This is a genomic window from Streptomyces sp. NPDC002935 (assembly GCF_040611295.1).
In the GTDB taxonomy this organism is placed as follows: domain Bacteria; phylum Actinomycetota; class Actinomycetes; order Streptomycetales; family Streptomycetaceae; genus Streptomyces.
Genome location: NZ_JBEXNW010000005.1, coordinates 283103 through 340773 on the forward strand (window position 1 = coordinate 283103; position 57671 = coordinate 340773).

Annotated in this window: 51 protein-coding genes and 1 pseudogene (2 of these 52 running past the window's edge); 18 read left to right on the forward strand and 34 right to left on the reverse strand. The window is 72.2% G+C overall.

From position 1 onward, the window contains the following. A protein-coding gene (gltB, locus tag ABZX90_RS08985; RefSeq protein ID WP_351128574.1) for a glutamate synthase large subunit crosses the window boundary here: on the reverse strand, nucleotides 1–2726 show its 5' portion. The gene continues 1870 nt to the left of window position 1, outside the view; the window shows 2726 of its 4596 coding nt (coding positions 1–2726); it begins with the start codon at nucleotides 2724–2726; its stop codon lies off the left edge, out of view. 397 nt (nucleotides 2727–3123) lie between these two features. Further along, on the reverse strand, nucleotides 3124–3855 hold the full coding sequence (locus tag ABZX90_RS08990; RefSeq protein ID WP_351128576.1) for a VIT1/CCC1 transporter family protein: 732 nt from the start codon (nucleotides 3853–3855) through the stop codon (nucleotides 3124–3126). 271 nt (nucleotides 3856–4126) lie between these two features. Here ABZX90_RS08990 and ABZX90_RS08995 point away from each other — a divergent pair, with 271 nt between their 5' ends. The 7 genes from ABZX90_RS08995 to ABZX90_RS09025 all read left to right on the forward strand — a co-directional run bounded on the left by ABZX90_RS08995 (nucleotide 4127) and on the right by ABZX90_RS09025 (nucleotide 12588). Next, nucleotides 4127–5263: an ADP-ribosylglycohydrolase family protein gene (locus tag ABZX90_RS08995; RefSeq protein WP_355202803.1), complete on the forward strand. Its 1137-nt coding sequence runs from the start codon at nucleotides 4127–4129 to the stop codon at nucleotides 5261–5263. A gap of 344 nt (nucleotides 5264–5607) precedes the next feature. Beyond that, entirely contained in the window at nucleotides 5608–7134 is a 1527-nt protein-coding gene (locus ABZX90_RS09000; protein ID WP_355202806.1) for an ADP-ribosylglycohydrolase family protein, read from the forward strand. 7 nt (nucleotides 7135–7141) lie between these two features. Further along, nucleotides 7142–8311: an ADP-ribosylglycohydrolase family protein gene (locus tag ABZX90_RS09005; RefSeq protein ID WP_351128582.1), complete on the forward strand. Its 1170-nt coding sequence runs from the start codon at nucleotides 7142–7144 to the stop codon at nucleotides 8309–8311. After that, entirely contained in the window at nucleotides 8299–9663 is a 1365-nt protein-coding gene (locus ABZX90_RS09010; protein WP_355202809.1) for an ADP-ribosylglycohydrolase family protein, read from the forward strand. The genes ABZX90_RS09005 and ABZX90_RS09010 overlap by 13 nt, the downstream gene beginning before the upstream one ends. Beyond that, nucleotides 9660–10553, forward strand: a complete 894-nt coding sequence (gene rbsK, locus ABZX90_RS09015; RefSeq protein ID WP_351128586.1) for a ribokinase — start codon at nucleotides 9660–9662, stop codon at nucleotides 10551–10553. The genes ABZX90_RS09010 and rbsK overlap by 4 nt, the downstream gene beginning before the upstream one ends. Beyond that, nucleotides 10550–11752: a CoA transferase gene (locus ABZX90_RS09020; RefSeq protein ID WP_355202812.1), complete on the forward strand. Its 1203-nt coding sequence runs from the start codon at nucleotides 10550–10552 to the stop codon at nucleotides 11750–11752. Before rbsK ends, ABZX90_RS09020 begins: the two co-directional genes overlap by 4 nt. After that, nucleotides 11749–12588: a CoA ester lyase gene (locus tag ABZX90_RS09025; protein WP_351128590.1), complete on the forward strand. Its 840-nt coding sequence runs from the start codon at nucleotides 11749–11751 to the stop codon at nucleotides 12586–12588. Before ABZX90_RS09020 ends, ABZX90_RS09025 begins: the two co-directional genes overlap by 4 nt. Nucleotides 12589–12659: 71 nt before the next feature. Here ABZX90_RS09025 and lgt read toward each other — a convergent pair whose 3' ends face one another. The 11 genes from lgt to hisI all read right to left on the reverse strand — a co-directional run bounded on the left by lgt (nucleotide 12660) and on the right by hisI (nucleotide 22368). Continuing rightward, a complete protein-coding gene (gene lgt, locus ABZX90_RS09030) occupies nucleotides 12660–13808 on the reverse strand; it encodes a prolipoprotein diacylglyceryl transferase (protein ID WP_355202815.1) in 1149 nt (382 codons plus the stop codon). A 119-nt stretch (nucleotides 13809–13927) separates the two neighbouring features. Beyond that, nucleotides 13928–14704: a thioredoxin domain-containing protein gene (locus ABZX90_RS09035; RefSeq protein WP_351128594.1), complete on the reverse strand. Its 777-nt coding sequence runs from the start codon at nucleotides 14702–14704 to the stop codon at nucleotides 13928–13930. A 103-nt stretch (nucleotides 14705–14807) separates the two neighbouring features. Then, nucleotides 14808–15623: a tryptophan synthase subunit alpha gene (trpA, locus tag ABZX90_RS09040; RefSeq protein WP_351128596.1), complete on the reverse strand. Its 816-nt coding sequence runs from the start codon at nucleotides 15621–15623 to the stop codon at nucleotides 14808–14810. Continuing rightward, the gene (gene trpB, locus ABZX90_RS09045) at nucleotides 15620–16912 is read right to left on the reverse strand and encodes a tryptophan synthase subunit beta (RefSeq protein ID WP_351128598.1); all 1293 of its coding nucleotides are present in this window, start codon (nucleotides 16910–16912) and stop codon (nucleotides 15620–15622) included. Before trpB ends, trpA begins: the two co-directional genes overlap by 4 nt. 234 nt (nucleotides 16913–17146) lie before the next feature. Further along, entirely contained in the window at nucleotides 17147–17356 is a 210-nt protein-coding gene (locus ABZX90_RS09050) for a tryptophan synthase subunit(beta) (RefSeq protein ID WP_351128713.1), read from the reverse strand. A 232-nt stretch (nucleotides 17357–17588) separates the two neighbouring features. Continuing rightward, nucleotides 17589–18398 carry an indole-3-glycerol phosphate synthase TrpC gene (gene trpC, locus ABZX90_RS09055; RefSeq protein WP_351128600.1) on the reverse strand — a complete coding sequence of 270 codons (810 nt, stop codon included), beginning with the start codon at nucleotides 18396–18398 and terminating at the stop codon, nucleotides 17589–17591. A 166-nt stretch (nucleotides 18399–18564) separates the two neighbouring features. Then, a complete protein-coding gene (locus ABZX90_RS09060) occupies nucleotides 18565–19017 on the reverse strand; it encodes a DUF2752 domain-containing protein (protein WP_351128602.1) in 453 nt (150 codons plus the stop codon). Nucleotides 19018–19108: 91 nt separating this feature from the next. Further along, on the reverse strand, nucleotides 19109–19357 hold the full coding sequence (locus tag ABZX90_RS09065; RefSeq protein WP_351128605.1) for an HGxxPAAW family protein: 249 nt from the start codon (nucleotides 19355–19357) through the stop codon (nucleotides 19109–19111). A 161-nt stretch (nucleotides 19358–19518) separates the two neighbouring features. Continuing rightward, the gene (locus tag ABZX90_RS09070; RefSeq protein ID WP_351128607.1) at nucleotides 19519–20172 is read right to left on the reverse strand and encodes a TIGR02234 family membrane protein; all 654 of its coding nucleotides are present in this window, start codon (nucleotides 20170–20172) and stop codon (nucleotides 19519–19521) included. A gap of 283 nt (nucleotides 20173–20455) precedes the next feature. Next, a complete protein-coding gene (locus ABZX90_RS09075; protein ID WP_351128609.1) occupies nucleotides 20456–21943 on the reverse strand; it encodes an anthranilate synthase component I in 1488 nt (495 codons plus the stop codon). Nucleotides 21944–21954: 11 nt separating this feature from the next. Continuing rightward, nucleotides 21955–22368, reverse strand: coding sequence for a phosphoribosyl-AMP cyclohydrolase (hisI, locus tag ABZX90_RS09080; RefSeq protein ID WP_351128611.1), 414 nt, complete (start codon nucleotides 22366–22368; stop codon nucleotides 21955–21957). A gap of 142 nt (nucleotides 22369–22510) precedes the next feature. Here hisI and ABZX90_RS09085 point away from each other — a divergent pair, with 142 nt between their 5' ends. Continuing rightward, complete coding sequence (locus ABZX90_RS09085) at nucleotides 22511–23146, forward strand: TIGR03085 family metal-binding protein (protein WP_351128613.1); 636 nt, start codon at nucleotides 22511–22513, stop codon at nucleotides 23144–23146. 126 nt (nucleotides 23147–23272) lie between these two features. Here ABZX90_RS09085 and ABZX90_RS09090 read toward each other — a convergent pair whose 3' ends face one another. From ABZX90_RS09090 to hisD, 14 genes and pseudogenes are all read right to left on the reverse strand, one after another. Then, nucleotides 23273–24538 carry an MFS transporter gene (locus ABZX90_RS09090; RefSeq protein ID WP_355202824.1) on the reverse strand — a complete coding sequence of 422 codons (1266 nt, stop codon included), beginning with the start codon at nucleotides 24536–24538 and terminating at the stop codon, nucleotides 23273–23275. Between the two features lie 55 nt (nucleotides 24539–24593). Then, nucleotides 24594–25181: a helix-turn-helix domain-containing protein gene (locus ABZX90_RS09095; protein ID WP_355202826.1), complete on the reverse strand. Its 588-nt coding sequence runs from the start codon at nucleotides 25179–25181 to the stop codon at nucleotides 24594–24596. Nucleotides 25182–25368: 187 nt separating this feature from the next. Continuing rightward, nucleotides 25369–26880: a helix-turn-helix domain-containing protein gene (locus ABZX90_RS09100; RefSeq protein WP_355202829.1), complete on the reverse strand. Its 1512-nt coding sequence runs from the start codon at nucleotides 26878–26880 to the stop codon at nucleotides 25369–25371. A 113-nt stretch (nucleotides 26881–26993) separates the two neighbouring features. After that, nucleotides 26994–27542 carry a helix-turn-helix transcriptional regulator gene (locus ABZX90_RS09105; RefSeq protein WP_355202831.1) on the reverse strand — a complete coding sequence of 183 codons (549 nt, stop codon included), beginning with the start codon at nucleotides 27540–27542 and terminating at the stop codon, nucleotides 26994–26996. Then, a complete protein-coding gene (locus tag ABZX90_RS09110) occupies nucleotides 27461–28996 on the reverse strand; it encodes a hypothetical protein (RefSeq protein ID WP_355202834.1) in 1536 nt (511 codons plus the stop codon). Before ABZX90_RS09110 ends, ABZX90_RS09105 begins: the two co-directional genes overlap by 82 nt. 498 nt (nucleotides 28997–29494) lie before the next feature. Beyond that, nucleotides 29495–30367 (reverse strand): dienelactone hydrolase family protein, encoded by an 873-nt coding sequence (locus tag ABZX90_RS09115; protein ID WP_355202927.1) that lies wholly within the window; start codon nucleotides 30365–30367, stop codon nucleotides 29495–29497. A 517-nt stretch (nucleotides 30368–30884) separates the two neighbouring features. Beyond that, nucleotides 30885–31640, reverse strand: a complete 756-nt coding sequence (gene hisF, locus ABZX90_RS09120) for an imidazole glycerol phosphate synthase subunit HisF (RefSeq protein WP_351128625.1) — start codon at nucleotides 31638–31640, stop codon at nucleotides 30885–30887. Nucleotides 31641–31714: 74 nt separating this feature from the next. After that, nucleotides 31715–32107 (reverse strand): annotated as a pseudogene (locus ABZX90_RS09125) (RidA family protein); the annotation flags it as partial. Next, nucleotides 32104–32829: a bifunctional 1-(5-phosphoribosyl)-5-((5-phosphoribosylamino)methylideneamino)imidazole-4-carboxamide isomerase/phosphoribosylanthranilate isomerase PriA gene (priA, locus tag ABZX90_RS09130; protein WP_351128627.1), complete on the reverse strand. Its 726-nt coding sequence runs from the start codon at nucleotides 32827–32829 to the stop codon at nucleotides 32104–32106. The gene priA and the pseudogene ABZX90_RS09125, both read right to left, overlap by 4 nt. Further along, nucleotides 32826–33473, reverse strand: coding sequence for an imidazole glycerol phosphate synthase subunit HisH (hisH, locus tag ABZX90_RS09135; protein ID WP_355202837.1), 648 nt, complete (start codon nucleotides 33471–33473; stop codon nucleotides 32826–32828). Before hisH ends, priA begins: the two co-directional genes overlap by 4 nt. Further along, nucleotides 33464–33628, reverse strand: coding sequence for a hypothetical protein (locus tag ABZX90_RS09140; RefSeq protein WP_261708150.1), 165 nt, complete (start codon nucleotides 33626–33628; stop codon nucleotides 33464–33466). The genes hisH and ABZX90_RS09140 overlap by 10 nt, the downstream gene beginning before the upstream one ends. Further along, on the reverse strand, nucleotides 33625–34218 hold the full coding sequence (hisB, locus tag ABZX90_RS09145) for an imidazoleglycerol-phosphate dehydratase HisB (RefSeq protein ID WP_266757720.1): 594 nt from the start codon (nucleotides 34216–34218) through the stop codon (nucleotides 33625–33627). Before hisB ends, ABZX90_RS09140 begins: the two co-directional genes overlap by 4 nt. Next, nucleotides 34215–35366: a histidinol-phosphate transaminase gene (locus ABZX90_RS09150; RefSeq protein WP_351128632.1), complete on the reverse strand. Its 1152-nt coding sequence runs from the start codon at nucleotides 35364–35366 to the stop codon at nucleotides 34215–34217. Before ABZX90_RS09150 ends, hisB begins: the two co-directional genes overlap by 4 nt. After that, nucleotides 35363–36703 (reverse strand): histidinol dehydrogenase, encoded by a 1341-nt coding sequence (hisD, locus tag ABZX90_RS09155; protein ID WP_351128634.1) that lies wholly within the window; start codon nucleotides 36701–36703, stop codon nucleotides 35363–35365. Before hisD ends, ABZX90_RS09150 begins: the two co-directional genes overlap by 4 nt. A gap of 173 nt (nucleotides 36704–36876) precedes the next feature. Between hisD and ABZX90_RS09160 the strand changes: the two genes are divergently transcribed. The 4 genes from ABZX90_RS09160 to ybaK all read left to right on the forward strand — a co-directional run bounded on the left by ABZX90_RS09160 (nucleotide 36877) and on the right by ybaK (nucleotide 41025). Next, nucleotides 36877–38457: an oxidoreductase gene (locus tag ABZX90_RS09160; protein ID WP_351128636.1), complete on the forward strand. Its 1581-nt coding sequence runs from the start codon at nucleotides 36877–36879 to the stop codon at nucleotides 38455–38457. A gap of 257 nt (nucleotides 38458–38714) precedes the next feature. Beyond that, a complete protein-coding gene (locus tag ABZX90_RS09165) occupies nucleotides 38715–39755 on the forward strand; it encodes a hypothetical protein (protein ID WP_355202843.1) in 1041 nt (346 codons plus the stop codon). Nucleotides 39756–39766: 11 nt separating this feature from the next. Continuing rightward, a complete protein-coding gene (locus ABZX90_RS09170) occupies nucleotides 39767–40507 on the forward strand; it encodes an LON peptidase substrate-binding domain-containing protein (RefSeq protein ID WP_351128640.1) in 741 nt (246 codons plus the stop codon). Nucleotides 40508–40524: 17 nt separating this feature from the next. After that, nucleotides 40525–41025 carry a Cys-tRNA(Pro) deacylase gene (gene ybaK / locus ABZX90_RS09175; RefSeq protein WP_351128642.1) on the forward strand — a complete coding sequence of 167 codons (501 nt, stop codon included), beginning with the start codon at nucleotides 40525–40527 and terminating at the stop codon, nucleotides 41023–41025. A gap of 314 nt (nucleotides 41026–41339) precedes the next feature. Here ybaK and ABZX90_RS09180 read toward each other — a convergent pair whose 3' ends face one another. The 4 genes from ABZX90_RS09180 to ABZX90_RS09195 all read right to left on the reverse strand — a co-directional run bounded on the left by ABZX90_RS09180 (nucleotide 41340) and on the right by ABZX90_RS09195 (nucleotide 45331). Then, nucleotides 41340–42041, reverse strand: a complete 702-nt coding sequence (locus ABZX90_RS09180; protein ID WP_351128644.1) for an AAA family ATPase — start codon at nucleotides 42039–42041, stop codon at nucleotides 41340–41342. 34 nt (nucleotides 42042–42075) lie between these two features. Then, complete coding sequence (locus ABZX90_RS09185; RefSeq protein WP_355202847.1) at nucleotides 42076–42900, reverse strand: ABC transporter permease; 825 nt, start codon at nucleotides 42898–42900, stop codon at nucleotides 42076–42078. Between the two features lie 88 nt (nucleotides 42901–42988). Then, nucleotides 42989–43963, reverse strand: a complete 975-nt coding sequence (locus ABZX90_RS09190; protein WP_355202930.1) for an ABC transporter ATP-binding protein — start codon at nucleotides 43961–43963, stop codon at nucleotides 42989–42991. A 150-nt stretch (nucleotides 43964–44113) separates the two neighbouring features. Beyond that, nucleotides 44114–45331 carry an NYN domain-containing protein gene (locus ABZX90_RS09195; protein ID WP_351128648.1) on the reverse strand — a complete coding sequence of 406 codons (1218 nt, stop codon included), beginning with the start codon at nucleotides 45329–45331 and terminating at the stop codon, nucleotides 44114–44116. A gap of 224 nt (nucleotides 45332–45555) precedes the next feature. Here ABZX90_RS09195 and ABZX90_RS09200 point away from each other — a divergent pair, with 224 nt between their 5' ends. Beyond that, complete coding sequence (locus tag ABZX90_RS09200; RefSeq protein ID WP_266757739.1) at nucleotides 45556–45735, forward strand: hypothetical protein; 180 nt, start codon at nucleotides 45556–45558, stop codon at nucleotides 45733–45735. Between the two features lie 109 nt (nucleotides 45736–45844). Here the strand turns inward: ABZX90_RS09200 and dnaE are convergent, their stop codons facing one another. Further along, nucleotides 45845–49384: a DNA polymerase III subunit alpha gene (gene dnaE / locus ABZX90_RS09205; protein WP_351128650.1), complete on the reverse strand. Its 3540-nt coding sequence runs from the start codon at nucleotides 49382–49384 to the stop codon at nucleotides 45845–45847. A gap of 265 nt (nucleotides 49385–49649) precedes the next feature. On the opposite strand from dnaE, the gene ABZX90_RS09210 reads away from it, so the two are divergent. From ABZX90_RS09210 to ABZX90_RS09225, 4 genes are all read left to right on the forward strand, one after another. Further along, nucleotides 49650–50978, forward strand: coding sequence for a DUF2252 domain-containing protein (locus ABZX90_RS09210; RefSeq protein ID WP_355202852.1), 1329 nt, complete (start codon nucleotides 49650–49652; stop codon nucleotides 50976–50978). A 92-nt stretch (nucleotides 50979–51070) separates the two neighbouring features. After that, complete coding sequence (locus ABZX90_RS09215) at nucleotides 51071–51757, forward strand: hypothetical protein (protein WP_355202855.1); 687 nt, start codon at nucleotides 51071–51073, stop codon at nucleotides 51755–51757. Nucleotides 51758–51957: 200 nt separating this feature from the next. Beyond that, nucleotides 51958–52797, forward strand: a complete 840-nt coding sequence (locus ABZX90_RS09220) for a thioredoxin domain-containing protein (protein WP_351128656.1) — start codon at nucleotides 51958–51960, stop codon at nucleotides 52795–52797. 158 nt (nucleotides 52798–52955) lie between these two features. Next, complete coding sequence (locus tag ABZX90_RS09225) at nucleotides 52956–54623, forward strand: alkaline phosphatase D family protein (RefSeq protein WP_355202859.1); 1668 nt, start codon at nucleotides 52956–52958, stop codon at nucleotides 54621–54623. A 48-nt stretch (nucleotides 54624–54671) separates the two neighbouring features. On the opposite strand, the gene ABZX90_RS09230 is transcribed toward ABZX90_RS09225, so the two are convergent. Beyond that, entirely contained in the window at nucleotides 54672–55241 is a 570-nt protein-coding gene (locus ABZX90_RS09230; protein WP_351128660.1) for a dienelactone hydrolase family protein, read from the reverse strand. A gap of 131 nt (nucleotides 55242–55372) precedes the next feature. Between ABZX90_RS09230 and ABZX90_RS09235 the strand changes: the two genes are divergently transcribed. Beyond that, nucleotides 55373–56524: a mechanosensitive ion channel domain-containing protein gene (locus ABZX90_RS09235; RefSeq protein WP_355202864.1), complete on the forward strand. Its 1152-nt coding sequence runs from the start codon at nucleotides 55373–55375 to the stop codon at nucleotides 56522–56524. Nucleotides 56525–56573: 49 nt separating this feature from the next. On the opposite strand, the gene ABZX90_RS09240 is transcribed toward ABZX90_RS09235, so the two are convergent. Continuing rightward, nucleotides 56574–57671, reverse strand: partial view of a Na+/H+ antiporter gene (locus ABZX90_RS09240; RefSeq protein ID WP_351128664.1) — the 3' portion only. Its footprint extends 489 nt past the window's final position; 1098 of the gene's 1587 nt are visible here — the last part of the coding sequence; its start codon lies off the right edge, out of view — the gene reads right to left on this strand; the stop codon is at nucleotides 56574–56576.

The window sequence follows — 57671 nt, forward strand, 5'->3', positions numbered from 1 at the left end:
AGGGTCTCGTGCGCCTCTTTGGAGATGGAGCCGTACGACATGGCGCCGGTGGAGAAGCGCTTGACGATCTCGGAGACGGGCTCGACCTCGTCGAGGGAGATCGAGGGGCGGTCCGAGGTGAAGCCGAACAGGCCGCGCAGCGTCATCAGGCGCTCGGACTGCTCGTTCACGCGGTCCGTGTACTTCTTGAAGATCTCGTAGCTGCCGGAGCGCGTCGAGTGCTGGAGGCGGAAGACCGTCTCCGGGTCGAACAGGTGGGGCTCGCCCTCGCGGCGCCACTGGTACTCGCCGCCTATGTCCAGGGCGCGGTGCGCGGGCGCGATGCCGGAGGCCGGGTAGGCCTTGGCGTGGCGCGCGGCGACTTCCTTGGCGATGACGTCGAGACCGGCGCCGCCGATCTTGGTGGCGGTGCCGTTGAAGTACTTCTCGACGAAGGCCGTTTCCAGGCCGACGGCCTCGAAGACCTGGGCGCCGCGGTAGGAGGCGACGGTCGAGATGCCCATCTTGGACATGACCTTCAGGACGCCCTTGCCGAGCGCGTAGATCAGGTTGCGGATGGCCTGCTCGGACTCGATGCCCTGGAGGAAGGTGCCGGCGCGGACGAGGTCCTCGACGGACTCCATGGCCAGGTAGGGGTTGACCGCGGCGGCGCCGAAGCCGATGAGCAGGGCGACGTGGTGGACCTCGCGGACGTCTCCGGCCTCGACCAGCAGGCCCACCTGGGTGCGCTGCTTGGTGCGGATGAGGTGGTGGTGGACGGCCGCGGTGAGCAGCAGCGAGGGGATCGGCGCGTGCTCGGCGTCGGAGTGGCGGTCCGACAGGACGATCAGCCGGGCGCCGTTCTCGATGGCGGCGTCGGCCTCGGTGCAGATCTCCTCGATGCGGGCAGCGAGGGAGTCGCCGCCGCCGGAGACCCGGTACAGGCCGGACAGTGTCGCGGCCTTCATGCCGGGCATGTCGCCGTCGGCGTTGATGTGGATGAGCTTGGCCAGCTCGTCGTTGTCGATCACCGGGAAGGGCAGGGTGACGCTGCGACAGGAGGCGGCCGTCGGGTCCAGCAGGTTGCTCGCCGGACCGAGGGAGGAGCGCAGGGAGGTGACCAGTTCCTCGCGGATCGCGTCCAGCGGCGGGTTGGTGACCTGTGCGAACAGCTGGGTGAAGTAGTCGAACAGCAGACGCGGGCGCTGCGAGAGCGCCGCGATCGGCGAGTCCGTGCCCATGGAGCCGATCGGCTCGGCGGCGGCCTTGGCCATCGGCGCGAGGATGATCCGCAGCTCCTCCTCCGTGTAGCCGAAGGTCTGCTGGCGGCGGGTGACCGAGGCGTGGGTGTGCACGATGTGCTCGCGCTCGGGGAGGTCGGAGAGCTCGATCTCGCCGGCCTCCAGCCACTCCGCGTAGGGCTTCTCGGCGGCGAGGCCGGCCTTGATCTCGTCGTCCTCGATGATGCGGTGCTCGACGGTGTCGACGAGGAACATCTTGCCGGGCTGGAGGCGGCCCTTGCGGACGACCTTGGCGGGGTCGATGTCGAGGACGCCGACCTCGGAGCCGAGGACGACGAGGCCCTCGTCGGTGACCCAGTAGCGGCCGGGGCGCAGACCGTTGCGGTCGAGGACCGCGCCGACCTGGCTGCCGTCGGTGAAGGTGACGCAGGCCGGGCCGTCCCAGGGCTCCATCATCGTGGAGTGGAACTGGTAGAAGGCGCGCCGGGCCGGGTCCATGGAGTCGTGGTTCTCCCACGCCTCCGGGATCATCATCAGCACGGAGTGCGGGAGCGAGCGGCCGCCGAGGTGCAGGAGTTCGAGCACCTCGTCGAAGGAGGCGGAGTCGGAGGCGTCCGGCGTGCAGACGGGGAAGATCCGCTCCAGGCCCTTGTCACCGAACAGGTCGGAGACGAGCTGGGACTCGCGGGCGACCATCCAGTTGCGGTTGCCCTTGACCGTGTTGATCTCGCCGTTGTGCGCGACGAAGCGGTACGGGTGGGCGAGCGGCCAGCTCGGGAAGGTGTTGGTGGAGAACCGGGAGTGCACGAGCGCGATCGCGGAGGCGAAGCGGCGGTCGGACAGGTCCGGGAAGAAGGGCTCCAGCTGGCCGGTGGTCAGCATGCCCTTGTAGACGATGGTCCGCGCGGACAGCGAGGGGAAGTAGACGCCGGCTTCGCGCTCGGCGCGCTTGCGCAGCACGAACGCCGTGCGGTCGAGGTCGATGCCCTCGCTGCCGGAGGCGTCGCTCACGAAGATCTGGTGGAAGGCCGGCATCGTCGAGCGGGCGGTGGCGCCGAGGAGTTCGGGGGCGACCGGGACCTCGCGCCAGCCGAGGACGGTGAGGCCCTCTTCGGCGGCGATCGTCTCGATACGTGAGACGGTGTCGGCGGTGCCGTCCTCAGGGAGGAAGGCGATGCCCACCGCGTACGCGCCGGCTGCGGGAAGTTCGAATCCGGCCACCTCGCGGAAGAAGGCGTCCGGGACCTGGGAGAGGATGCCCGCGCCGTCGCCCGAGTCGGGCTCGGAGCCGGTGGCACCGCGGTGTTCCAGGTTGCGCAGAACGGTGAGCGCCTGCTCGACCAGCGCGTGGCTCGCCTCGCCGGTGAGGGTGGCCACGAAGCCGACGCCACAGGCGTCGTGCTCGTTGCGGGGGTCGTACATACCCTGCGCAGCAGGGCGAGCATCCATGAAGGACCACTTCTGGTCGTTCGTGGAGTGCTGGGACGGCTGGCGCGGCGTACGCATCGGCTCTCCCGTCGTCGTCGGGGCGGGGGGTCCCTCCCAGGCCTTGAGGCTCAGGGGGGAGACATCTGCCGAGGGACGACGTTGGCCCTCTGTTGGTGCAAAATTTCGTGCAGGTTACATGATGGAGCGATTCTCGGGAACCGGATACTCCGTTCCAACATGCGGACACCACGGGGTCGCGGCGGGGGTACCGCGCTCGGCGGTGGAAGGTATGGGGACCTAAGCGGACAGATCAATGTCCGTCGGCCCGGTTCGCTGCAGAGATCGTGATCTGCCGCGAGAAATACGGAGCAGGCGTCATTGCCTGCGGCGCTTACGGCTCATGCCCAGTGGTTAAGGAATCGAAACCGCCGGGTAACGACTACTTATGCAGTCCCTTGCATAGGTGATCGAGGCCTCATCCTACGGCCGCACCGAACAGACTGCCCAGGGCGTACGTCACACCCGCCGCGGCGCCGCCGAGAGCGAGCTGCCGCAGCCCGCTGAACCACCAGGACCGCGCGGTCACCTTGGCCACGACGGCACCGCACGCGAAGAGCCCGAGCATCGCGAGCAGCAGCGCCGGCCACAGCACGGTCGCGCCCAGCAGATACGGCAGTACGGGGAGCAGGGCGCCGAGCGCGAACGAGCCGAAGCTGGACACGGCGGCGACGGCCGGGGAGGGCAGGTCGCCGGGGTCTATGCCGAGCTCCTCGCGCGCGTGGATCTCCAGGGCCTGCTCGGGATCGCGGGAGAGCTGCCGGGCGACCTCCTGGGCCAGCTCGGGCTCGACCCCGCGGGCCTCGTACAGCGCGGCCAGCTCGCGCTCCTCGTCCTTGGGGTGCTTGCGCAGCTCCCGCCGCTCGACGTCGAGTTCCGCCTCGACGAGCTCGCGCTGCGAGGCGACGGAGGTGTACTCGCCGGCGGCCATCGAGAAGGCACCGGCGGCCAGGCCCGCGAGCCCGGTGATGACGATCGTCTGTTGGGAGACGGAGCCGCCGGCCACACCGGTCATCAGGGCGAGGTTGGAGACCAGGCCGTCCATCGCGCCGAACACGGCCGGGCGCAGCCATCCGCCGTTGACATCACGGTGGGTGTGGTTGTCGCGGTGCGCCGCGTGCAGCGTCGCCTCGGTCTCGATGATCGCCATACCGGTCCCCCAGGGTGCTGATTGGACTGTTTCCACTTTTTGACAACTAAGAAAGTACGCCTCAAATTTCCTGACCGCCAGCAAGGAAAGGCTGCGCTAACCTGCGCTTTTACCTCTCGATGCTCATCCGTGGCATGTCATGCACATATGTCGACCGGGTGACAGTGGAGCCCGCGAGGCTCCTGTCAACCGCCAAGGTGGGACAGATCCGCAGAGGGTTCCGCGCGCCGCATTCCGCGCACCGGCAGGAACCCTGAGAGGAGAGGCACGTATGGCTTCCATCGCCTGCATTCCCTCGGCCCCGGCACCCGGGAACGCCGCCGGTCTACGCGACCGGGCGCGCGGCGCACTGCTCGGACTCGCCGTCGGGGACGCGCTGGGCGCGCCCGCCGAGAACATGAAGCCGTCCGAGATCCGCGCCAAGTGGGGCCGGATCACCGGGTACGTCGCCGAGCATCCGGCCGGGACGGACGACACCGAGTACGCGATCTTCTCGGGGCTGCTGCTGGCCCGGCACGGCTCGGCGCTGACCGTGGCGCACGTCGAGTCGGCCTGGCACCAGTGGATCGCGGACCGCGACGAGGGGCCGTTCCGCGGCGCCGGTTTCAGCGAGCGCGGCACGCTGGAGAACCTGCGCCGGGGTCTCGCGGCGCCCATCTCCGCCCAGCACCGGCACGCGTGGAGCGACGGTCTCGCCATGCGCGCGGCCCCCTTCGGCGTGTTCGCGGCCGGCCGGCCCGCCGAGGCGGCCCGGCTCGTGGCGATCGACGGCTCGGTGAGCCACGACGGCGAGGGCATCTACGGCGGTCAGGCGGTCGCGGCGGGGGTCGCCGCCGCGATGGCGGGCGCTCCCACCATCGCCGTCGTCGCCTCCGCCCTGGCCGTCATCCCGGACGACTCCTGGACGGCCCGTTCCCTGCGCCGCGCGGTCGCGGTGGCCCATCGCGGCGAACGGGCGGTGCGCTCCGCGGTGGTGATCGGCGGCTACCCCTGGACCGACCTGGCGCCCGAGGCCGTGGCCCTCGCCTTCGGCGCGTACGCGGCGGCGGACGGGGCTTTCGCCGAATCGGTCCTCACCGCGGTGAACATGGGCCGCGACGCCGATACGACGGCCGCGGTGGCCGGAGCGCTGGCGGGCGCGACCCGGGGCGCGTCCGCGATCCCGGCCGCCTGGGCGGCGGCCATCGGACCGGCCCGCGGCAGCTGCCTCCCCTCGATGGAAGGCCACCACATCCTGGACGTGGCGGAACTCCTGACGCCGGAGGACGACGAGAAGTGGGGTGCCGGCGGCCGCGTACCCCCCGCCCCGGACATCTACGCCGTCGCCGCCTCGGACGCCTACGTCCTCTCGGACGCGGACGCGGATGCCTGCGACCCGGCCGCCGGTGACGCCGAGGTGCCCTCATGAGCCCCGGCCTGGCCGGAGACGAGTCCGGCCCGACCACCGGCGAGGGCGCCGCGTCGGCGACACCCCCCGAACCGCCCGCACTCGGCACGCCGACGGAACCGGGGACGCCCCCCGAGGGCGCGGAACCGGGTTCCCTCACCGTGACAACGGAGCCACGGGCCCCGGAACAGGAGCCCCTCGCCGTGGCGCCGAAGCCGGATTCACTCGGCGTGCCACCAGAGCCGGGGTCGCCCGCCCCGGCGGCAGAACCAGGGGCGCCCCACCCGGAGACGGAGCGGGACTCGCTCCCTGCGGGGGCGGACACGGTTCGACTCGATGTGGCGGCGGGACCGGGTGCCCTCGCCATGGCGGCGCAGCCAGACTCGCTCAGCCCGAAGACAGAGCCGGGATCGCCCGCCCCGGCACCGGAGCCCCTCGCCGTGGCGCCGAAGCCGGATTCACTCGGCGTGCCACCAGAGCCGGGGTCGCCCGCCCCGGCGGCAGAACCAGGGGCGCCCCACCCGGAGACGGAGCGGGACTCGCTCCCTGCGGGGGTGGACGCGGTTTCGCTCGGTGTGGGGGCGGAGCCGATCGCGCTCGGTCCCGTGGCGGGGTCAGGGGCGGCCGGTGCGGGGGCGGAGCCGGGTGTGCACGGTCCGGTGGGCGCGACGGTGGCGCTCAGTGTGGTGGGCGGGGGTGGGACGGTCCGGGAGCGGGGGAGTTTCCCGGTGACGGGGTCCGTGGGGGCGGGGGTGCGGCGGATCGAGGGGCTGCTACTCGGGCTGGCCGCGGGCGATGCCGCGGGATGGCCCGCCGCACGGCACCGGGCCGCGCGGATGCCCGAGTGGACGCGGCGGCTGACCCGCGAGCTGGACACCTTCGCGGAGCAGAACGCGACGACGACCCTGCCCGTGCCGATCGCGCTGAACCAGCCGCCGGAGCCCTTGCGGCTCGGCCCGTCGGACGACGCCGAGTGGGCGGCGTTCGCCGCGGAGGCCGTGCTGCGGGCCGGGGAGACCACGGCGCTCGGCGACCTGAGCCTGGACCGCAGGATGCGAGCGTCCATCGACCTGTCCTGGAACGCCGTCGCCAGCGAGGTCGCCGCCGCGGCGGACCGCGCCCCCGAGGTCGAGTCCGCCCTGCTCCCGCTGCGCGCCCGGATCTCGGTGCGCGCCGGACTCGGCAACCTCGCCACCGGACTGCGCCCGCCCGCCACCGGACACGACAACCCCCACTACTTCGACGACGCCGCCTGCGTACGGGCCTGTGTGCTCGCCGTGGCCCACCCGGGAGACCCCCGACTCGCCGCGGAACTCGCCGAGTTCGACGCCCGCTACACCCAGGACGGCGACGGCGTGCACGGTGCCCGCGCCATGGCCGCAGCCGTTGCACTGGCCCTCGCCGGGCACCCCGTGGACACCTGTGTGGACGCCGCCCTCGCCGAACTGCCCGCCGCGACGGAGATCGGCCGCAACGCCCGCCACGCCCTCGCACTGGCCCAAGGCAGCGAGAGCACCTTCGCCCTGGTCCCCCTGCTGGAGCACCAGATCGTCGACCACGTCTACAGCTACGGCATCGCGGCGGCCGAGACCGTCCCCGTCGCCCTGGCCCTGGCGCTGGCAGCGCGCGGCCGGATCGCCGAGGCGGTGCCCGCCGCCGCGTGCCTGTCCCGGGTCGCCGACTCGGCCCCCGCCCTGGCCGGCGCGCTCACCGGGGCGCTCGGCGGCGCCGCCGCGATCCCCGCCTCCTGGCGCGACGCCTGCCGCACCCTCTCCGGCTGCGCGCTGCCCCGCCTGACGGGGACGGATCTCATCGGGCTCGCCGAACTCCTGGAGGCGACAGGACTCGCCGACCCGCTCGATTCCCCGGAACTGGCGGCCCCAGAGGGATGATTCGGGCATGACGCCCAAAGGAGAAGGAACGGGAACCCTCGACGAACGGATCACCGGAGCCCTCGTCGGAGCCGCCGTCGGCGACGCGCTCGGCGGCCCCGTCGAGGGGTACTCCCCCGAGCAGATCGCCGAACGCCACGGCGGCCGCGTACGCGGCGTCGTCGGCCCCTGGAACGGCGACGACTGGCCCACCGCCCGCCCCATCGCCCCGTACCACAAGGGCGACGGACACGTCACCGACGACACCCTGATGACCCACGCGCTGGTACGGGTGTACGCCACCGTCCGCGACCACCTCGACGCCTACGCCGTCGCCGAGCACCTGGTCCCCGACCTGATGACGACCCCCCGCTGGATTCCGGAACTGGAGGCCGAGGCGCTCCCCCTCCAGCGGATCTTCCTCGCCGAGAAGTGGCTGGTCGCCCGCCTCCACTACGGCCATGTGGACCCCCGCGAGGCCGGCGCCGGCAACATCGTCAACTGCGGTGCCGCGATGTACATGGCCCCGGTCGGCCTGGTCAACGCGGCGAACCCGGCGGGCGCGTACGCCGAGGCGCTCGACATCGCCGGCGCCCATCAGTCCTCGTACGGCCGTGAGGCCGCGGGCGTCTTCGCGGCGGCGGTCGCGGCGGCCTGCTCGCCCGGCGCGACCCCCGACTCGGTCGTCGCCGCGTGCCTGTCGCTGGCCAAGGACGGCACCCGCGAAGCCGTCGAGGCGGTCTGCGAAGTCGCCTCCCGCCACACGGACTTCGAGTCGGCGCTCGTCCCGCTGCGCCGGGCGGTGGCCCCGTACGACACGGTCGGCCCCGACTACCGCTCCCCCTCCCTCGGCGCCCGCCGGCCCTCCCGTCTGCACTCCATCGAGGAACTCCCCGTCGCCCTGGGCATGTTGCTGGTGTCCGGCGGCGACTTCCGGCACGCGGTCCTCGGCTCGGTCAACTACGGCCGCGACTGCGACTCCATCGCCACCATGGCCGGTGCCCTCTCCGGCGCGCTGGGTTCCGAGGTCCCGCACGGCTGGTCGAAGACGGTGGCCGAGTCCAGCCGCCTCGACCTGGACGCCCCGGCGCGTACGCTCGCCGAGGTGACCCGGGAGATCTTCGACCGCGATGTCCACCGCCGCCGGGCCCACGAGGCGGCGTACGCCGCGCTGGCGGGAACGCCGTGCTCCGACTGACCTGGGTCCAACCCGAGGACCTCCTCGGCCACGAGCTCCACCAGGCCGCCCAGGACGGCCGCGAGCCGGCCGCCGTCGCCGCCCGCTGGCGCGCGGCGGGCGGTCGGCAGGCCCCGCTCCGCGCCGGCGCGTCGACGACCCCGGCCTCACCGTCCCTGCGCCGCCTCGCGGCCGATCTCCTCGACGAACTCGCCGCCCTGCCGAGACGGTTGGCGGACGACGAGCCGACGGATCTGGCCCTGATCAAGGCCGGCTGCCCCAGCTGGCCGCCCCCTCGGTACGCGCCCGCGCCCGCTCCCGCCCGGGCCCGCCTGGAAGCCGCCTGGCTCGGCCGGGCCGTGGGCTGCCTGCTGGGCAAACCCGTGGAGAAGCTCCCCCTCCACGCGATCCGGGCACTCGCCCGGGCCTCGGGCAACTGGCCCCTGAACACGTGGTTCACCGCGCGGGGCGTACCCCAGGACCTCCTGGACGCCCACCCCTGGAACCGGCGCTCCGCGCCCACCTCCCTGGCCGAGAACATCGACGGCATGCCCGAGGACGACGACCTCAACTACCCCCTCCTGAACCTTCTGTTGCTCCAGCGCCACGGCAGGGACTTCACCACCGCGGACGTGGCCCGCCTCTGGCTGGACGAACTGCCCGCCGGCCGCACCTTCACCGCGGAGCGCGTCGCGTACCGCAATCTCCTCAGCGGCATCGAACCCCCGGACACCGCCCGCCGTCACAACCCGTTCCGCGAATGGATCGGCGCCCTGATCCGCGCGGACGTGCACGGCTGGACCAACCCGGGCGACCCGGCCGGAGCCGCGGAACAGGCCCACCGCGACGCCACCCTCACCCACACGGCCAACGGCGTCTACGCAGCGATGTTCACGGCCGCCGCCATCGCCGAGGCGGCCACCGGGGCGAGCGACATCCACGCCTGTCTGCGGACCGGGCTGACCGTCGTCCCGCCCGGCTCCCGGCTGGCCCGAGCGGTCCGCCATGCCGTCCGACTCGCCCGTACGACACCGGACTTCGACACCGTCGTCGACGAACTGCACAGCACCCACCGCGACTGCCACTGGGTCCACGCCGTCCCCAACACCGCGATCATCGCCGCCGCCCTCACCCACGCGGACGGCGACTTCGGCGGCTCGGTCTGCCGGGCGGTGTCCGGCGGCCTGGACACCGACTCGAACGGCGCGACGGCCGGAAGCATCGCGGGCCTGCTCGCGGGCGACCCCGCCGGCCTGCCCGACCGCTGGACGAGCCCCCTCAAGAACCGGCTCGCCACCTCCGTCGCCGACTTCAACGGCATCGGCTTCGACGCCCTCGCCCACCTCACACAACGGGAGACCGTTCGCCCATGACCCATATCGCCGTGCTCGGCAGCACGAACATGGACCTCGTCGCGTATGTCGCCAAAGCCCCGCAGCGCGGAGAGACCGTGACGGGACGGGAGTTCCGCACGATCCCCGGCGGCAAGGGCGCCAACCAGGCGGTGGCTGCCGCGCACGCGGGCGCCGACGTCTCCCTGATCGGCGCGGTGGGCGCCGACGCCTTCGGCAGCCAGCTCCGTTCCACGCTGGAGCACTTCGGCGTGAACACCGACCATCTGCGCACCACCGAGGGCCCGTCCGGCACCGCACACATCGTGGTGGACGACGAGGGCGGCAACGCGATCGTCGTCATCCCCGGCGCCAACGGCACCGTCACCTCCCTCGCCCCCGGCGACGAGGGCCTCATCGCCAGCGCCGACGCGTTGCTCCTCCAGCTCGAGATCCCGCTGGAAGCCGTGCTCTCCGGCGCGGAGGCCGCGCGCCGGCACGGCGTCCGGACGATCCTGACCCCCGCCCCCGCACAGTTCCTTCCGCCCCAACTACTGGCCGTCATCGACCTGTTGGTGCCCAACCAGCACGAGGCCGCCGCGCTCACCGGCTTCACCGACCCGCACGGAGCGGCCGCCGCGCTGCTCGAACAGGTCCCGGAGGTCGTCGTCACGCTGGGCGCGGAGGGCAGCCTGTATGCGGCCCGGGGCGCCGAACCCGTCACGGTGCCCGCGCCCAGGGTGACCGCCGTCGACTCCACCGGAGCGGGCGACACCTTCGTCGGCACCCTCGCGGTGGCGCTCGCCGAGGGCCGGGAGATGCCGGAGGCGCTGGCGTGGGCGTCGGCGGCCGCCGCGATGTCGGTACAGCGGCCCGGGGCCTCGTCCTCGATGCCGTACCGCTCCGAGATCGACGCCCAGGCCGGCGCGTGAGCGGGCACCCGGCGGGCGGCCCCCTCAGCGGCCTGCGCGTCCTGGACCTCGCGACCCTGTTCGCGGGGCCGCTCGCCGCCACCATGCTCGGCGACTTCGGCGCGGAGGTCGTCAAGGTCGAGCACCCCGCCCAACCGGACCCGTCCCGGGGGCACGGTCCCTCGAAGGACGGTATCGGCCTGTGGTGGAAGCTCCTCGGCCGCAACAAGCGCACGATCACGCTCGACCTGTCGAAGCGCGGCGGCCGCGAGACCCTGCTCCGGCTCGCCGCCGACGCCGACGTGATCATCGAGAACTTCCGCCCGGGCACACTGGAGAAGTGGGACCTGGGCTGGGAGGAGCTGTCCGCGGCCAACCCCCGTCTGGTCCTCGCCCGGGTCACCGGCTTCGGCCAGTTCGGCCCGTACGCGCACCGCCCCGGCTTCGGCACGCTCGCGGAGGCGATGAGCGGCTTCGCGGCGATCACCGGCGAGCCGGGCGCGCCGCCGACCCTCCCCCCGTTCGGCCTGGCCGACTCGATCGCCGGACTGGCGACGGCGTACGCCGTGCTGACCGCGCTGACCGCGCGCGGGAGCACCGGCGAGGGCCAGGTGATCGACATGGCGATCATCGAACCGATCCTGACCGTCCTCGGCCCGCAGCCGATCTGGTACGACCAGTTGGGCCATGTCCAGCCCCGCACCGGCAACCGCTCGGCGAACAACGCGCCCCGCAACACCTATCGCACGGCGGACGGTTCCTGGGTCGCCGTCTCGACGTCGGCGCAGTCGATCGCCGAGCGGGTGATGCGGCTGGTCGGCCGCCCGGACGTGATCGACGAGCCGTGGTTCGCGACCGGCGCGGACCGGGCACGCCATGCCGACGTCCTGGACGGGGCGGTCGGCGCGTGGATCGCCTGCCGCAAGCGCGACGAGGTCCTCGCCGCCTTCGAGGAGGCGGAGGCGGCGATCGCCCCCATCCAGGACGTCCGGGACGTCATGACCGACCCGCAGTACCAGGCCCTGGACTCGGTCACCACCGTCGACGACCCCGAACTGGGCCCGCTGCGCATGCAGAACGTCCTCTTCCGGCTCTCCGCCACGCCCGGTGCGATCCACTGGGCGGGCCGCCCGCACGGCGCGGACACCGACGCCGTGCTCACCGAACTCGGCCTGACGGGGCCCGAGATCGAGGAGCTGAGAGCGGAGGGCGCGCTGTGACGGCGGAACTCCTGCCCCTCACCTGGCTGTACGTGCCCGGCGACCGTCCCGAGGTGGTGGCCAAGGCCCTCGCCTCCGGTGCGGACGTCGTCCTCGTCGACCTGGAGGACGCGGTCGCCCCGCACCGCAAGGAGTACGCCCGCGCCGCCACCGCCGACCTCCTCGCCGAACCGCCGCCCGTCCCGGTGCACGTCCGGGTCAACGCCCTCGACGGCCCGTTCGCCGACGCCGATCTGAAGACGCTCTCCTCGCTCCCCGGCCTGTCCGGTCTGCGCCTGCCGAAGGTGACCTCGCGCTCCGACGTCGTACGGGTGGCGGAGAGCGCGACCCCCGCGGAGGGCGGCACGATCCCGCTCTACGCCCTGCTGGAGACGGCTCTGGGCGTGGAGCAGGCCTTCGCCATCGCGTCGTCCCATCACGCTCTGCGCGGTATCGCGCTCGGCGAGACGGACCTGCGGGCCGACCTCGGCGTCCGCGACGAGGCGGGGCTGGACTGGTCCCGGGCCCGCCTGATCGTGGCCGCCCGGGCGGCGGGACTGCCCCCGCCCGTCCAGTCGGTCTACCCCGACATCCGCGATGTGGAGGGCCTGGCCTCGTCCTGCGCGCACGGCCGCGCCCTCGGCTTCCTCGGACGCGCGGCCATCCACCCCCGCCAGCTCCCCATCATCGAGCGGGCCTATCTCCCCACCCCGGCCGAGGTCGACTCCGCCGAGGCCGTCATCCGGGCGGCCGCCGCCGATCCGGGGGCCCAGGCCCTGCCGGACGGCCGTTTCATCGACGCGGCGGTCGTCACGGGCGCCCGCCGCACCCTCGCCCTCGCGCAGCGCCTGGTCTGAGACAACGCGAAGGGGGCGCCGCGTTCCAGGACGCGGCGCCCCCTTCGGTGCACTCGGTGTACGGGGAGAACTCAGCTCTTCTTGGCCGACCCGGCCTCGTCCCGCGACTGGGACTCCGCCTCCGACTCCGCGTCGGACTCCTTCTCGGACTCCGTCTCGGACTCCGTCTCGGATGCGGACCCGGCGGACCCGGCGGGTTCCCTCGACGTCACGGACTCGGTGACGGCCGGCTTGTCGAGGTCGACGGAGTCGCCGTCGGCCCCGGCCTCGCTCTTGTCCCCGGCCTTGTCCCCGGCCTTGTTCTTGTCGCCGTCCTTGGCCGCGGCCTCGTCCTCGGCCTCGTCCTTACCGGAAACGGACTTGCCGGAAGCGGACTCGTCGTCCTCGGCGGGGGCGTCCGCTTCGGCGCCCGGCTCCACGATCTCCTCGCGCCCCGGACGCAGCCGGGACGAGAGCACCATGTAGAGCACCGCGAGGAGGAAGACCACCATCGCGGTCCAGTCGTTGAGACGCAGGCCCAGGATGTGGTGGGCGTCGTCGACGCGCATGTACTCGATCCAGCCCCGGCCGACGCAGTACGCGGCGACGTACAGGGCGAAGGCGCGTCCGTGGCCGAGCTTGAAGCGGCGGTCGGCCCAGATGACCAGGAAGCCGACGCCGACGCACCACAGGGACTCGTACAGGAACGTCGGGTGGTAGTAGCCGGGGACGCGCCCGTCCGTGGAGGACGTGATGTGCAGCGCCCACGGAAGGTCCGTGGCCCTGCCGTACAGCTCCTGGTTGAACCAGTTGCCCCAGCGCCCGATCGCCTGGGCGAAGGCGATACCGGGCGCGAGGGCGTCGGCCCACGCGGGCAGCGGGATGCCCCGGCGGCGGCACCCGATCCACGCGCCCAGCCCGCCGAGCGCGATCGCGCCCCAGATGCCGAGCCCGCCCTCCCAGATCTTGAAGGCGTCCACCCAGTCACGGCCCTCGCTGAAGTACAGCTGGTAGTCCGTGATCACGTGGTAGAGCCGGCCGCCGACGAGGCCGAAGGGCACGGCCCAGACCGCGATGTCGGCCACCGTGCCGGTCCGCCCTCCCCGGGCGATCCAGCGCTTGTTGCCGAGCCAGACGGCTACGAAGACGCCGATGATGATGCAGAACGCGTAGCCGCGCAACGGAATGGGGCCGAGGTGCAGCACACCGTGCGACGGGCTGGGAATGTAGGCAAGTTCCATGGCAGGGTCGACGCTACCGTGCCGGACGCCACCCACGGCGGGCGGCCCCGCAACGGGTCCATAACGTGCGGCGCCCCCGGCCCGCGGACAGGCGGGGGGCGCCGGAGCCTGCGGACGGCTCAGCCCTTGTTGGCCGCCTCCACCATCTGCTTGAGCTTGGCGGGGGTCATCGACTGGTCCGCGTAGATGTTCTTGCCGCCGAGGAGCACCGTCGGTGTGCCCGTGAAGCCGCTGCTCTGGAACGCGGCGTTCGACTTCTCGACCCAGCTGTCGTGCGTACCGTCGTTGACGCAGCCGCGGAAGGCCGGGGTGTCCAGGCCGTCGACCTTGCCGGCGAGCTCGATGAGCTTGCTGTTGTCGGCGAAGGCGTCGTCGGTCTCCTTGGGCTGGTTCTCGTACAGCACGTCGTGGTACGCGCTGAACTTCCCGGCGTCCTGGGCGCACGCCGCGGCGTTGGCGGCCTTGCGGGAGCCGCTGCCTCCCATGTTCCCGTCGATCAGCGTGACGAGGTGGTACTCGACCTTCAGCTGCCCGGAGTCGACCAGCTCGTGGATCGTCGGGCGGTAGGCCGTCTCGAACGCCTGACAGGCCGGGCAGCGGAAGTCCTCCCACACCGTGAGGGTCGACTTGGCGCTGTCCTTGCCGACGGGGATCGCGAGACTGTCCTTGCCGGTGGCGCCCGAGGGCGACACGACCGGTCCCGACGTGTCGCTCTTCTTGTCCTTGCCTGCGTTGGCGGCCACCACGCCGATCACGGCGGCCAGGCCGAGGACGCAGACCACCGACGCCCCCACGATCAGCGCGCGCCGGCGCTTCTCCGCGGCCTTCTGCTTCTCTCGCTCGACCGCCAGCCGCTCGCGGGCGTTGCGCTTTCCGTCACGGTTCTTCTCGCTCACATCCGGCAGAACGAACCGGGGAGGCGCAGCGCGCCTCCCCGGTCCAAGGTCCACTCGTTCGGGTGAGCGGATTGTCCGTTACGTGCGGATCCTCGCGGTGGCGTTACGCCGTTCCGCGCACACCCTTCGCGAGGTCGCCCGCGAGTGCCCGTACGGCTTCGAGACCGGCCGCCTCGTCGGGCGCGTCCAGCATCCGCTTCACGAACGCCGAGCCGACGATCACGCCGTCGGCGAAGCCGGCCACCTCGGCGGCCTGCGCGGCGCTGGAGACACCTAGGCCGACGCAGACGGGCAGCTCGGTGGTGGCCTTGGTGCGCGCCACCAGGTCCTGCGCCTGGGCCCCGACCGACTCCCGGGTGCCGGTGACACCCATGAGCGAGGCCGCGTAGACGAAGCCGCTGCCCGCCGCGGTGATCTCGGCGAGCCGGGCGTCCTTGCTGCTGGGCGCGACGACGAAGACGGTCGCGAGGCCGTGCTTCTGCGCGTGCTCCCTCCACAGCGCCGACTCCTGGACGGGCAGGTCGGGCAGGATGCAGCCCGCGCCGCCCGCCTCGGCGAGCTCGGCGGTGAAGCGCTCGACGCCGTAGCGGTCGATCGGGTTCCAGTACGTCATCACGAGGACGGGCTTGCCGGTGGCCTCGAAGGCCTCCCGGACCGTCCGCATCACGTCCGCGATCCTGACGCCGCCGCGCAGGGCGATGTCGTCGGCGGTCTGGATGACGGGTCCGTCGAGGACCGGGTCGCTGTGCGGCAGCCCGATCTCGACGACGTCGGCGCCGCCGTCGAAGACGGCCTTGACGGCGGCGATGCCGCCGTCGACGGTCGGGAACCCGGCCGGCAGGTACGCGATGAGGGCGGACCGCCCCTCCGTCCTCGCCGCGGCGAGGGTGTCGCTCAACAGCTCGATGTTGCCGCTCACTTGGCGTCCCCCTCGATCTCGGCGTTCTCGCTGTCGGCGTCCGCGGCGACGACGGCGTCTACGCCGTTGTCGTAGAGGCCGAAGTAGCGGGCGGCCGTGTCCATGTCCTTGTCGCCGCGCCCGGACAGGTTGACGACGATCAGCCCGTCCTTGCCCAGCTCCTTGCCGACCTCCAGGGCACCGGCGAGCGCGTGGGCGCTCTCGATCGCCGGGATGATGCCCTCGGTGCGGGAGAGCAGCCGCAGGGCCTGCATCGCCGCGTCGTCGGTGACGGCGCGGTACTCGCCGCGTCCGCTGTCCTTGAGGTAGGAGTGCTCGGGGCCGATGCCCGGGTAGTCGAGTCCGGCCGAGATCGAGTAGGGCTCGGTGATCTGGCCCTCCTCGTCCTGGAGGACGTACGACCGTGATCCGTGCAGGATGCCGGGCTCGCCGGCGGTCAGGGTCGCCGCGTGCTCCCCGGTCTCCAGCCCGTGCCCGGCGGGCTCGCAGCCGATCAGGCGTACGCCGCTGTCGGGGATGAAGGCGTGGAAGAGGCCGATGGCGTTGGAGCCGCCGCCGACGCAGGCGACGGCGGCGTCGGGCAGTCGGCCCGCGCGCTCCAGGATCTGCCGCCGGGCCTCGACGCCGATGACCCGGTGGAAGTCGCGGACCATGGCGGGGAAGGGGTGCGGGCCCGCGACGGTCCCGAAGAGGTAGTGGGTGCGGTCGACGTTGGCGACCCAGTCGCGGAACGCCTCGTTGATGGCGTCCTTGAGGGTGCGGGAGCCGGACTTCACGGCGATGACCTCGGCGCCGAGCATGCGCATCCGGGCCACGTTGAGTGCCTGGCGCTGGGTGTCGATCTCACCCATGTAGATGGTGCATTCGAGGCCGAAGAGCGCGCAGGCGGTGGCCGTGGCGACGCCGTGCTGGCCGGCGCCGGTCTCCGCGATGACGCGGGTCTTGCCCATCCGCCGGGTGAGCAGGGCCTGGCCGAGCACGTTGTTGATCTTGTGCGAGCCGGTGTGGTTGAGGTCCTCGCGCTTGAGGAAGATCCGCGCGCCACCGGCGTGTTCGGCGAAGCGCGGCACCTCGGTGAGGGAGCTCGGGCGTCCGGTGTAGTGGACGAGCAGATCGTCGAGCTCGCGGGCGAACTCGGGGTCCGCCTTCGCCTTGTCGTACTCGACGGCGACCTCGTCCACGGCGGCGACCAGCGCCTCCGGGATGAACTTGCCGCCGTACGCACCGAAGTAGCCCTCGGCGCTGGGGATCTGACCCTCGGGGTCGGGAATGAAGAACTCGCTGGGCATGCGGATACCTCGCAGGGGCGACAGCCCCGGTTACGGGATCGGACAGGGGTCACGGAAGCCGGACGCACCCGCGCTCCGCCGTCACCGACGATCTCGTCGGTGAGAGCACCCGCCCCGCTGCCGGGCCACCCGCGCACGCGACGGACGTGCCGTCGCGAGGACTGGAGGTGCGGTGCCTGACAGGGCTCGGTCCACCTCTGCGGTGGACTAGGCCCGGTCCACCTCTGCGGTGGACTAGGCCGGGGAGGGCGCGAGCGCGCGTACGCGCCCGGGCCATCGCATGCCGTTGACCTGACCCGGCTCGTCGCCGATGACGTAACGGACCCGGCGCCCGTGCACACGGCGTGCGGGCGCCCGGCAGCCACGCGGCCGACAGCCGCGGGCGAGCCGGGCGTAGGGGTCACGGGCCGCCGAAGGGACCGGGAGCACGGCGGCGGACGGCACACGAGGGCGCCCGGCGTACGTGTCCCCGGGAAGGAGGGAGGGGTGTGTGCCCGGCGCGACGGCCGGGAGCGGGCCCCCGTCGTCCGGCCCCGGCACGGCTGACCCGGCCCGGGACGGCGAGACCTCGCCGGCCGGACGCGGCAGGGCCGACCCCGCGCGCGCCGGTACGCCGTCGGGGCACGGGCCCGGACGGGGTACGGCGGGGGCGAGGGTCGGGGCGGACACCGGCAGGTCAGTCCCGTCCGTGCCGCAGGGCCGGGTGAGCGCCTGCCGCGACCAGGTCGGAGACGGCGGTCTTCGGGTCGCGGCCGGTGACGAGGGACTCGCCGACCAGGACCGCGTCGGCACCCGCGTTGGCGTACGCGATGAGGTCGTGCGGGCCGCGCACACCGGACTCGGCGATCTTGACGAGGCCGTCGGGGATCTCGGGGGCGAGCCGCTCGAAGGTCGTGCGGTCGACCTTCAGCGTCTTGAGGTTGCGCGCGTTGACACCGATGATCTTCGCGCCGGCGTCCACCGCCCGCTCGACCTCGTCCTCGTCGTGCACCTCGACCAGCGGCGTGAGCCCGATGGACACGGCGCGCTCGATGAGGGACTCCAGGGCAGGCTGTTCGAGGGCCGCCACGATGAGCAGCGCCAGGTCGGCGCCGTACGCGCGGGCCTCCCAGAGCTGGTAAGAGGTGACGATGAAGTCCTTGCGCAGCACCGGGACGTCCACGCGGGCGCGGACGGCCTCCAGGTCGGCGAGCGAACCGCCGAAGCGGCGCTGTTCGGTGAGGACGGAGATGACGGCGGCGCCGCCCGCCTCATAGTCGGCGGCCAGGGCCGCCGGGTCGGCGATCGCGGCGAGAGCGCCCTTGGACGGGCTGGACCGCTTGACCTCGCAGATGACCTTGACGCCGTCGCCGCGCAGGGCGGCCACGCCGTCCTTGGCCGCCGGAGCCTTCGCCGCGCGCTCCTTGAGCTCGTCGAGGCTGACGCGCGCCTGCCGCTCCGCGAGGTCGGCACGGACTCCGTCGATGATCTCGTCGAGCACACTCACGCGAGCGGCCCCCTTCCCTGCGGTGGACGGTTGAAGCGGTTGAGCTGCCGACCCGGGTTCACCGTCCCTGACGGAAAAGTCGGCTCACTGCGATGGTATCCGGAGGAAGGCGTAGCCCTCGCATCCGGTTGACGCCGGTCCCATTACCTGGACATTTGTCATTTGATCAAGGATGCAGCCAGCCGCCGGACGGCAGGTTCCGGACAACCGTGAAGACCAGCACCAACGCGCCCACGGTCCACAGGTGGACCGGTCCGAGATCGAGCCGCGCCGGCCGTCCGCGCGCCGCGCGGATCACCCAGACGGCCCACACCACCGCGAAGGCCAGGTAGCCGCCGACGGCGAGCGCGTTGTCCGTGAGCGCCGTGGCGAGGTCTCCGTGCACGAAGGCGTGCGCGCTGCGCAGACCGCCGCAGCCGGGGCAGTAGAGGCCGGTGAGGCGCAGCAGCGGACAGACCGGGTAGTGACCGGGCTGATTGGGGTCGACGGCCCCGACGTACGCGAAGGCTCCGACGACGGCCGCGAGCATCCCACCGGGGACGGCGAGCCGCCGCAGCACCGCACCGGCGCCCGTCCCGGTCCGCGTCACGCTCTGGGTTTCGGCGTTCACCCGACGCATTCTGCCCTTCGCGCGTGGCGGGCGCGCGTCCGCATATGCCGAAGGCGGCCCCGGCGTGTGCCGGGACCGCCTTCGGCGGAGCCTCGGTGGGTCAGGCGTCGGCGCTCACGGTCTCGCGAGCGGTACGCGCGGGCTGCTCGGCCGCGGTCTTGGGCTGGCCCAGCCCCATGCTCCGCATGACCATGCCGACGACACCGCCCAGGACCACGACGACCATGCCGCCCCAGAAGCCCAGCGGTTCGGCCATCACCATGTAGGCACCCGCGATGCAGAAACCGATGAAGGCGATGATGACACCGGTCCAGGCGGCCGGGGTGTGACCGTGGCTGCTGCCCGCCATGACTTGCTCCTCGTTGCTGTATGCGTGTGTGAGTCGGACGCTCACCGTCCATTGTCCCGTACGTACGGGCCTGCCGTGAGCGGGGGGGTCGTGCCTCGCGCGTCCGTCCGGCCGAGTCACGACGAAGGACCCGGGGCGTACGGCCCGCCGGGCGCCGGGACCTAGGTCCCGGCCGGGTCGGGACCGGTCGGGTCCTCGCCCCGGTCGAGTGCCTTCCAGAGGTCCTCGGGGCGGTCGGGGTCGACCGGCTTGGCCTTGCGGGGCCGGGGCCTGCCGTCCCGCTCGTAGCGGCCGGACATGGCCGGCCACAGACGTCCGTAGCGGACGGCGAGCAGCCCGGCGAGCAGGATGAGCGCTCCACCGGCGGCGGCGACGTACGGCCAGACGGTGTGGCTGAGCGCGCCCGCGGTGGCGGCGGTGTTGCCGGAGGCGGCGGCGGCCCGCTCGTCGAGGGCGGAGCTGTCGCTCGCGCCGAGGACGGCGGCGACGACCGTGCCCGCTCCGGAGAGCGCGAGCAGCGCGGAGACCAGGAGGCGGCCGGAGCGGCGTACGGCGAAGACGGCGACGAGCGCGGCGAGGCCGACTATGGCGAGCGCCGCGGGCACGCCCGTGACGTCGCTGCCCTTGACGGTCAGCGGGAAGGCGCCGCCGGCCACGGTCGCGGTCCCCTCCGCCCAGCTCTGCCGGGTGGACAGCAGGGCCACGGCCGCGCCGAGCGCGCCGCTCAGCAGGGTCACGGCGAGGCTGCGGCGGCCGGACCGGGCGGGTCCCGCGGCTTCGGATCGGGGGTGAGGTACAGCAGTCACGTCGTCCACTATCGCCTGAACCCCGGGCGAACCGTCACCCGGGTTCACGTGAGCCTCGTCCCAGTGCCCGTCGCCGACGCTCGTACGGCCCGGGTCGCACCCGCGTCTGCCGGCGTCCGGAGCGGGCGGTACGACCCCGGGCGGGCGCGGTCGGCCGAGGCCCGGAGCGGGCGGTAAGACCCTGGGCGGGCGCGGTCGGCCGACGTCCGGAGTCGGCGGTACGAGACCCCCGGCGGGCGCGGTCGGCCGGGCTCCGGCGGGCCGCCGGACGGCTGTCCGGGCCGGTTCGCCCCTACCGGCCGAGACGGTTGGCCGTGTGCACCGCGCGCAGGACCGCCGCCGCCTTGTTGCGGCACTCGTCGTCCTCCGCGGCCGGCACCGAGTCGGCGACGATGCCGGCGCCGGCCTGGACGTACGCCGTGCCGTCGCGCAGCAGGGCCGTACGGATGGCGATGGCGGTGTCGGAGTCGCCGGCGAAGTCGAGGTAGCCGACGCAGCCGCCGTACAACCCGCGCCGGGACGGCTCCAGTTCGTCGATGATCTGCATCGCGCGCGGCTTGGGCGCGCCGGAGAGGGTGCCGGCGGGGAAGCAGGCGGTGAGCACGTCGAAGGCCGTACGGCCCGCGGCGACCCGGCCGGTCACCGTGGAGACGATGTGCATCACGTGCGAGTACCGCTCGATGGACATGAAGTCGACTACCTCGACGGAGCCGGGCTCGCAGACCCGTCCGAGGTCGTTGCGCCCGAGGTCGACGAGCATGAGGTGCTCGGCGCGCTCCTTGGGGTCGGCGAGCAGCTCGTCGGCGAGTGCCTGGTCGTCCTGGACGGTCGCGCCGCGCGGCCGGGTGCCCGCGATCGGGTGCACCATCGCCTGCCCGCCCTCGACCTTGACCAGGGCCTCCGGGGAGGAGCCGACGACGTCGAAGCCGTCGAAGCGGAACAGGTACATGTACGGCGACGGGTTGGTCGCCCGGAGTACCCGGTAGACGTCCAACGCGCTGGCCGTGCACGGTGTTTCGAAGCGCTGGGAGGGGACGACCTGGAAGGCCTCGCCGGCCCGGATGCGCTCCTTGATGTCCTCGACGGCGTCCTGGAAGTCGGGGCCGCCCCAGAGCGCGGTGTACTCGGGGAGTTCGGAGGGCGGGAGCGCGGCGGGCGGCTGGGACACCGCGCGCGAGAGGTCGGCCTCCATGGCGTCGAGGCGGGCGACGGCGTCCGCGTAGGCCTCGTCGACGCCGGTGTCCAGGTCGTTGTGGTTGATCGCGTTGGCGATCAGCTGGACCGAGCCGTCCCAGTGGTCCAGGACGGCCAGGTCGCTGGTGAGCAGCATGGTCAGCTCGGGCAGTTTCAGGTCGTCCCGGTCGCCGGGGCCGATCTTCTCCAGGCGGCGCACGATGTCGTAGCCCAGATAGCCGACCATGCCGCCGGTGAACGGGGGCAGTCCCTCGCCGTGCGGGGTGTGCAGCGCCTCGATGGTGGCGCGCAGGGCCGCGAGCGGATCACCGTCCACGGGAACGCCGACGGGCGGGGTGCCGAGCCAGTGCGCCTGTCCGTCCCGCTCGGTGAGGGTCGCGGCGGAGCGGACTCCCACGAAGGAGTAGCGGGACCAGGACAGGGAGGTGCGGCCGTTCTCGGCGGATTCGAGCAGGAACGTGCCGGGGCGCTCGGCGGCCAGCTTGCGGTAGAGCGCGACCGGCGTGTCGCCGTCCGCGAGCAGTTTGCGGCTGACGGGGATGACACGGCGGTCGGTGGCCAGCTTGCGGAACGTCTCGAGATCCATGGCGGCTGACCTTACTGATTCCGGGCCGGTACGCCGGAATCGGCGTCCTCGGGGCGGTGGCCGGCGTCCTTCAGCAGCACGTCGGCGTCGAAGCAGGTGCGGGCTCCGGTGTGGCAGGCGGCGCCCACCTGGTCGACCCGCACGAGGACGGTGTCGGCGTCGCAGTCCAGGGCCACGGACTTGACGTGCTGGAAGTGGCCGGAGGTGTCGCCCTTGACCCAGTACTCCTGGCGGCTGCGCGACCAGTAGGTGCAGCGGCCGGTGGTGAGCGTGCGATGCAGGGCCTCGTCGTCCATCCAGCCGAGCATCAGCACCTCACCGGTGTCGTACTGCTGGGCGATGGCGGGGACGAGTCCGTCGGCGCTGCGCTTGAGGCGGGCGGCGATCTCGGGGTCCAGGCTGCTGGGCGAAGGCGTGCTGGTCATGGATGCCATTGTGCCGCGCCGGACCGGCGTATCCGGCCGTTGTCCACAGGCCGGACCGGGTGGTTGTCCACAGGCCGGACGCCGTCGGATCCGCCGCGCTCTCCGCTGGGCGGAGCGGCTGCCCGGTCGTAGGCTGGCTGGCATGTCGACCCATGCCAAGCGTGAACGACTTCTCCTCGCCGACCTGTTGGATTCCGTGGGCCCGGACGCCCCGACGCTGTGCGAGGGCTGGAACAGCCGGGATCTCGCCGCGCACGTGGTGGTCCGTGAGCGCCGCCCCGACGCCGCGGGCGGCCTCCTCGTCAAGCAGCTCGCGCCCCGACTCGAACGGGTGATGGCCGAGTTCGCGGAGAGGCCGTACGAGGAGCTGATCCGGCTGATCCGTACCGGGCCGCCCCGCCTCTCCCCGTTCTCGCTGAAGCAGCTCGACGAGGCGTCGAACGTGGTCGAGTTCTACGTCCACACCGAGGACGTGCGGCGCGCGCAGCCGGACTGGACGCCGCGCGAGCTGGACGCGGTGTTCCAGGAGGCCCTGTGGTCGCGCCTGGAGCGTACGGCCCGGCTGATGGGCCGCGGCGCCCCGACGGGTGTGGTCCTGCGCCGCCCGAACGGCCAGACGACGGTGCTGAACAAGGGCACGCCGGTCGTGACGGTGACCGGCGAGCCCTCGGAACTGCTGCTGTTCGCGTTCGGCCGTCAGGGGATGGCGGACGTCGAGCTGGACGGCGACAAGGACGCGATCGCCAAGCTCCACGAGGCGAAGCAGATCGGGATCTGAGGACGCCGGCCTCGGGTCCTTCGGCCGAGGCCGCCCCCTTCGGCCGCGCCGGACCCTTAGGCCGTGCCGGACCCTTCGGCCGCGGCCGAGCAACGCGACGAGTACTTCGCCGGCGTCCCCGGCCGGTCAGCGGGGCAGTTCGGCGCGCCGCAGGTCCCGTACGCCGAGGGCGAGGACGCCGCCGAGGCCGCACACCGCGGCGCTGGTGACGAAGACCGGTCCGGTGCCCCACCAGCCGACCGCGGCGGCGGTCAGCGGCATGCTGAGCGGCGCGAGGCCCAGGCTGACGATGCCGGCGACGGCGGTGACCCGGCCCAGGTAGGCGGGGTCGGACTGGGTCTGGAGCAGCGCGCCGCACAGGGCGCCGCTGAGACCGGCGAGCAGTCCGACGAGGAGGGCGACGCCGACGGCCCCGGCGACGCTCGGCACGAAGGCGAGCGCGCCGATCGCCACGGAGCCACCGAGGATGGCCACGGCGGCCACGGTCCCCGCGCGCGGCAGTCGTCCGCGCAGGGTCAGCAGCAGTGCGGCGGCTCCCGCGCCGACGCCGAACGCGGCGATCACCCAGCCCATCCCGGACGCGCCCCAGCCGCGCCGGTCGGCGAGCAGGGTCAGTCCCACGTTCAGCGGTCCCACGAAGCCGAGGTCGCCGAGGGCGATGGCGGCGATGAGCGGGGCGAGGACGCGGTGGCCGCGGATGTAGCGCAGGCCGTCGCGGAGGTCGCGCCAGGCGGTGCGGTCCACCGGGTCCGCCGCGTCGTCCGAGGGCAGTTCCCGCATGCGTACGGAGATCAGCAGCGGCACCGACACGGCGATGAGCCCGCCCGCCAGCGCGAACGCCGTCGCCGAGCCGCCGAGGGCCACCGCGAGGCCGCCGAGCGGGGCGCCCAGCACATTGGCGAAGCGGACCGCGAGACCCCGCATGCCCTGCACCCGGGCGAGCTGGTCCCGGCCCGTGACCCGGGCGGGAAGGGCGCCCACGGCGGGCATGAACACGGCGTCGACGATGCCGAAGACGACGGCGAGCAGGGCCAGCAGCCACAGCCCGGGACTGGTCGTGAAGAGCAGCGCGGCGATCGTCAGCACGGCCGCGCAGCGCACCGCGTCGCTGCCGATGACGACCTTCCTCGGCCCGAAGCGGTCGGCGACCACTCCCCCGCCCAGCATCAGCAGGGCACGCGGCACGGCGCTGACGGCCATCACGAGCCCGGCCTGGGAGGGCGTACCGGCCTGGACGGCGGCCCAGGACAGCGCGATGTAGAGGACGTTGTCGCCGATCATCGACGAGGTGTAGGCACCGAGCCAGCGCAGGACGTTGCCATCGCGGTGTGCGGGCCTCCCGGAGGCCTGGGCGGGGTCCTGGGTGGGGGTGGGTATTGCGGTCGTGGTCACGGGGCCGAGTCCTCTCGGGGTCGGACGCGCTCGCTGGGGCGGACGGGCTCTCGGGTCAGGTGCGGAACGGGAATCCGTACAGGTGCAGCGCGACGTTCTCGCGCCCTTCGGTGTCACCGGACGCTTCCTCCGCGCGGCCCTTCTCGTCGTACTTCCGGATGACGTCGCGCAACTCCTTGTTGAGTTCGGTCAGTTCGGCCGGTGTCAGGCGCAGCGTGGACTCGACGTCGGATGACGCGCCGGTCCACTCGGCGCCCCAGGCGTGCCGCTCGTCCAGGTAGCGCCGGTAGAGGCCGGCGCGCTGGTCGACGAGAAGCCGGGCGAACGCGGTGTGGGCGGCGGCCTTCTCCGGCGCGCTCCGGAAGTCCTCGTCGTGGACGCTCAGCCCTTGCGACGCGGGCTGCCACCAGCGCTCACGGCCGTCCCCGCTGCGCGGCTCGGCCTCCTCGATCAGCCCGTGCTCGGCGAGCTTGCGCAGGTGGTAACTGACGAGCGAGGGCGCCTCGTCGACCTGCTCGCCCAGCTGGGAAGCGGTGGCCGCGCCGGCGATGTGCAGGGCGCGGTACAGCTGCATCCGCAGCGGATGGGCGATCGCCTTCAGCGTGCCCATGTCGGTGATCCGGCGGTCTTCCTTGCGCGTCATATCCTCACGCTAGATGTGAAAGAGAAGTTGCGCAATCAAAATTGCGCAATTTCCCTTTCACATCTTCGTCGAAGGAAGCCCCGGCCACCCGATGGCCGGGGCTTCCTTCGCGGACGGGATCAGCGCACGGAACGCCGGCCGCCGGCGGCGATCGGGCGAACGGTCACGGCGGGTCGAGCGCGGACGGTCACGGCGGGTCGAGCAGGGAGTGGGCGGCCAGGGCCAGCGACAGCTCCACGACGTCCGCGGGCCGGGTCAGCGAGCGGCCGGTGAGCTGTTCGCAGCGGCGCAGCCGGTTCAGGACCGTGTTGCGGTGGCAGTAGAGCCGGCCGGCGGCCCGCTGGGCGGAACCGTCGCAGGCGAGCCAGGCCGTCAGCGTGTCCAGCATGATGTCCCGGTCGGACAGGTCCAGCCGCAGCAGCGGCCCGAGAACCCGCTCGGAGAGCGCCGCGCCGAGAACCGGCGCGGAGACGACGAGCGCGGCGGGCAGATGCTCCTCCAGCACGACGGTTCCGCCGGACCGCGGGCACGCCCGCAGCGCCGTGTCGGCCAGGCGACGGGCGTCACCGATCGCCGCGAGACCGTCAACCACCGGGCTCACCCCGACTCGCGCGATCGCCGGGGCGGTCAGCCGACGGGCGATCTCCCCGGCGTCCGTGTCGAGCCCGTGCGTCCGGGGGCGCTCCGCGTCACGGCCGTACCCGCGGCCCGGACCGCCCTCGGCGGCCGAGGCGGCCTTCGGCTCGGGACCTGCGTCGAGGAGACCGCTCTCATGGCCGTGACCCGGTTCGTCCCCGTCGCAGCCGTGGTCGCCGTGGTCGCCGTGGTCGCCGTGGTCGCCGTGGTCGCCGTGGTCGCCGTGGTCGCCGTGGTCGCCGTGGTCGCCGTGGTCGCCGTGGTCGCCGAGCAGGACGATGCCGTAGCTCCCGCCGTTGTCCCGGTCTCGGTCGCGGTACCAGAGGACCCGGAAGCCCGAAAGGTGCACCTGGCCCCGCGCGTCCGCGAACGCCCGCCCGACCGGCAGGCGGGCCAGCACGACCGCGTACCGGCCCTGCTCGGGAAGCCCGAGGGCGGCCGCGGTGGCCGGCAGATCCGCGATCCGTGCGGTGCCGTCGAGCAGCGCGGCCGTCATCAGCCGCAGCCGGTTCTCCCTGCGCCACATCAGCTCGCGCTCCGTCTGACGGTAGGCGTCGGCCACGACGGCACAGTGGTCGTCGACGAAGTTCCACACGTCGGCGGCCACATGCACGAGCAGACGGGCGTCGGAGGGGTGGCGGCGGGTCGTCTCGTCGACGAGCTCCTGCCAGACCATGCCGCCGCCCAGCCGGAAGGCGCGCAGCAGGGCGTCCAGCGGGAAGCCGCGTTCGGCACGGGCCCTGCCGATGGCCCAGGAGCAGCGCTGGGCGGCCTCGCGCAGCTCACCCGGGCGGATCAACGATCCGACGTTGAGCCGCAGCGAGCGCTGTACCTCGTCACGCACGCTCTCCGCGTCGGCCTCCATGGCCGCGCGGTACGCGGGTTCGCGCTCCCTGAGGAGGTCCATCAGGCGTTCCGTGAGTTCGGGCAGCCCGGCCATCAGCGCCCGGGCGGCGCGGTGCAGTACCGAGAGGGCCTCCGCGTCCACGGCCGGGCGGGCGGCCCGTACCGGGGGCCGCGGTCCGGGCAGGGGCCGAACGTGGGCGGGTACGAGGTGCTGCATCGCTGTCCTCCACCGGAGTCGGCTCGGTCCGGACCGCCCGGTCGGCCGACGCGCGGCACACGGGTGCTCCGGACCTCCTGATCCCGCAGGATGACATACCGCCCGGTCGGTACCTAGGGGTGTGCGGTGGTCTTCTCGGCCCGGTCCACCATTCGGGAGAGCTCGACGCGGGATCGGACGCCCAGGGTGGCGAAGACATTGCGCAGGTGATGGTCCACGGTGCGGGGGCTCACGGACAGGCGCAGCGCCACTTCGCGATTGGTGGCGCCCTCGGCCACGCAGCGGGCGATCCGCAGCTGCTGGGGGGTCAGGAGCGCGAGCGGACCGGCCGGCTCACACGGTCCGGCGTCCCCGGTGGCCCGCAGTTCGGCCCGGGCCTGCGCGGCCCAGCCGAGTGCTCCGCCGCGCTCGAAGGACACCAGGGCGTCCCGCAGCCGGCCGCGGGCCTCACCCGGTCTGCGCCGGCGTCGCAGCCAGGCGCCGTACAGGAGTTGGGTGCGGCCGCGTTCGAAGTCCCCGGCCACCTCGTCGTGTCGGTCGAGCGCGGTGGTGAACAGTGCCTCGCGTTCCTCGGGGCCGCTCAGCAGCGCACGGCAGCGGGCCAGTTGGGCCGGGGCCTGGGGATCGGCACCCTGCGCGGCCCAGTGGGCGAACTCGGCCACCGCGGACCGGGCGGCCTCCGACTGGCCGGTGCGGGCCGCCGCCTCCACGAAGCAGGGGACGGCGAGCATCCGTACCGCGAAGTGACCGCGGCGCGGGCCCGCGCCCACTGGGACAGCGTGGCCGCCTGCGCGAGACCGTGGGGCGCGGCGACGCGTTCGGCGGCCGCGGCATGCTCCGCGACGGCCTCCGAGGACCCCTCGACCGACGCCACCAGCGCGAGGATCGCGTGGTGGTGTGCCGCGAGGTTGCTCTGACCGGCGCCGAGGGCCGTGCGCAGACCGTCCTCGGCGTGGGCGCGGGCCCGCGCGTGCCGGCCGGCACGCAGCTCTCCGTAGGCCAGGCGTTCCAGCGCCTGGGCGATCAGGATGTGCGGGCCCCGGGCCCTGGCGACGGCGAGCGCACGGGAGTTGGCGCGGCAGGCGGCGGGGAGGTCACCGACGACGAGGGCGGCGCTCCCGGCCCGCAGAAGGATCTCCGGGCCGTCGAGGGTCCCGGCCTCCCCCGCTCCGGCCACCACCTCCCGCAGCCATCGCCGTCCGGTGTCCGGGCGCCCGCGCATCACCGCGGACATCCCCTCCCGGTACGCCGCGAGCCGCCGGTCGGATGCGGGCTGTTCCTGAGTGTGGTGCGGGGCTTCCAGGTCCAGGGCCTCCAGGTCCAGGGCTTCCACGCACGCCGCCGCGTCGCCCATCGCCCAGGACGCCTCGACGGCGGCGAGCCGGGCGGCCAGGGCGTGGTGGGCGTCGGTGGGAGCCAGTAACTCGGCGGCCAGCAGCAGCGCTTCACGGGCGTCGGCGACCGGGCCGTCCTGGAGGGCGAGCTGCCCGCCGACCAGTTGGGCCGCCCCGCGCACGGCGTCGCGCGAGCCCTCGCACCCGGCCCGCGCGAGCAACTCCCGCGCGCGGTGCGGCAGTCCGGCGAGCCTCGCGTGATCGGCGGCGTTGATCAGGCGGACGGCGCGCGGGCCCTCGTCGGCGGCGAGTTCGGCCGACCGCGCCCAGGCCGCCGAACGCTCCGCGTGCGTCGGTCCGCCGCCCGGCAGCTCCGCCGCGGCGGCGAGCGCGTCGCCGAGGCCGGGGGCGGGAGCGGTGGCCGCCGAGGCCCGGTGGAAGAGGACGGGCAGGGCGCGCGGACCCCCTGCGTGGGCCTCGGCCAGCAGACGGTGGGCCGCGCGGCGACGGGCGGGCGGGACGGCCGCGTAGACGGTACGGGCCAGGCACGGATCGACGACGCGGATGCGGCCCCCGGCGAGTTCGAGGAGTCCCGCGGCCTCGGCGGCGTCCAGCGCACCCGCGTCGAGTCCGCCCGCCCCGGCCGCCCCGAGCACCACCACGGCGTCCGCCCCGGCCGCCCTCCCGTCCCGCTCCCGCTCGGCCGCCACCAACAGCAGCAACAGGTCCGCCCTGGCCGGCGCGGCGGGCGGCCGGACCGCACGGGTGGCGTCGCCCGGCACGGCGGGCGGCCGGACCGAACAGGTGCCGTCGCCCGGCGCGGTGGGCGGCGGCGCCGTGGAACCCGGCTCGGCGAGCGGTTCCGGCTCGCGCCCGGGAGCGGGTGCCCGACCGGGCTCGCGGCTGCGGTCCGGTTCGTTCGACGTACCCCGAGCGGGGGGCGGTAACGTGCTCCGGCCCGCGGTCCGGAGAGGACTTCGCACTGTCGCGTTTCCGGTCACGACCGTCACGTTACTTCTGCGTAAACGACGGCGGAAGTCCCGCGTTCCCTTGTCCCGCTGGGCCCGCAAACCCCTTGTGACCAGGGCGGACAGGCCCTGACAGGGGTCGTCGCTGGGCGCGCTCCCAGGCCCGGCGGGCAAGGCTTGTGCGCCCGCACAAGGACGGCGGCGGGGTGCCGTGCGAGCACCCGTATACCGCGCGGGCCAGAGACACACGACGGTGACCGCCACCGCGAACGGTGGCCGTCACCTGCGCACGGGTCGGACCGTGCGGGCGGGTCAGGAGGTGTGCGGGCAGTTGCCCCGGTACTCGGCGATCGTCAGCGAGGCCTGCGGCAGCGGGCAGAGGAACTGCTCATAGCGGGTGTCATTGTCGATGAACCGCTTCAGCCACGAAATGCTGTATTTCGCGATCGTCGTGTTCGAGCTGTTGGGCGTGAAGTGGGTGGCACCCCTGAGTTCCAGGTACGCCTTGTCGAGCGTGCTCGGAAGACTCTGGTAGAAGGGCTCGGAGTGCGTGGCCACCGGTGCGATCGTGTCTCCGTCGGCACCCACGATCAGGGTCGGCGTCTTGATCTCCGGCCAGGTGGTGTCCCGGTTCCAGCCGGTGAGCGGGATCGCCGCCTGGAGCGAGGGGCGGCTCTTCGCTGCCTCCAACGTGCCGCCACCGCCCATCGAGTGGCCCATGACACCGAGCCGGCTGCTGTCGATCCTGGTCCGCACGGAACTGCTCTGGGTCAGGTAGTCGAGCGCGGCCAGCAACTGCCGGCCACGGCTGTCGGGCTGGTCGAGGGTGGTGAGGGTGTCGATGGTGAACACCACGAAGCCCTGCGAGGCGAGCCGGGGCCCGAGCCAGGCGATGGACGACTGGTAGGCGGTGTACCCGGGTGAGATGACGACCGCGCCGAAGGTGCCGTCGCTGGTCGAGGTCGGATAGTAGACGGTGCCGCCGCCGAAGCCGCTCACGGACAGCGAGGAGACGATGGTCTGGGAGACGGCGTACGACCCACGGGCCGCCTCGATACTGGCGTTCGTGGGGGCGGGGCCACGCTCGTACGGGTTCGCGGCGGCCTGCGCCGAGACGACCGGTGCTCCGACGGCCTGCGCTCCGGTGGCCTGCGCGGCGACGAGGCCGCCCGCGGCCAGGAGCACCGCGAGACCGGCCCGCGCCAGACGGCTCGTGAGCCGGTGCGGGCGGCGGGAGGACGGGGCGGGGCCGACGGGTGCGGCGGGGAAGGGGCGGTTCGGCTGCTGCACGGGTGCATCCTCTCGGTGAGGGAGGACGGACCCGCGCCGCGGTCGTAGCGCCGCCCTGGCATCGGTGTCGAAAGGCGCACGCTGCGAAACGGCGGGGTCCGTCTCGGTGGTTGCGGTGGCAACTGTCCGCCCCGGACCCGGCCCGTACATCGGCAGAATCACCGGTCTTGGCCCGCCGCCACCCCACATCCGACACACCGCATCCGACACACCGTGGAACCCGCGCATCAAGGCCCGCGGCACGCGTCCCCTTCGCCACGGAGCACAGAGCACAGAGCTCGGCACGCGGCACGCGGCACGCGGCACGCGGCACGCGGACAGGGAACGAACGACAAGGAACGACAACGAACACGGCCCGCGCCCGGCAGCGGAGGCTGCCTGGGTGCGGGCCGTGAACGGTGGCGCGGGATCGTCAGCGGACGGGATGCCCCGCGCCTCGCAGGGTCTCCTTGACCTCGCCGATCCGCAGGTCCCCGAAGTGGAAGACGGACGCGGCCAGCACCGCGTCGGCGCCCGCCTCGATGGCCGGCGGGAAGTGGTCGAGCCGGCCTGCTCCGCCGCTGGCGATCAGCGGAACGGTGACGTGCTTGCGTACGGCCTCGATCATCTCGATGTCGTAGCCGTCCTTCGTGCCGTCCGCGTCCATCGAGTTGAGCAGGATCTCGCCCGCGCCCAGGTCGGCGGCCCGATGGGCCCACTCGACGGCGTCGATGCCGGTGCCCTTGCGGCCGCCGTGGGTGGTCACCTCGAAGGAACCGTCCGCGGTCCTGCGCGCGTCCACCGACAGCACCAGGACCTGCCGTCCGAACCGCTCCGCGATCTCCCGGATGAGGTCGGGCCGGGCGATGGCGGCCGTGTTGACACCGACCTTGTCGGCGCCGGCCCGCAGCAGCTTGTCGACGTCCTCGGCGGTGCGGACACCGCCGCCGACCGTCAGCGGGATGAAGACCTGCTCGGCCGTGCGGCGCACCACGTCGTACGTGGTCTCACGGTTGCCCGAGGACGCGGTGATGTCCAGGAACGTGAGCTCGTCGGCGCCCTCGGCGTCGTACACCTTGGCCATCTCGACGGGATCGCCCGCGTCCCGCAGGTTCTGGAAGTTGACGCCCTTCACGACCCGGCCGTTGTCCACGTCCAGGCAGGGAATCACTCGGACCGCCAGGGTCATGACTGCGCTTCTCCCTGTTCTGTGTGGCCTTCGCCGGACTGCTCCGCGTGGCCTTGGCCGGACGAACCCGCGTGCTCTTCGCCCGTACGGAACGCCTCCACCTCGACCTCGACCACCAGGCGCGAGTCCACCAGACCCGCGACGATGATCATGGACGCGGCGGGGCGGACGGCGTCGAACAGCAGCTTGTGGGCGCGGCCGACGGCCTCCACGTCCCGGGCATGGGTGATGTACATCCGCGTACGGACGACGTCGTCGCGGCCGAGGCCGAGCTGCTCCAGCGCGTCGAACGCGACGCGGAAGGAGTTGAGCGCCTGCTCGTACGGGTCGCCTTCGGCGATCTGGCCGTCGATCACGGAGGTGCAGCCGGACACCAGCACCAGGCCGTTCGGCAGTTCCACCGCGCGGGAGTAACCGAAGGTGTCCTCCCAGGGCGCGCCGGTCGAGACGCGGCGTACGGCGCTCACCGGGATACCGCCTCCAGTGCCTCTTCGAGGGTGAACGCCTTGGCGTACAGGGCCTTGCCGACGATGGAGCCCTCGACGCCGAGCGGTACGAGCTCGGCGATGGCGCGCAGGTCGTCCAGGGACGACACCCCGCCGGAGGCGACCACCGGGCGGTCGGTCGCGGCGCACACGGTGCGCAGCAGTTCCAGGTTCGGGCCCTGGAGCGTGCCGTCCTTGGCGATGTCCGTCACCACATAACGCGCGCAGCCCTCGGAGTTGAGGCGCTCCAGCGTCTCGAAGAGGTCTCCGCCGTCGCGGGTCCAGCCGCGGCCGCGCAGCGTCGTGCCGCGGACGTCGAGCCCGACCGCGATCTTGTCGCCGTGCTCGGCAATGACCTTGGCGACCCACTCGGGGGTCTCCAGGGCGGCGGTGCCGAGGTTGACACGGGTGCAGCCGGTCGCGAGGGCGGCCGCCAGGGAGGCGTCGTCGCGGATGCCGCCGGACAGCTCGACCTTGATGTCCATCGCCCTGGTGACCTCAGAGACCAGGTCCCGGTTGTCGCCGGTGCCGAACGCGGCGTCCAGGTCGACGAGGTGCAGCCACTCGGCGCCCGCGCTCTGCCAGGCCAGGGCGGCCTCCAGAGGGGAGCCGTAGGAGGTCTCGGTCCCGGACTCGCCGTGCACGAGACGGACGGCCTGGCCGTCGCGGACGTCGACGGCCGGGAGGAGTTCGAGCTTGCTCACAGTGTTCCGATCCAGTTGGTGAGGAGCTGGGCTCCGGCGTCGCCGGACTTCTCGGGGTGGAACTGGGTGGCCCACAGGGCGCCGTTCTCGACGGCCGCCACGAAGGGTTCGCCATGGGTGGACCAGGTCACCAGAGGCGCCCGCAGCAACGGGTTGCCGACTTCCAGGGACCAGTCGTGGACGGCGTAGGAGTGGACGAAGTAGAAGCGGGCGTCGGCGTCGAGGCCGGCGAAGGCCTGCGAGCCGGCCGGGGTCTCGACGGTGTTCCAGCCCATGTGCGGCACGATGTCGGCCTGCAGCGGGCCGACGGTGCCCGGCCACTCGTCGAGGCCCTCGGTCTCCACGCCGTGCTCGATGCCGCGCGAGAAGAGGATCTGCATGCCGACGCAGATGCCCATGACGGGGCGGCCGCCGGAGAGCCGGCGGCCGATGATCCAGTCGCCGCGCGCGTCCCTGAGGCCCTGCATGCAGGCGGCGAAGGCGCCGACGCCCGGCACCAGCAGACCGTCCGCGTTCATCGCGGTGTCGAAGTCGCGTGTTATCTCGACCTCGGCGCCCGCGCGGGCGAGGGCGCGCTCGGCGGACCGTACGTTTCCGAAGCCGTAGTCGAAGACGACGACCTTTTTGGCTGCGCTCAACTCCACACCTCCAGCCTCATGACGCCCGCGACGAGACACATCGCGGCGCCGATGGAGAGCAGTACGACAAGGCTCTTGGGCATGTCCTGCTTGACGAAGGAGTAGATCCCGCCGAGAAGGAAGAGGCCGACGACGATCAGGATGCTGGAAAGGCCTGTCACAGCGCGCCCTTCGTGGAGGGGAGGATTCCGGCGGCGCGCGGGTCGCGCTCGGAGGCGTAACGCAGGGCACGGGCCAGCGCCTTGAACTGGCACTCCACGATGTGGTGCGCGTTGCGCCCGTAGGGCACGTGCACGTGCAGCGCGATCTGGGCCTGGGCGACGAAGGACTCCAGGATGTGCCGGGTCATCGTCGTGTCGTACTCGCCGATCATCGGCGCCATCTTCTCGGGCTCGGTGTGCACGAGGTAGGGGCGGCCGGACAGGTCGACGGTCACCTGGGCGAGCGACTCGTCCAGCGGGACCGTGCAGTTGCCGAAGCGGTAGATCCCCACCTTGTCGCCGAGCGCCTGCTTGAAGGCGGCGCCCAGCGCGAGGGCGGTGTCCTCGATGGTGTGGTGCGAGTCGATGTGGAGGTCGCCCTCGGTCTTCACGGTCAGGTCGAACAGACCGTGCCGGCCGAGCTGGTCGAGCATGTGGTCGTAGAAGCCGACGCCGGTGGCCACGTCGACCTTGCCGGAGCCGTCGAGATCGATCTCGACGAGGACCGACGTCTCCTTCGTCACCCGCTCCACGCGTCCAACGCGGTTCATGCGCTCTGCTCCTTCGGGGATGTGGGGGTGTCCCCCACAGAGCCCATTAGTTCACGTACCGCTAGTTCACGTACCGCGTCGAGGAACGCGTCGTTTTCCTCCGGGGTTCCGGCGGAGACCCGCAGCCACCCCGGTACGCCGTTGTCCCGGACCAGGACGCCCCGGTCGAGGATCTTCTGCCAGGCGGTGTGGGCGTCGGCGAACCGCCCGAACTGCACGAAGTTCGCGTCCGATTCGGTCACCTCGTAGCCGATCGCGCGCAGCTCGGCGACCAGCCGGTCCCGCTCGGACTTCAGCTGCTCCACGTATCCGAGCAGTATGTCGGTGTGTTCCAGGGCGGCCAGCGCGGTCGCCTGCGTGACGGCGGACAGGTGGTACGGCAGCCGTACGAGCTGGACGGCGTCCACCACCGCCGGGTGCGCGGCGAGATACCCGAGGCGCAGACCCGCCGCGCCGAAGGCCTTCGACATCGTCCGGGAGACGACGAGATTCGGCCGTCCTTCGAGCAGCGGCAGCAGCGAGTCGCCGTGACTGAACTCGATGTACGCCTCGTCGACCACGACCATCGACGGCTTCGCCGCCTGCGCGGCCTCGTAGAGCGCGAGGACCGTCTCGGGCGGAACCGCGTTGCCCGTGGGGTTGTTGGGGGTGGTGATGAAGACGACGTCCGGCCGGTTCTCGGCGATCGCCCGCTCGGCGGCCGCGGGGTCGATGGTGAAGTCCTCGTTCCGCGGGCCCGAGATCCAGGCCGTGCCGGTGCCGCGCGCGATGAGCGCGTGCATCGAGTACGACGGCTCGAAGCCGATCGCGGTGCGGCCGGGTCCGCCGAAGGTCTGGAGCAGCTGCTGGATGACCTCGTTGGAGCCGTTGGCCGCCCAGACGTTCTCGGTGCCTACCAGGTGCTTACCGGTCTTCGTCAGATAGGCGGCCAGCTCGGTGCGCAGCTCCACCGCGTCCCGGTCGGGGTAGCGGTTGAGCCCGCGGGCCGCCTCGCGGACCCGCTCGGCGATCCGCTCGACGAGCGGCTCGGGCAGCGGGTACGGGTTCTCGTTGGTGTTCAGGCGTACCGGGACGTCGAGTTGGGGTGCGCCGTAGGGGGTCTTGCCGCGCAGTTCGTCCCGTACGGGGAGATCGTCGATGCCAGTCACTTGCCCTCGGGTACCTTCCAACCGAACCTTGCCTTGATCGCCGCGCCGTGCGCGGGCAGGTCCTCCGCCTCCGCCAGCGTCACCACGTGATGGGCGACGTCGGCGAGCGCGTCCTTCGTGTAGTCGACGATGTGGATGCCGCGCAGGAAGGACTGGACGGACAGGCCCGAGGAGTGGCAGGCGCATCCGCCGGTCGGCAGAACGTGGTTGGAGCCCGCCGCGTAATCGCCGAGCGAGACCGGGGCCCAGGGGCCCACGAAGATCGCTCCGGCGTTCCGGACCCGGTCGGCGACCGCGGCCGCGTCCGCCGTCTGGATCTCCAGGTGCTCGGCGCCGTAGGCGTCGACGACCCGCAGGCCCTCGTCGATGCCGTCGACGAGGACGATCGCGGACTGCCTGCCGCCCAGGGCCGGGACGATCCGGTCCTCGATGTGCTTGGTGGCCGCGACCTGCGGCTCCAGCTCCTTCTCCACGGCGTCCGCGAGCGCCGGGGAGTCGGTGACCAGGACGGCGGCGGCGAGCGGGTCGTGCTCGGCCTGGCTGATCAGGTCGGCGGCGACGTGCACCGGGTCGGCGGTGTCGTCGGCGAGGACCGCGATCTCGGTCGGGCCGGCCTCGGCGTCGATGCCGATCCGGCCGGTGAAGTAGCGCTTGGCGGCGGCGACCCAGATGTTGCCCGGACCCGTGACCATGTTGACGGAGGGGCACGACTCGGTGCCGTACGCGAACATCGCGACGGCCGTGGCGCCGCCGGCCGCGTACACCTCGTCGACGCCGAGGAGGGCGCAGGCCGCGAGGATCGTCGGGTGCGGCAGGCCGCCGAACTCGGACTGGGCCGGGGAGGCGAGCGCGATGGACCCGACGCCGGCTTCCTGCGCCGGGACCACGTTCATGATCACGGACGACGGGTACACGGAGCGGCCGCCGGGCGCGTACAGCCCCACGCGGTCGACGGGCACCCACTTCTCGGTGACCGAGCCGCCGGGCACGACCTGGGTGGTGTGCGTCGTCCGGCGCTGTTCGCGGTGGACGAGACGGGCGCGGCGGATGGACTCCTCCAGGGCCGCGCGCACGGCGGGGTCGAGCTGCTCCAGGGCGTCGGCGAGGGCCTCGGCCGGGACGCGTACGGACTCCAGCCGTACTCCGTCGAACTTCTCCGCGTAGTCGATCAGCGCCGCGTCGCCCCGATGATGCACGGCCTCGCAGATCGGTCGCACCTTCTCCAGGGCGGCCGAGACGTCGAAGTCGGCTCGGGGCAGCAGGTCGCGCAAGGCGGAACCCTCGGGGAGGGCGTCGCCGCGCAGATCGATTCGAGTGATCGGGAAATGTTGCAGCACGGGGACAATTCTCTCAGACGGCGCCGAGGCGCCGGACGCCTGTATCAATGGCTGATACAAGCCACCTTCGGTTCCACGGAAGATCCTCGTCACCAGTAGCGTTCGGGCCGTCACTGAGCGGGCATTGCACGAATGTACGAACCCGCGAGTAGCTGGGGAGGAAGGGACATGCCGTGACCGAGGGTGCCGGCATCCGCACCGGGGACCTGCCGGACGAGCTGACCGCCACCGAAGCCGGGATGTGGCAGGCCTTCCGCAACGGCAGCGTGTACGACCTGCGCAGCGGGGACACCGCCGCGGACGATCCGCACGGCGGCCATCCCTGGGGGCCCGAGCGGAGCGTGCGGGCCCGGATAGTCGCCTGGCTGCTGCTGGACGGGCCGCCCGCCCTCCAGGGCCGGGTCGCCTCCCTGAAACTGACCGGCGTGCGGATCACCGATGTGCTCGACCTCGCGGGCGGCACGGTGGTGCCGTACGTGGAGCTGAAGGGGTGCCGGTTCGAGAAGGAGGTCCTGCTGCCCGAGTCCCGGTTCACGACCGCCCGGCTGGTGAACTGCTCGGTGCCGCGGCTGGAGGCGGCCCGGCTGCACACCGAGGGCGATCTGCATCTGCCACGCTGCCGCTTCCACAACGGGGTACGGCTGACCGACGCCCACATCGGCACGGATCTGCTGCTCAACCAGGCCGTGGTCTACCGGGACCGGCGCGGGCGTTCGATCACCGGCGACGGCATGACCGTAGGCCAGGACCTCCAGGCCGAGATGCTGGAGTCGCACGGCGAACTGAGCCTGCGCGGCGCCACCGTCGGCGTCTCGCTGAGCCTGCGCGGCAGCAGGCTCACCAATCCGTACACCCGGCTGGCCCTCAACGCCCCCCAGCTGACCGTCAACCGCACGCTCTACATGACCCCCGCGGGTCTCGGCAATCCGGTGATGACCAGTGGCACCACACCGGCGCGCGGCACGCTGGTGCAGCGGTTCGAGTGCCAGGGCGGCATCCGCCTGGACGACGGGCGGTTCGGTGACGCGGTCGACTTCGACCGGGCCCGCTTCACCTTCGACGACGACCAGGAGCTGTCGCTGCTCCGGGTCCAGACGCCCGAGCTGCGCTTCCTCGGCGAGCGGCCCGAGCGCGGCAAGGTCGTGCTGTCCGGCGCGCGGGTCGTCAACCTGGTCGACCGGGCGTCCAGCTGGCCGGGACCCGGCAGCCTGCACATGGGCGGCTTCACGTACGAGAACCTGGTCCCGCAGGGCGGCTTCCCGCTGACCCGGCGGCTGGAGTGGGTGGCCGCGGCGACCGCCGAGTACAACCCGGAGCCGTACGAGCGCCTGGCCACCGTGCTGCGCAACTCCGGGGAGGACGAGGACGCCCGCGAGGTGCTGCTCGCCAAGCAGCGGCGCCGCCGCGAGACTCTGCCGCTGGCCGCCAAGCTCTGGGGTTACGCGCAGGACTGGACGGTCGCCTACGGGTACCGGCCCGGCCGGGCCGCCCTGTGGATGGCGGTGCTGTGGGCGGCGACGTCGGTCGCCTTCTCGCACGCCGGGCATCGGCCGGCCAACGGCGACGGGCATCCCCCGTGGAACGCCTCGCTCTTCGCCCTGGATCTGCTGCTGCCGGTCATCGACCTGGGCCAGGCCGACGTCTGGCAGCTGCGCGGGGCCTGGCAGTGGCTGGCCGCGGTGGTGATCCTCCTCGGCTGGATCCTGGCCACGACGGTGGCCGCGGGGGCCACCCGGCTGCTGCGGCGCGGCTGACGCGGGGACGCGATACGGGGGCTCCGACGCGAGGGCGCGCCACCAGGGGCCGGTGGCCGCCGACGCCGGCGCCGAAGCCGGGCCGTCCGGCAGTCCGGCAGTCCGGTGTACGACGCTTCGCACAGCCGCCGCACACGGGATCCACACCACCCTTTACCCGTCCTTGACCGTATGCCGCACAACCAAACGGAGGTTACGAAAGCGTCACCGCACACCTCTGGTACTGCTCCGACCTGCGGTTTTCAATGGTCGACACCATGGCACTGCTGCGCGCGTTCCTCCGTACGGCCCGGATGGCACGGAACACCTCACGCCTCGCCGTCGGACTGCCGGCCGACGACGAGGTACTGCTCGACGCCCCCGACGACCGTCTGGGCCCCGCGCTCGTCGCGGCGGGCCGGGGGGAATACGCCCCCGCGGCCAAGCTCATGGCCACCACCCGCGAGTCCGCCGAGTGGGAGAACCGCGACCGGTACGCCATGCGCCTCGCCACCTTCGCGCGCTCCCGCGACGAATGGCTCAGGGAGTGGCAGGCCGCCGACCCGCACGATCCGGACGCCCTGCTCGTCAGGGCCGAGCTGGCGGTCCGCCGAGGCTGGGAGTCACCCGCACGGGTCGAGCTGCTGCGCGAGGTCGGCCCGCTGATCACCTCCGCCGCCGAGGGCGACCCGCGCGACCCGGTGCCCTGGCGGATCGCGCTCGACCACGCCCGCGGCACGAACGTCGGGCACACCGAGTTCGAGCAGCTGTGGGGCGAGGCGGTCCGGCGCTCCCCGCACCACTACGGCTGCCACGTGGCCGCCCTCCAGTACCTCTCGGCCGCCTGGTACGGCTCGCACCGCGAGTGCTTCGACTTCGCCGAGCCGGCCGCGCAGGACGCGCTGCCGGGCTCCCTGGTGCAGGCGCTGCCGGTGCGCGCGGCCTTCGCCTATCTGACCGAGGGCGGCGGTCCCGCGGTGCCGCGCGAGCGCCTGGACGCCGCGGCCGACCTCGCGATCGCCCTCTCCGCGGCCTACGCGGCCGCCGACCCGTGGCCCGCCGAGGTACGCAACCTGCTGACGTACGTCCTGGTCCGGCTGGAGCGCTGGGAGGACGCGCTGGAGCAGCTGCGCATGATCGGCCCGTACGCGACCTCGTTCCCCTGGGACCGGGTCTCCGACGACCCCCTCGGCCAGTTCCTGGAGCTGCGCGACGGCGTCCGTCTGGAGGTCGCCTCGGGGCTTCCGCTGCGGGATCCGGGCCCCGATCGGCATCCAGGGAATGGGCGGGGCGGACGCGCACGCTCCGGCGACCATTAGGCTTTCGCGTCGTGACCACCGTCCGGCTCCCGCTCTTCCCCCTGAACTCGGTGTTGTTCCCCGGGCTCGTGCTTCCTCTGAACGTGTTCGAGGAGCGTTATCGCGCCATGATGCGCGATCTGCTCAAGACCCCCGAGGACGAACCGCGCCGATTCGCCGTCGTCGCCATCCGCGACGGCCATGAGGTGTCGCCCAGCGCGCCCGGCATGCCGGACCAGACCGCCGTGCCCGAGCGCGGGCCCGCCGCCGGCTTCGGCGACGATCCGCTCAAGGCCTTCCACGAGGTGGGCTGCGTCGCCGACGCGGCCACGATCCGTGAGCGCGCCGACGGCAGCTTCGAGGTGCTGGCGACCGGCACGACCCGCGTCCGGCTGTTGTCCGTGGACGCCTCCGGCGCGTTCCTGACGGCCGAGCTGGAGGAGCTGGAGGAGGATCCGGGCGACGAGGCCGGAGCGCTCGCCGAGGGCGTGCTGCGCGCCTTCCGCCAGTACCAGAAGCGGCTGGCCGGAGCGCGGGAGCGGTCGCTGTCGACCGGCGCGGACCTGCCGGACGAACCGGCGGTCGTCTCCTACCTCGTCGCGGCCGCCGTGATGCTGGACGTCCCGGCCAGACAGCGGCTGCTGCAGGCCTCCGACACGGCCTCCCGGCTGCGCGAGGAGCTGAAACTGCTGCGCGCGGAGACGGCCATCATCCGTAATCTGCCGTCGTTGCCCGCATCGGACCTGACGCGCGGCCCGACGAGCCTGAACTGACGCTTGCGAGAAGGTCGATGGCCAAGAAGCCGAAGAAGCAGCAGTCCGGCGGCACCCCGGCGACGGTGGCACTGACGGACGCGGGTGTCCCGTACACCGTCCACGCCTACGAGCACGACCCCTCCCATCCGTCCTACGGCGAGGAGGCGGCCGAGGCGATGGGCGTCTCGCCGGAGAGGGTCTTCAAGACCCTGGTGGCGGACGTGGACGGAGCGCTCGTGGTCGCGGTCGTCCCGGTGGCGGGCTCCCTGGACCTCAAGGCCCTCGCCACGGCGGTGGGCGGCAAGCGGGCGGCGATGGCCGACCCGGCGGCGGCCGAGCGCACGACGGGGTACGTCCGCGGCGGCATCTCGCCACTCGGCCAGCGCAGGAAGCTCCGCACCGTGCTGGACTCCTCGGCCTCCGGCCACACCACGATCTGCGTCTCGGCGGGCCGACGAGGCCTGGAGGTCGAGCTCGCGCCCGCCGATCTGGCCAGGCTCACGGAAGCGGTGTCCGCGCCCGTCGGGCGCGGGTGACCCACCGCCGTCCACGCCCGAGAGGCACAGACGTGCGTGACCCCTCCACGTCCGGGCCCGAGAAGCACAGGCACATGTGACCCCTCGACGTCCGGGCCCGAGAAGCACACGCGTGCGTGACCCCTCGACGGATGTCCCGTCCTCGGTTAAGTACGAGGGACATGTCGAAGAAGACGCGGAAACGCAAGTGGCGCATCAGGAAGGGCCGCTCGAACCACGGCCGCCGTCCGGCGTGACCCACGCTCCGCACCCCGGCGCCGGCCGGGCGGCACCTCTTGAGGCACCTGGCCGGTGTTGCGCCGCCCTGCCCCCGGCTAGGAGGCGGGAGGCCCCGGCGGCGTGGCCGGGTAGGGGCTCTGCTGGTACGGGTCGGGGTCGCGGGGGCCGAACAGGGCCATGAGGCCGAGGTGGACCACCAGGGCGCTCAGGGACCACGCCAGCAACGCGCCCTTGGCCCCGAGCTTCAGCGGCGCGGAGAACGTGACGCCCTTGCCCACGGCCTTGGCGTGCGCGACCACGTCCTGCGTGGGCCCGAGCCAGATGCCGACCCGCCAGGCGAGCAGCGATCCGAGCAGGCCCCCTACGGCGAGCCCGATCACCAGGGGCACACCGCCGCGCCGCCGGACGAGGAACACGACGAGGGCGCTCAGCGCTCCGAAGCCCAGCGCGAGCAGAGTGAACGTTCCATCGACGCCGATGGCCTGCTCCCCCTCGGTGTCCTTGAGGTACACCGCGGTGGCGTCCGCGATCAGTGGCACATGCGGCGCCAGCCACGACCAGAGCACCCCGAGCAGAGCCCCCGCGAGCGCGACCGCGATCGTGATCACGGCGGCCTCCCGCAGTTCGGTCTTCATCCCGGGTCCGTCCTGTCCGTAGGAGACCTCGTACGCGGCCGGGTACACGGGGTAACCCGCGGGGCCGGGAGCGGGCGGAGTCTGCCAGGCGGGGTGCGGTTGCTGCCGGTCCTGCGGGGACTGTTCGTGCGGCGGCGGAGGTGGAGTCAGCGGAGCGGTCACCCTGCCATCGTGCCAGGCCCCGCTGGCGGCCGCGTCACCGGACGGCCGCCCGGCGGTAGGCCCAGGCCGCGAGGGCCAGTGAGGCCACCCCGACTCCGGCGCAGACGGCCAGATCACCGAGGACGACGGCCCAGTCGGGATGCGCCCCGAAGGTGCGCGCGAAGGCCTCGACACCGTAGGTCGAGGGCAGCAGGTCCCGGGCGTACTGCACCGGGGTCGGCATGCGGTCCGCCGGGAGAACGCCCAGCAGCAGGGCCGCGGACATGCCGAGCTGTCCGAGCAGCGTGGCAAGCTCGGGCCGCGGCGCGAGCAGCCCGAACGCGGCCCCGAGCCCGGCGAGCGCCGCGCCCGCGAGCGGGACGACCGCGGCGAGCACCCACAGATGCGCCAGCGGCAGCCCGAAGAGCAGGCACCCGAAGACGGCGGTGACGACGGTGCCGGGCACGGTGAAGGACGCGTAAGCGCCGGCGGCACCGAGCACCACGGCCGCCGGCGGCACCGGCAGCGTCGCGTAGTGGTCGAGCCCGCCGCTCGCGCGCAGCTGCCCGAAGTACTGCGCGAGCAGGTTGAGCGCGACGAAGGCCACGACCAGGACGGTCGACCCGGCCACCACGGCGCGCGCCTCGGCGCCGCCGTCCACCACCCCGCGCATCATGATCATGATGCCGACGGACTGGAAGGTGGCCACGAACAGCAGCGGGATCCGTGCGACGCGGGCCCGGGAGAGCTGCGCCCGGTACACGGCGGCCAGCGACGGCCACAGCCGCGCGCGCGGCCCCAGCTCCGCGGCGCCACCGTCGGCGTGCTCGGCCACGGACAGCGCGCTGCCCGGCAGGACTCCAGCGGGTACGACACTCACGTCGAACTGCTCCCCTTCACTCCGGCAGCCGTCCTGTTCCGCACACGTACGACGCCCCTCTCCCGTACGGATTCCATGCCGCGGGCGCTCACGCCTTCACCAGTCCCTGTGTCGCGTGGCCGCCGAGTGCCAGGTACACATCCTCCAGGCTCGGCGTGGCCAGGGTGAAGTCGTCGAGTGCCGCGAAGGCGGCGCCTCCGGTGACCGTGGCCACGGCGGCGCGGGCCTCCTCGGGCGCGAGCCGCAGTGTCCAGCGGCGGCCCGACTCGACGGCGCGGGCGCGCAGTGCCGCGACCTCGGGGACGTGCAGCGGGGCGCTGTCGCGCCAGACGAGTTCGACCCGCACCTCGCCCGCGACGCGCTCCTTGAGCCCGGCCGGGGTGTCGCAGGCGATGACCCGCCCCTCGTCGAGAACGGCGACCCGGTCGAGGACGGTCTCGGCCTCGATGACGTTGTGGGTGACGAGCAGGACCGTGGCGCCGTGCTCGGCGCGACGCCGGTCGACGGCGGCCCAGACGGCGCGCCGGGCGACGGGGTCCATGCCGGTGGTGGGCTCGTCGAGGACCAGCAGCGGGCGGCGCCCGACGAGCGCGGCGGCGAAGCAGGCGAGTCTGCGCTGCCCGCCGGAGAGCTTCTTCAGGGGGCGGGAGGCGAGCGGGGCCAGGCCCAGTTCGTCGAGGACGGCGTCCCGCTCGGCGCGCGCCGAGCGCAGGTCGAGTCCGCGCAGCCGCCCGGTCGTCTCGGCGGCGAGGGACACGGTCAGCTCGTCCAGGGCGGTGGACTCCTGCCCGAGGTAGGCGAGGAGCCGGGCCGCCCGCTCGGGGTGGCGCACGATGTCGTGGCCGAGGATCTCGACACTGCCGCTGTCGGGGCGCATCAGCCCGGTCAGCTGGCGCACTAGGGTGGACTTGCCGGCGCCGTTCGGTCCGAGCAGCCCGAAGATCTCGCCTCGGCCGATGTCCAGACGTACCTCGTCGGTGGCCCTGACCTCGGGTGTCGCCGGGGTGCCGCGGCGGCCGCGGACCGCCGGGTAGGTCTTGGTGAGACCTCGCACGGCGCACACGACATCGCCCCTGTGTCCCATTCGGACCGCCTGTGCCGTGCGCGTACTCACGAAGGACGAGAGTACGTGGTCCGATGCCCTGTTATGCGCTCGGGGCCATGGCGGACATCCGGACGAAGGCCTCCGCGCGCCTTCGCCGACGGCTTCGGATCACTCCCCGACGGGCGCGTGCTCCGCCGAGGTGCGCACATCGATCTCGCGCCAGAATCCGGCCCGGATCGCATACCGGTCGTGCTCGTCGATCTGGTCGTCCTTGTGCGCGAGGAGGCCGAAGCGGGCCGCGTAGCGCAGCAGCTCGCCGTCCACCCGGTGCGGAACCCGCGGGTACATCGCCGACAGCTTCTGCAGATGACTCGGGTCGGTGAGGCGCCCCATCCAGCGGCGCGCGAAGACCTGGCCCACCTCGAAGGGATCACCGCCCACCGTGGTGATGTCCTCCTCACGGTCCGCCCACCGCTGCTCCGCAGAGGTGAGCTGGGCGAGCGTGGGCAGCGCGGCGGCTTCCGGGGGCTCCGTGGCGCCGCCGGGCCGGTCGACCCAGCCCTTGTCCGAGGACCAGCGCAGCGTGGCGTTCGTGGGGTGCTGGGCGGCCTGGGTGCCCGGTCCGCGCAGCGCGGCCAGGTCCTTCGGTGTGGGAACCCCCTTGGGGGCGGGCACCCGTTCCTGGGAGCCGTTCTGCGATTCGGCCGCCTGGTGGTGTTCGGCCTCCTGGGCCGAGCGCTCGGCGGCCGCCGCGAGCGCCGACTCGGGCAGCGGCGCGGAGAGGATGGCGGCGATCTCCGGGCGCGGCACCGGCGGTGGCGCGCAGATCCCGCCGAAGTCCTTGGCACGGATGGCCTTGGTGATCCAGGCCCGGTCGAGCACCCGCCGTTCGTCGGCCTCGGCGACCAGGTCCTCGGACTGGTTGTAGTCGCCGTCCGCGGCCTGCACGGCCCACAGGTGTACGGCGACTCCGTGTTCCTTGGCGGCCATCATGCCCGGGAGCAGATCCCCGTCGCCGGTCACGAGGACCACGTCGGAGCAGGCACGGTTGCGCGCCAGTTCGGTCAGCTCGGCGTGCATGGCGGCGTCCACGCCCTTCTGCGCCCACCGCCCGTCGCTGCGGGTCAGCGCGCCCAGCCGCACCGTCACGCGTGGCATCACGCGCAGCCTGCGGTGTTCCGGCTGCGGTACGCGGTCGGGGGCGCCGTCGAACCAGTAGATGCGCAGCAGGGGCCGCTCCGTGTCGGACTCGGCGCGCTCGCGCAGGCCCTGGACGAGGGCGGTGTGGTCGACGGTGATCCGGGATCGCGAAGGCTCCCCGGCGAGGAGACTGGCGGCAGCCCCGAGCAGATACCCGGCATCCACCAGGACGATGCAGCGGTCCACGCGATCCACCCTCTTTCCGGGAGGTTTGCTTCGGGCTTCCTTGGAGTCTGCCCGACCGTGCGGAGGTTAACGGCCGGAACTCGATCTTCGGCGTGGCGGATCGGGAGAACACCTACCGACAGGACTTATTACGCACGGTAATTCTACGAAATGCGCCACTTGCCAGCCTATGTGAATCTGGTCGCGGCCCTGGCCCCTAGATCCCCCTCAGGAGGCAGATCACCATGGCCAAGAACAAGAACCGCAAGCAGGGCGGCCACGCCGACCGCTCCTCGCAGGCTGAGCGTGCGCAGGAGCAGGCACAGCGGTCGTCGGCGGAGGCACAGCAGTCGCCGATGTCGCAGGCCCAGGGCAGCCCCGCTGATGTTGCCCGTAAGCATCAGAAGCGCTTCGGCCACAACTGAGGCCGCCGCGCGGGCCATTGAAGGCCCACAGGGCCGTTGAGGCCCAGGCACGCACTGAGGGGCGCATCCGTTCGCGGATGCGCCCCTCAGTGCGTGGGTCGTACGGACGTCAGCCGGCCAGACAGGACGGGCCGAGCAGCACCTTCAGGTCACCGAAGAGCGCCGGGTCCGGCTTCACCCGGTGCCGGTCGAGGCGCAGCACCGTGGTCTTGCGCGGGCCCTGGAGCTTGATGCGGACCTCGCTCTCGCCCTTGTGGTGACTGAGGATCTCACCGAGGCGGGTGACCATGGGCGGAGTCACCTTCAGCGCCGGGATGGTGAGGATCACGGGCGCGTTGGTGCCCGCGTTCGACAGGTCCGGGACCTGGAGCTCCATCGCGACCAGCCGCGGCACGTCCTCGCGCTTGTCGAGGCGCCCCTTGACGAAGACGACCGCGTCCTCGACCAGTTGGGTCGAGACCAGCTGGTACGTCGCCGGGAAGAACATGCACTCGATGGAGCCCGCGAGGTCCTCCACGGTGGCGATCGCCCAGGCGTTGCCCTGCTTGGTCATCTTGCGCTGCAGGCCCGAGATGATGCCGCCGATCGTGACGACCGCGCCGTCCGCGTGCTCGCCTCCGGTCAGCTGGGAGATGCCCGCGTCCGCCTTGTCGGACAGGACGTGCTCCAGGCCGAAGAGCGGGTGGTCGGAGACGTAGAGGCCGAGCATCTCCCGCTCCTGGGCGAGGAGATAGGCCTTGTCCCACTCGTCGGCGGTGAACTCCACGTCGAGTCCGAAGCCGGGCTCGCTGGTGTCCTCGTCGCCCATGCCGCCGAAGAGGTCGAACTGACCCTCGGCCTCCTTGCGCTTGACCGCGACCACGTTGTCGATCATCGGTTCGAACTGCGCGGTGAGGCCCTTGCGGGTGTGCCCCATCGTGTCGAACGCGCCCGCCTTGATCAGTGATTCGGTGGTGCGCTTGTTGCAGGCGACGGCCTCGACCTTGTCGAGGTAGTCGGGGAAAGAGGCGTACTTCCCCTTGGCCTTGCGGCTGCGGATGATCGACTCGACGACGTTCGTGCCGACGTTGCGGACGGCCGAGAGGCCGAAGAGGATCACGTCGTCGCCCTGGGCGGCGAAGTTCTGCTCGGACTCGTTGACATTGGGCGGCAGCACCTTGATGCCCATGCGCCGGCACTCGTTGAGATAGACGGCCGACTTGTCCTTGTCGTCCTTGACCGAGGTGAGCAGCGCGGCCATGTACTCGGCCGGGTAGTTCGCCTTCAGGTAGCCGGTCCAGTACGAGACGAGTCCGTACGCGGCGGAGTGGGCCTTGTTGAAGGCGTAGCCGGCGAAGGGGACCAGGACGTCCCACAGTCCCTGGATGGCCTCGTCGCTGTAGCCGTTGTTCTTGGCTCCGGCCTGGAAGATGGTGAAGTTCTTCGCCAGCTCGTCGGGCTTCTTCTTGCCCATCACGCGGCGCAGGATGTCGGCCTCGCCGAGCGAGTACCCGGCGATGATCTGGGCGGCCTTCTGGACCTGCTCCTGGTAGACGATCAGGCCGTAGGTGACGGCCAGGACCTCTTCGAGCGGCTTCTCCAGCTCCTTGTGGATCGGGGTGATCTCCTGGCGCTTGTTCTTGCGCTCCGCGTAGTTGATGTGCGAGTTCATGCCCATCGGGCCCGGCCGGTAGAGGGCCGAGACGGCGGAGATGTCCTCGAAGTTGTCGGGCTGCATCTGGCGGAGCAGCGAGCGCATCGGGCCGCCGTCGAACTGGAAGACGCCGAGGGTGTCACCGCGGCAGAGCAGTTCGAACGTCTTGGGGTCGTCCAGCGGGAGGGCGAGCATCTCCAGGTCGACGCCCTTGTTGGCCTTCACCATCTTGATGGCGTCGTCCATGATCGTGAGGTTGCGCAGGCCCAGGAAGTCCATCTTGAGCAGGCCGAGCGACTCGCACTGGGGGTAGTCCCACTGCGTGATTGTCACGCCGTCGGTGTGCCGCACCCAGATGGGGGCGTGGTCGACGATGGGCTCGCTGGACATGATCACGCCGGCGGCGTGCACGCCCATCTGCCGGACCAGGCCCTCGACGCCCTTGGCGGTGTCGATGACCTTCTTCACGTCCGGCTCGTTCTCGTACATCCCGCGGATCTCGCCGGCCTCGCTGTAGCGGGGGTGCGAGGGGTCGGTGATGCCGTTCAGGTCGATGCCCTTGCCGAGGACGTCGGCGGGCATCGCCTTGGTGAGCCGGTCGCCCATCGCGTACGGGTAGCCCAGCACGCGCGCGGAGTCCTTGATGGCGTTCTTCGCCTTGATCTTGCCGTACGTGCCGATCATGGCGACCTTGTCGGCGCCGTACTTCTCGGTCACGTACCTGATCACCTCGACGCGCCTGCGCTCGTCGAAGTCGATGTCGACGTCGGGCATGGAGACGCGCTCGGGGTTGAGGAACCGCTCGAAGATCAGACCGTGCGGGATCGGGTCGAGGTCGGTGATGCCCATGGCGTACGCGACGATCGAGCCGGCCGCGGAACCACGGCCGGGGCCCACCGCGATGCCCTGCTTCTTGGCCCACATGATGAAGTCGGCGACGACGAGGAAGTACCCCGGGAACCCCATCTGGATGATGACGTCCATCTCGTACTCGGCCTGCTTCTGGCGGTCGTCGGGGACGCCGCCGGGGAAGCGGCGCTCCATGCCGAGGCGCACCTCCTCCTGGAACCAGGTGACCTCGGTGAAGCCGTCCGGGATGTCGAACTTCGGCATGAGGTTCTTCGCCTCGAACATGCCGGTGGTGTCGATCTGCTCGGCCACCAGGAGGGTGTTCGCGCAGCCCTCCTGCCAGGCGTCCGAGGAGTCGACGGCGTACATCTCGTCCGTGGACTTCAGGTAGTAGCCGGTGCCGTCGAAGCGGAAGCGGTCCGGGTCGGAGAGGTTCTTGCCGGTCTGGATGCACAGCAGGGCGTCGTGGGCGGTCGCCTCGTGCGCGTACGTGTAGTGCGAGTCGTTCGTCACCAGGGGCGGGATGCCGAGCTTCCGGCCGATGTCGAGAAGGCCGTCACGGACCCGGCGCTCGATCTCGATGCCGTGGTCCATCAGCTCCAGGAAGTAGCGGTCCTTGCCGAAGATGTCCTGGTACTCGGCGGCGGCCTTCAGGGCCTCTTCCTCCTGGCCGAGGCGCAGCCGGGTCTGGAGCTCGCCGGAGGGGCAGCCGGTGGAGGCGATGAGCCCCTCCGACCACTTGGAGATCGTCTCCTTGTCCATCCGGGGCCACTTCTGGAGCCAGCCCTCGGCGTACGCGTCCGAGGAGAGCTTGAAGAGGTTGTGCAGGCCCGTCCGGTTCGCCGCCCAGATCGTCTTGTGCGTGTAACCACCCGAACCGGACACGTCGTCGCGCTTCTGGTGCGGCTGGCCCCACTGGATCTTGCGCTTGTTGCGCCGGGACTCCGGGGCGACGTACGCCTCGATACCGATGATCGGCGTGACGCCCGCCTTCTTCGCCGTGTGGAAGAAGTCATAGGCCCCGTGGAGGTTGCCGTGGTCGCTCATCGCGATATGGGTCATGCCCATCTCGTTGCACGCGTCGAACATGTCCTTGAGCCGCGCGGCACCGTCCAGCAGCGAGTACTGGGTGTGGACGTGCAGGTGCGTGAACGGCGGCTTCGACACGGTTTCGGCCTCCAGGAAGAACCATTGGTGACAGGCTGCGGACAGTCTGGGGGGTCAGCGTCGAAGTCTATGACGCGCGACTGACACTCGGCGGAGGATCACCCGTACCTTCATGCGGGGGCCGGGATCCGGGGCGTAGGTTCGTCGCCGGAACCCGGGCACTCCCGCGTATCTTCGTCCGTTGGAAGTGGACGGACCCCTTGTCCCCGGGGCGGCGCGCCCGCCCTGTCAGCCACGCACCACCTGCACCAGGAGGCACCCAGCGATGTCGGTCCCGCAGCTCAGCGCCGAGCAACGCGGCGAGCAGATCCTCGCCGTCTTCGACACCGCCTTCGGCGAGCTCCTGGCCGCCGACCCGGCCGCGTTCCGCGTGAAGTTCCGCAAGATGGCGGCCTCCGCCTTCGCGTTCTACCGCGGCACCGCGGCCCTCTTCTACCACGACCTCGACCAGGACAGGCGGGGCGGTCCGTACCTGGACGAGCGCACCTCGCGCGTGTGGATCCACGGCGACCTGCACGCCGAGAACTTCGGCACGTACATGGACGCCCAGGGCCGTCTGATCTTCAACGTGAACGACTTCGACGAGGCCTACGTCGGCCCCTTCACGTGGGACCTCAAGCGCTTCGCGGCCTCCGTGGCCCTCATCGGCTACGCGAAGGCGCTCAGCGACGAGCAGATCACCGAGCTGGTGCGGGTGTACGCGGCCGCCTACCGCGAGCGCATCCACGCCCTCGCCACCGGCGCCAAGAGCGACGAAGTGCCGCCCTTCACGCTGGACACCGCCGAGGGCCCGCTCCTGGACGCCCTGCGCGACGCCCGCTCGCTGACCCGCTTCGGGCTGCTCGACTCGATGACCGAGATCCGCGACTTCGAGCGCCGGTTCGCGCCGGGCGGCGGCTCGATCGAGCTGGACGCCGCCACCCGCTACAAGGTCCTCGCGGCCTTCGACGGCTACCTGGAGACGCTCCCGGAGTCCTCGCTGACCCGCCCGGACTCGTACCGCGTGAAGGACGTCGTGGGCCGCCGCGGCATCGGCATCGGCTCGGCCGGCCTGCCGTCGTACAACATCCTTCTGGAGGGCAACAGCGACGCCCTGGAGAACGATGTGGTGATCTACATCAAGCAGGCCCAGACCCCGGCCGTCTCCCGGCACATCACGGACTCCTCGATCCGCGAGTACTTCCAGCACGAGGGCCACCGCACGGTGATCTCGCAGCGCGCCCTGCAGGCGCACGCCGACCCGTGGCTGGGCTGGACCGAGCTGGACGGCGCGGGCCAGCTGGTCGCCGAGGTCTCGCCGTACGCGGTGGACCTGGACTGGGGCGACATCGACGACCCCGAGGAGATCGCCTCGGTCGTCGCGGACCTCGGCCGGTCCACGGCCACGATGCACGCGGCGGCGGACGACGAGAGCGGTCACTCGGAGCTGGTGCCGTTCTCCACGGAGCGGGCCATCGACGCGGCCATCGCGGCCGACGAGGACGGCTTCGCCGACCTCCTGGTGGACTTCGCGCACAGTTACGGCACCCGCGCGCGGGGCGACCACCAGATCTTCGTGGACCTGTTCCGCAACGGCCGGATCCCTGGGCTGTAGGCCAACAGGCTCGGTCGCCCACAACGCTCCCGTAACGCACAGGAATCCTTTAGGGGACGCTTACGGGAGCGCGTGGGAGACTCGGCTCCGCTATGGAGATATCCGGGACCCAGCTCAGAGCCGTGCGCGCGGCAGTGTTCACGGCCGTCGTCGTGACGCTCTCCGCCGCGTCGCACGTGCTGCTGTCCCGGGTGCCGCTGCCACTGTCCACCGTGGCCGCGATCGCCGCCGCCGTCTTCGCCCTCTCCTTCGCCCTGGCGGGCCGTGAGCGGGGCTTCGGCCGGATCGCGGCCCTGCTGATCCCGCTGGAGCTGGCCGCCGACACCGTGTTCACCACGGGCCAGCACGTCTGTTACGGCAGGGCGGGCGGCCCCGTCGCGGGTCCGCTGCACTCGGTCGGATTCGACGTGCTGTGCGGCGGCGGCAGCCTGGGCACCCCGCTGTCCCGGGTGACCGGCGGCGCCCCCGACCGTGCCGCCGCCCTGCTCTCCGACGCCGACCCGGCCGCCGCCTGGCTGCTGCTCGGCGCGCATGTCACCGTCGGCCTGCTCGCGGCCGCCTGGCTGCGCCGCGGCGAGCGCGCGCTGGACCAGTTGCTGCGCGCGGTGGCCGCCTCGACCTTCCGGCCGCTGCTGCTCGCGGTCGCCGCGGTGACCGTACGGCTCGCCCCGGCCCGTCCGCTGCCGCGCACCGCGCGCCGGTCGACCGCCGCCCGTACCCGCCTGTTCGAGCACTCCCTGGGACGACGCGGACCGCCCCGCCCGGCCGCCTTCGCCTGAGCGACCGCCCTGAGCGACCGCCCTGGGCGACCACTTCCGGGCACCGGCTCCTGAGCGACCGCTCCCGGGCCACGGCTCACTCCTCCGCTTCCGGGCGACAGCGCGTGAACGAACGTTCCTGAGCGCAGCCCTGAGCACCAGCAGTCCCCCATACGTATTCCGCGTACGACGTGTGCGCGTCCCTGATGGAGATCACCAACATGAGCAAGCGGAACAGCGCGGCAGAGAAGACCGCGGCCCGAGAGCGGCTGCGTGCCGAGCGCGAGCGCCAGGCCAAGCGCGACAAGATCAGGCGCCAGGCGATCGTGGCCGGTTCCCTCGTCGCGGTCCTCGCGATAGCGGGCGGCATCGGCTACGCGGTCGTGCAGAACAACAAGCCCACCTACTGGGAGGGCCTGAAGGACGCCAAGGTGGTGGCCCCGGCCAACTCCACGGGCACCGACGGCACCACCCTCGTCATCGGCAAGGCCACCGCCAAGAAGACCCTCAAGCTCTACGAGGACCCGCGCTGCCCCGTCTGCGCCTCGTTCGAGCAGACGGTCGGCCCGACCGTCAAGAAGGACCTCGACAGCGGCAAGTTCAAGATCCAGTACGTCGGTGGCACGTTCCTCGACGGCGACTCGCTGGGCAAGGGCCAGATCGGCTCTCGCGGCGAGGGCTCCAAGAACGCGATGAGCGCGATGGGCGCCGCGCTGAACGTCAGCCCGGAGGCGTTCCTGGAGTACAAGACCGCGCTGTACTCGGCGAAGTGGCACCCGGACGAGACGACGGACAAGTTCAAGGACGACGCCTACCTCATCAAGGTCGCGAACACCGTCTCCGCGCTGAAGGGCAACACCACGTTCCAGGACGCGGTCAAGAAGGGCACCTACGACGCCTGGGCCCTGGCGATGTCCAAGACGTGGGACAACAACAAGGACGGCGTCACCGGCACGCCGAGCCTGGTGATGGACGGCAAGAAGCTCACCGGCGCGGACGGCAACGCGCCGATGACGGTCGCCGACTTCACCACGGCGATCGACGCGGCCCTCAAGGCCTGACCGTCAACGTGGCGGGTTCCGAGCCGTCCACCGCGACGGGCGGGTGACCTGAGCGGCCGCCGTGGTCCGAGTGACCCGAGCGGCGAAAAGACAAAGAGCGGGCGAACTTTTCCAGTTCGCCCGCTCTTGGCTTGTACTGCTCGGTAACCTCATCGCCCGTGACCAGTCGACAGAGATCAACCGACTCCGCGGGCGCCTTCAACTCCCGCGCCCCGCGCCGCCGTACGGTCGTCAAGGCCGCGGCCGCCACCGCCGTCCTCGCCGCCCCGCTCGCGGCCGCCCTTCCCGCCCGCGCCGCCGAGGCGCCGGCCTTCCTGCACGGTGTCGCCTCCGGCGACCCGCTGCCCGACGGCATCCTGCTGTGGACCCGGGTGACACCCGACTCCCAGGCGATACCGGGCTCCGGACTCGGCCCGGACACCGAGGTGAGCTGGGTCGTCGCCAAGGACAAGGCGTTCACCACGATCGTCGCCAAGGGTTCCACCGTCGCGACAGCCGCCTCCGACCACACGGTCAAGGCCGACATCCGCGGCCTGGCTCCGGCCACCGACTACTGGTTCCGCTTCTCGGCGGGCGGCACCGATTCACCGGCGGCGCGCACCCGCACCGCGCCGGCGGCGGACGCGGCCGTGCCGGGTCTGCGCTTCGGCGTGGTCTCCTGCGCCAACTGGGAGGCCGGCTACTTCTCGGCGTACCGCCACCTCGCGGCCCGCAACGACCTGGACGCCTGGCTGCACCTCGGCGACTACATCTACGAGTACAAGTCCGGCGAGTACGGCACCCGCGGCACCGTCGTACGGCCGCACGCCCCCGCCAACGAGATCCTCACCCTCGCCGACTACCGCACCCGGCACGGCCGTTACAAGACCGACCCGGACCTTCAGGCCCTGCACCACAAGGCGCCGGTCGTCGCCATCTGGGACGACCACGAGTTCGCCGACAACTCCTGGTCGGGCGGCGCGGTCAACCACACCGAGGGCGCCGAGGGCGCCTGGGCGGCCCGTCAGGCCGCCGCGAAGCAGGCCTACTTCGAGTGGATGCCGGTCCGCCCGGCCATCGCCGGCACCACCTACCGCAGGCTGCGCTTCGGCAAGCTCGCCGACCTCTCGCTGCTCGACCTGCGCTCCTTCCGGTCGCAGCAGGCGTCCACGGCCAGCGGCTCGGTCGACGACCCGGACCGTACGCTCACCGGCCGCGCCCAGCTCGACTGGCTCAAGTCCGGGCTCAAGTCCTCGGACACCACCTGGCGTCTGGTCGGCAACTCGGTGATGATCTCGCCGTTCGCCGTGGGCTCCCTCTCCGCCGACCTTCTCAAGCCGCTCGCCAAGCTGCTCGGTCTCCCGCAGGAGGGCATCGCCCTCAACACCGATCAGTGGGACGGCTACACCGACGACCGCCGCGAACTGCTCGCGCACCTGCGCTCCAACGCCATCCGCAACACGGTCTTCCTGACCGGCGACATCCACATGGCCTGGGCCAACGACGTGCCGGTGGACGCCGGTACGTACCCGCTGTCCGCGTCCGCCGCCACGGAGTTCGTGGTCACCTCGGTCACCTCCGACAACCTCGACGACATCGTCAAGGTCCCCGAGGGCGCCGTCTCGGCCATCGCCTCCCCGGTCATCCGCGCCGCCAACCGCCATGTCCACTGGGTCGACACCGACCGCCACGGCTACGGCGTCCTGGACGTCACCGCCGGCCGCGCTCAGATGGACTACTACGTGCTCTCCGACCGCACGAACCCGAACGCGACCTCGTCCTGGGCCCGTTCGTACCGCACGCGCACCGGCACGCAGACGGTGGAGCGGACCTACGACCCGGTCTAGGCCCCTCGGGCCCGTCCGTCGACCGGACGGGCCGCCAAGGACTCCCGGCTAGAGACTGTCGAGGAAGCCGAGCGCCACCTTCCAGGTGGCCTCGGCCGCCTCGGCGTCGTAGTCGGGCAGGTCGGGATCGGTGTAGATGTGCCCGGCACCCCCGTACCGGTAGATCTCCACGTCGGCCCCGGTTCTCTGCATCTGGAGATACCAGGCGCTCAGCCAGTCGTCCGTCTCGAACTGGTCCGGCTCGGCGACATGCAGCTGGACCGGCAGTTCGTCCACCGACGCGCTCTCGGCGATGTCCGACGTGCCGTGCAGCAGGAGCAGCCCGCGCGCCTTCTCGTCGCCGAGAGCCAGCGTCTGCGCGACGGAGGCGCCGAGGGAGAAGCCCGCGTAGACCAGGCCCCGCTCGGAATAGGGCGCGACGGCCAGGACCGCGCGCTTCAGCAGTTCGTCCTTGCCGATCTCGTCGTTGAAGGCCATGCCCTCCTCGACGGTCTCGAAGGTGCGCCCCTCGAAGAGGTCGGGCGTCCACACCTCGTGGCCCGCGGCCCGCAGCCGGTCCGCCGCCGCGCGCACCGCCGGCCGCAGACCGTAGGTCGAGTGAAAGAGCATGATGTTCATGACTCCCATGGTGCCAGCCGGGACCGACAGCGCCGGGCGGAGGGCGTGGCCCCTGCCGGGTCGCGCGGATACCCCGTTCCCTTCCGAGAACACATGTTCATGACCGCCCGTGGCCGGTTACGTTCTCAGGCATGGAGAACGTACTGCGCCCAGTGATCGTCGTCGGTGGCTCGGTCGTGCTCACGCTGCTCATCGGGTGGTCCGTGGACCTCCTGTTGCGTCGGGCGGACGACCGGCACAGCGAGACCTCCCTGTGGGGTCTGCTCCGCCGCGGCCGTATCCCCTTCCAACTGGTCCTGTTCGCGGCTCTGCTCAGAGGCTCGTACGCCGAGGCGAAGCTGCTGGTGGAGCACCGGATCGGCATCGGCCGGACCCTGACCCTGATCCTCATCGGCGCCGCCGCCTGGCTGGTGGTGAGCATCGCGACGGCGGTCGTCGAGACCTCGTACACCCGCTACGCGAACGCGCACCGCGATCCGGCGCGGGTCCGCCGGGTCCGCACCCAGGTCACGCTGATCCAGCGCGTGGTCTCCGCGGTCGTCGGGGTGGTCGCGATCGCCGCGATGCTGCTCACCTTCCCGGCGATGCGCGCGGCCGGAGCCTCGCTGCTGGCCTCGGCCGGAATCCTCGGCATCGTCGCCGGTGTCGCCGCCCAGTCCACGCTCGCGAACCTGTTCGCCGGACTGCAGATCGCCTTCGGCGACATGGTGCGGCTCGGCGACACGGTGGTGGTCGACGGCGAGTGGGGCACGGTCGAGGAGATCACCCTGACGTTCCTGACGGTGCGGACGTGGGACGAGCGCCGGATCACCATGCCGGTCTCGTACTTCACGTCCAAGCCGTTCGAGAACTGGTCGCGCGGCACTCCCCAGATGACCGGCATCGTCTTCCTGCACGTCGACCACTCCGCTCCGGTGGAGGCGATGCGCGGGAAGCTGCGCGACATCCTGCGCGAGTGCCCGGCCTGGGACGGCCGCGACTACGGCCTCGCCGTCACCGACTCGACGCCCAACACCATGCAGGTACGCGCCCTGGTCACCGCGAAGGACGCGGACGACATCTGGACGGTACGGGTCACGGTCCGCGAGCAGCTGATCCGCTGGCTGACCGAACAGCACCCCTACGCGCTCCCCCGCGTCAACACCGCCGAGGCGGTGCTGCCCCCGGGGCAGATCCGTCGCCAGGGGCGCGCGGAGCCGGACGGCGCGGACGGGGTGGCGGCCCGCGCGAACCACGGCCGCCACGCCCACGAGCCGCCGCGGACGGGCCCCGGCCGGGGCTGACCCCTGGATCCCTGGGGGGCCGAAGGCCGCCCTTCGGTCCCCGGCCGGATCAGCGCAGGCTGCGTACGTCGAGGTGTCTGAGGACCCGGTCCACGATCTCCGGATCGGCCCCGGGCTCGCTCCGCGCGGACAGCACCTCGTGCCGGGCCGCGCTCATCATCTCCCCCTGGATGCGCCGCATCCGCTTCATCCGCCGGACCCGCTGCTCATGCGCCTCGCGCCGCTCCTCGTCCCCCAGGTCGGGGCTGATCCGCACCCCGATGTCGAAGGCCCGGCGCAGCAGCTGCTCGGAGACCTCCTCCGGCAGCTCCTCCACCTCCTCGATCTCCCGCAGCCGCCGCCTGGCGGCCTTCGCGGCCCGCGCCGCGAGCTCCTTCTCGAAGGCCTTCTCCACGTCCTCGTCGGCCCGCACCCCGAGCTTTCTGACCAGCCACGGCAAGGTGAGTCCCTGGAGCACCAGGGTCGCCATGATCACCCCGAAGGCGATGAAGACGATCTCGTCCCGGTCGGGGAACGGCGACCCGTCGTCCATCTCCAGCGGAATCGCCAGCGCCAGGGCCACGGAGGCGACGCCGCGCATCCCCGCCCACCACATCACCACGGTCTCCCGCCACGACGTCGGGATCTCCTCGTCGTAGTCCCGCTTGGCGTGCAGCCGCTTGGTCAGCCAGGTCGCGGGAAGCAGCCACGCCAGGCGTACGAGCACGACCACGACCACGATCGTGGCGGCCCAGCCCAGCATCTCGCCCCAGCGCCCCGACGCCGTACGGATCGCGTTGTGGAGTTCGAGCCCGATGAGCCCGAAGGCGACGCCGGTGACGAGGGTGTCCACCACGTCCCAGACGGTCGAGCCGGCGAGCCGGGTCATGACGTCGTCGGCGTCGGTGGCGTACTCCGCGAGGAACAGGGCGGTGGTGAGCACGGCGAGCACGCCCGAGCCGTGCAGTTCCTCGGCCAGCACGTAGGCGGCGTACGGCACGAGCAGGGTCAGCCCGATCTGGAGGGTGGCGTCGCCGAGCAGCGACATCAGTTTGTTCGCCGCCCATCCGAGGGCGCATCCGATGACGATCGCGACGACGGCCGACAGCACGAGGTCGAGTCCGGCGCGCCACGGCGAGAAGCTCCCGCTGACCGCGGCGGCGATCGC

Bases quoted from the DNA above. Each gene is read 5' to 3' on its own strand.
- ABZX90_RS08990 (WP_351128576.1), bottom strand. From the start codon at position 3,855: ATGGCGATCATCGAGACCGAGGCGACGCTGCACGCGGCGCACCGCGAC.
- ABZX90_RS08995 (WP_355202803.1), top strand. From the start codon at position 4,127: ATGGCTTCCATCGCCTGCATTCCCTCGGCCCCGGCACCCGGGAACGCC.
- ABZX90_RS09000 (WP_355202806.1), top strand. From the start codon at position 5,608: ATGGCGGCGCAGCCAGACTCGCTCAGCCCGAAGACAGAGCCGGGATCG.
- ABZX90_RS09005 (WP_351128582.1), top strand. From the start codon at position 7,142: ATGACGCCCAAAGGAGAAGGAACGGGAACCCTCGACGAACGGATCACC.
- rbsK (WP_351128586.1), top strand. From the start codon at position 9,660: ATGACCCATATCGCCGTGCTCGGCAGCACGAACATGGACCTCGTCGCG.
- lgt (WP_355202815.1), bottom strand. From the start codon at position 13,808: ATGGAACTTGCCTACATTCCCAGCCCGTCGCACGGTGTGCTGCACCTC.
- trpB (WP_351128598.1), bottom strand. From the start codon at position 16,912: ATGCCCAGCGAGTTCTTCATTCCCGACCCCGAGGGTCAGATCCCCAGC.
- ABZX90_RS09060 (WP_351128602.1), bottom strand. From the start codon at position 19,017: ATGCGTCGGGTGAACGCCGAAACCCAGAGCGTGACGCGGACCGGGACG.
- ABZX90_RS09065 (WP_351128605.1), bottom strand. From the start codon at position 19,357: ATGGCGGGCAGCAGCCACGGTCACACCCCGGCCGCCTGGACCGGTGTC.
- ABZX90_RS09075 (WP_351128609.1), bottom strand. From the start codon at position 21,943: ATGGATCTCGAGACGTTCCGCAAGCTGGCCACCGACCGCCGTGTCATC.
- hisI (WP_351128611.1), bottom strand. From the start codon at position 22,368: ATGACCAGCACGCCTTCGCCCAGCAGCCTGGACCCCGAGATCGCCGCC.
- ABZX90_RS09085 (WP_351128613.1), top strand. From the start codon at position 22,511: ATGTCGACCCATGCCAAGCGTGAACGACTTCTCCTCGCCGACCTGTTG.
- ABZX90_RS09095 (WP_355202826.1), bottom strand. From the start codon at position 25,181: ATGACGCGCAAGGAAGACCGCCGGATCACCGACATGGGCACGCTGAAG.
- ABZX90_RS09100 (WP_355202829.1), bottom strand. From the start codon at position 26,880: ATGCAGCACCTCGTACCCGCCCACGTTCGGCCCCTGCCCGGACCGCGG.
- hisF (WP_351128625.1), bottom strand. From the start codon at position 31,640: ATGACCCTGGCGGTCCGAGTGATTCCCTGCCTGGACGTGGACAACGGC.
- hisB (WP_266757720.1), bottom strand. From the start codon at position 34,218: ATGAACCGCGTTGGACGCGTGGAGCGGGTGACGAAGGAGACGTCGGTC.
- ABZX90_RS09165 (WP_355202843.1), top strand. From the start codon at position 38,715: ATGGCACTGCTGCGCGCGTTCCTCCGTACGGCCCGGATGGCACGGAAC.
- ybaK (WP_351128642.1), top strand. From the start codon at position 40,525: ATGGCCAAGAAGCCGAAGAAGCAGCAGTCCGGCGGCACCCCGGCGACG.
- ABZX90_RS09200 (WP_266757739.1), top strand. From the start codon at position 45,556: ATGGCCAAGAACAAGAACCGCAAGCAGGGCGGCCACGCCGACCGCTCC.
- ABZX90_RS09210 (WP_355202852.1), top strand. From the start codon at position 49,650: ATGTCGGTCCCGCAGCTCAGCGCCGAGCAACGCGGCGAGCAGATCCTC.
- ABZX90_RS09215 (WP_355202855.1), top strand. From the start codon at position 51,071: ATGGAGATATCCGGGACCCAGCTCAGAGCCGTGCGCGCGGCAGTGTTC.
- ABZX90_RS09220 (WP_351128656.1), top strand. From the start codon at position 51,958: ATGAGCAAGCGGAACAGCGCGGCAGAGAAGACCGCGGCCCGAGAGCGG.
- ABZX90_RS09230 (WP_351128660.1), bottom strand. From the start codon at position 55,241: ATGAACATCATGCTCTTTCACTCGACCTACGGTCTGCGGCCGGCGGTG.
- ABZX90_RS09235 (WP_355202864.1), top strand. From the start codon at position 55,373: ATGGAGAACGTACTGCGCCCAGTGATCGTCGTCGGTGGCTCGGTCGTG.